The sequence below is a fragment of the Amycolatopsis sp. NPDC051128 genome (assembly GCF_040682715.1).
Classification (GTDB): domain Bacteria; phylum Actinomycetota; class Actinomycetes; order Mycobacteriales; family Pseudonocardiaceae; genus Amycolatopsis.
Window position 1 is genome coordinate 175,429 of record NZ_JBFBBN010000001.1, and the last position, 57,671, is coordinate 233,099.

At 67.1% G+C, this 57,671-nt stretch carries 45 protein-coding genes, 2 pseudogenes and 1 CRISPR repeat array (2 of these 48 only partly in view); of the genes and pseudogenes, 21 read left to right on the plus strand and 26 right to left on the minus strand.

Going from position 1 to position 57,671, the window contains the following annotated elements:
* A protein-coding gene (locus AB0M82_RS00815; protein WP_364716181.1) for an FxsB family cyclophane-forming radical SAM/SPASM peptide maturase crosses the window boundary here: on the minus strand, positions 1-147 show its 5' portion. 1,008 nt of this gene lie to the left of the window's left edge; the window shows 147 of its 1,155 coding nt (coding positions 1-147); the start codon lies at positions 145-147; its stop codon lies beyond the left edge, outside the window.
* A 162-nt stretch (positions 148-309) separates the two neighbouring features.
* On the opposite strand from AB0M82_RS00815, the gene fxsA reads away from it, so the two are divergent.
* The 4 genes from fxsA to AB0M82_RS00835 all read left to right on the plus strand — a co-directional run bounded on the left by fxsA (position 310) and on the right by AB0M82_RS00835 (position 6,371).
* On the plus strand, positions 310-477 hold the full coding sequence (gene fxsA, locus AB0M82_RS00820) for an FxSxx-COOH cyclophane-containing RiPP peptide (RefSeq protein ID WP_364716183.1): 168 nt from the start codon (positions 310-312) through the stop codon (positions 475-477).
* Between the two features lie 59 nt (positions 478-536).
* Positions 537-4,208 (plus strand): FxSxx-COOH system tetratricopeptide repeat protein, encoded by a 3,672-nt coding sequence (fxsT, locus tag AB0M82_RS00825; protein ID WP_364716186.1) that lies wholly within the window; start codon positions 537-539, stop codon positions 4,206-4,208.
* Positions 4,186-5,172 (plus strand): hypothetical protein, encoded by a 987-nt coding sequence (locus AB0M82_RS00830; RefSeq protein WP_364716188.1) that lies wholly within the window; start codon positions 4,186-4,188, stop codon positions 5,170-5,172. The genes fxsT and AB0M82_RS00830 overlap by 23 nt, the downstream gene beginning before the upstream one ends.
* 80 nt (positions 5,173-5,252) lie before the next feature.
* Positions 5,253-6,371, plus strand: a complete 1,119-nt coding sequence (locus AB0M82_RS00835; protein WP_364716190.1) for a hypothetical protein — start codon at positions 5,253-5,255, stop codon at positions 6,369-6,371.
* Here AB0M82_RS00835 and AB0M82_RS00840 read toward each other — a convergent pair.
* The 5 genes from AB0M82_RS00840 to AB0M82_RS00860 form a co-directional block, all read right to left on the minus strand.
* Positions 6,316-8,577: a hypothetical protein gene (locus AB0M82_RS00840; RefSeq protein WP_364716192.1), complete on the minus strand. Its 2,262-nt coding sequence runs from the start codon at positions 8,575-8,577 to the stop codon at positions 6,316-6,318. The two genes, AB0M82_RS00835 and AB0M82_RS00840, sit on opposite strands and share 56 nt — an antisense overlap.
* The gene (locus tag AB0M82_RS00845) at positions 8,567-9,397 is read right to left on the minus strand and encodes a hypothetical protein (protein ID WP_364716195.1); all 831 of its coding nucleotides are present in this window, start codon (positions 9,395-9,397) and stop codon (positions 8,567-8,569) included. The genes AB0M82_RS00840 and AB0M82_RS00845 overlap by 11 nt, the downstream gene beginning before the upstream one ends.
* A 104-nt stretch (positions 9,398-9,501) precedes the next feature.
* On the minus strand, positions 9,502-10,242 hold the full coding sequence (locus AB0M82_RS00850; RefSeq protein WP_364716196.1) for a hypothetical protein: 741 nt from the start codon (positions 10,240-10,242) through the stop codon (positions 9,502-9,504).
* Positions 10,243-10,763: 521 nt separating this feature from the next.
* A complete protein-coding gene (locus AB0M82_RS00855; RefSeq protein ID WP_364716198.1) occupies positions 10,764-11,162 on the minus strand; it encodes a hypothetical protein in 399 nt (132 codons plus the stop codon).
* A gap of 24 nt (positions 11,163-11,186) precedes the next feature.
* Positions 11,187-11,477: a helix-turn-helix domain-containing protein gene (locus tag AB0M82_RS00860; protein ID WP_364716200.1), complete on the minus strand. Its 291-nt coding sequence runs from the start codon at positions 11,475-11,477 to the stop codon at positions 11,187-11,189.
* A gap of 481 nt (positions 11,478-11,958) precedes the next feature.
* On the opposite strand from AB0M82_RS00860, the gene AB0M82_RS00865 reads away from it, so the two are divergent.
* Together AB0M82_RS00865 and AB0M82_RS00870 are read left to right on the plus strand one after the other, a co-directional pair.
* Positions 11,959-12,492 (plus strand): NUDIX domain-containing protein, encoded by a 534-nt coding sequence (locus tag AB0M82_RS00865; RefSeq protein WP_364716203.1) that lies wholly within the window; start codon positions 11,959-11,961, stop codon positions 12,490-12,492.
* Positions 12,493-12,768: 276 nt separating this feature from the next.
* Positions 12,769-13,329 (plus strand): NUDIX domain-containing protein, encoded by a 561-nt coding sequence (locus AB0M82_RS00870; protein ID WP_364716205.1) that lies wholly within the window; start codon positions 12,769-12,771, stop codon positions 13,327-13,329.
* 148 nt (positions 13,330-13,477) lie between these two features.
* Here the strand turns inward: AB0M82_RS00870 and AB0M82_RS00875 are convergent, their stop codons facing one another.
* Genes AB0M82_RS00875 through AB0M82_RS00885 form a run of 3 tightly spaced genes read right to left on the minus strand, consistent with a single transcriptional unit; the run spans position 13,478 to position 15,042 of the window.
* The gene (locus tag AB0M82_RS00875) at positions 13,478-14,110 is read right to left on the minus strand and encodes a DsbA family protein (RefSeq protein WP_364716208.1); all 633 of its coding nucleotides are present in this window, start codon (positions 14,108-14,110) and stop codon (positions 13,478-13,480) included.
* A 60-nt stretch (positions 14,111-14,170) separates the two neighbouring features.
* The gene (locus tag AB0M82_RS00880) at positions 14,171-14,743 is read right to left on the minus strand and encodes a 3'-5' exonuclease (RefSeq protein ID WP_364716702.1); all 573 of its coding nucleotides are present in this window, start codon (positions 14,741-14,743) and stop codon (positions 14,171-14,173) included.
* Positions 14,638-15,042: a hypothetical protein gene (locus AB0M82_RS00885; RefSeq protein WP_364716210.1), complete on the minus strand. Its 405-nt coding sequence runs from the start codon at positions 15,040-15,042 to the stop codon at positions 14,638-14,640. The genes AB0M82_RS00880 and AB0M82_RS00885 overlap by 106 nt, the downstream gene beginning before the upstream one ends.
* A gap of 609 nt (positions 15,043-15,651) precedes the next feature.
* On the opposite strand from AB0M82_RS00885, the gene AB0M82_RS00890 reads away from it, so the two are divergent.
* Positions 15,652-15,918 (plus strand): hypothetical protein, encoded by a 267-nt coding sequence (locus tag AB0M82_RS00890; protein ID WP_364716213.1) that lies wholly within the window; start codon positions 15,652-15,654, stop codon positions 15,916-15,918.
* A gap of 728 nt (positions 15,919-16,646) precedes the next feature.
* Positions 16,647-18,377: a CRISPR direct-repeat array (repeat unit 29 nt; unit sequence GTCTTCCCCGCGCACGCGGGGCTGGTCCC).
* 54 nt (positions 18,378-18,431) lie between these two features.
* Here the strand turns inward: AB0M82_RS00890 and AB0M82_RS00895 are convergent.
* From AB0M82_RS00895 to AB0M82_RS00905, 3 genes are read right to left on the minus strand one after another with little or no spacing between them, the layout of a single operon-like run.
* On the minus strand, positions 18,432-19,178 hold the full coding sequence (locus AB0M82_RS00895) for a DUF2637 domain-containing protein (protein WP_364716215.1): 747 nt from the start codon (positions 19,176-19,178) through the stop codon (positions 18,432-18,434).
* Entirely contained in the window at positions 19,175-20,158 is a 984-nt protein-coding gene (locus tag AB0M82_RS00900) for a site-specific integrase (RefSeq protein ID WP_364716704.1), read from the minus strand. Before AB0M82_RS00900 ends, AB0M82_RS00895 begins: the two co-directional genes overlap by 4 nt.
* A gap of 40 nt (positions 20,159-20,198) precedes the next feature.
* The gene (locus tag AB0M82_RS00905) at positions 20,199-20,678 is read right to left on the minus strand and encodes a hypothetical protein (RefSeq protein ID WP_364716217.1); all 480 of its coding nucleotides are present in this window, start codon (positions 20,676-20,678) and stop codon (positions 20,199-20,201) included.
* Positions 20,679-20,986: 308 nt separating this feature from the next.
* On the opposite strand from AB0M82_RS00905, the gene AB0M82_RS00910 reads away from it, so the two are divergent.
* Positions 20,987-21,172: a hypothetical protein gene (locus AB0M82_RS00910; protein WP_364716219.1), complete on the plus strand. Its 186-nt coding sequence runs from the start codon at positions 20,987-20,989 to the stop codon at positions 21,170-21,172.
* A 302-nt stretch (positions 21,173-21,474) separates the two neighbouring features.
* Here the strand turns inward: AB0M82_RS00910 and AB0M82_RS00915 are convergent, their stop codons facing one another.
* The 5 genes from AB0M82_RS00915 to yhhA form a co-directional block, all read right to left on the minus strand.
* Positions 21,475-24,702 carry an NACHT domain-containing protein gene (locus tag AB0M82_RS00915; RefSeq protein ID WP_364716221.1) on the minus strand — a complete coding sequence of 1,076 codons (3,228 nt, stop codon included), beginning with the start codon at positions 24,700-24,702 and terminating at the stop codon, positions 21,475-21,477.
* Positions 24,703-24,969: 267 nt separating this feature from the next.
* Positions 24,970-25,473, minus strand: coding sequence for a GNAT family protein (locus AB0M82_RS00920; RefSeq protein WP_364716223.1), 504 nt, complete (start codon positions 25,471-25,473; stop codon positions 24,970-24,972).
* 22 nt (positions 25,474-25,495) lie between these two features.
* Positions 25,496-26,503, minus strand: coding sequence for a hypothetical protein (locus tag AB0M82_RS00925; protein WP_364716226.1), 1,008 nt, complete (start codon positions 26,501-26,503; stop codon positions 25,496-25,498).
* Complete coding sequence (gene yhhB / locus AB0M82_RS00930) at positions 26,500-28,677, minus strand: cyclophane-forming radical SAM/SPASM peptide maturase YhhB (protein ID WP_364716229.1); 2,178 nt, start codon at positions 28,675-28,677, stop codon at positions 26,500-26,502. The genes AB0M82_RS00925 and yhhB overlap by 4 nt, the downstream gene beginning before the upstream one ends.
* Before the next feature lie 11 nt (positions 28,678-28,688).
* Positions 28,689-28,856 carry a YhhA family cyclophane-containing RiPP gene (yhhA, locus tag AB0M82_RS00935; protein ID WP_364716232.1) on the minus strand — a complete coding sequence of 56 codons (168 nt, stop codon included), beginning with the start codon at positions 28,854-28,856 and terminating at the stop codon, positions 28,689-28,691.
* Positions 28,857-29,485: 629 nt separating this feature from the next.
* On the opposite strand from yhhA, the gene AB0M82_RS00940 reads away from it, so the two are divergent.
* Positions 29,486-34,021: an AAA domain-containing protein gene (locus tag AB0M82_RS00940; protein WP_364716235.1), complete on the plus strand. Its 4,536-nt coding sequence runs from the start codon at positions 29,486-29,488 to the stop codon at positions 34,019-34,021.
* On the plus strand, positions 34,018-34,899 hold the full coding sequence (locus AB0M82_RS00945; protein WP_364716237.1) for a DUF4145 domain-containing protein: 882 nt from the start codon (positions 34,018-34,020) through the stop codon (positions 34,897-34,899). Before AB0M82_RS00940 ends, AB0M82_RS00945 begins: the two co-directional genes overlap by 4 nt.
* A 273-nt stretch (positions 34,900-35,172) precedes the next feature.
* On the opposite strand, the gene AB0M82_RS00950 is transcribed toward AB0M82_RS00945, so the two are convergent.
* The gene (locus AB0M82_RS00950; RefSeq protein ID WP_364716239.1) at positions 35,173-35,493 is read right to left on the minus strand and encodes a hypothetical protein; all 321 of its coding nucleotides are present in this window, start codon (positions 35,491-35,493) and stop codon (positions 35,173-35,175) included.
* Between the two features lie 768 nt (positions 35,494-36,261).
* On the opposite strand from AB0M82_RS00950, the pseudogene AB0M82_RS00955 reads away from it, so the two are divergent.
* Positions 36,262-36,717 (plus strand): annotated as a pseudogene (locus tag AB0M82_RS00955) (recombinase family protein); the annotation flags it as partial.
* Positions 36,674-37,582 (plus strand): recombinase family protein, encoded by a 909-nt coding sequence (locus AB0M82_RS00960; RefSeq protein ID WP_364716242.1) that lies wholly within the window; start codon positions 36,674-36,676, stop codon positions 37,580-37,582. The pseudogene AB0M82_RS00955 and the gene AB0M82_RS00960, both read left to right, overlap by 44 nt.
* A gap of 217 nt (positions 37,583-37,799) precedes the next feature.
* Here the strand turns inward: AB0M82_RS00960 and AB0M82_RS00965 are convergent, their stop codons facing one another.
* A complete protein-coding gene (locus AB0M82_RS00965; protein WP_364716244.1) occupies positions 37,800-38,123 on the minus strand; it encodes a hypothetical protein in 324 nt (107 codons plus the stop codon).
* Positions 38,124-38,185: 62 nt separating this feature from the next.
* Between AB0M82_RS00965 and AB0M82_RS00970 the strand changes: the two genes are divergently transcribed.
* Positions 38,186-41,053, plus strand: a complete 2,868-nt coding sequence (locus AB0M82_RS00970) for a tetratricopeptide repeat protein (protein WP_364716247.1) — start codon at positions 38,186-38,188, stop codon at positions 41,051-41,053.
* Positions 41,054-41,507: 454 nt separating this feature from the next.
* On the opposite strand, the gene AB0M82_RS00975 is transcribed toward AB0M82_RS00970, so the two are convergent.
* Positions 41,508-41,672, minus strand: a complete 165-nt coding sequence (locus tag AB0M82_RS00975; RefSeq protein WP_364716249.1) for a hypothetical protein — start codon at positions 41,670-41,672, stop codon at positions 41,508-41,510.
* Positions 41,673-41,810: 138 nt separating this feature from the next.
* On the opposite strand from AB0M82_RS00975, the gene AB0M82_RS00980 reads away from it, so the two are divergent.
* Genes AB0M82_RS00980 through AB0M82_RS00990 form a run of 3 tightly spaced genes read left to right on the plus strand, consistent with a single transcriptional unit; the run spans position 41,811 to position 46,251 of the window.
* Entirely contained in the window at positions 41,811-43,130 is a 1,320-nt protein-coding gene (locus AB0M82_RS00980) for a tyrosine-type recombinase/integrase (RefSeq protein ID WP_364716251.1), read from the plus strand.
* Complete coding sequence (locus AB0M82_RS00985) at positions 43,067-45,667, plus strand: tyrosine-type recombinase/integrase (protein WP_364716253.1); 2,601 nt, start codon at positions 43,067-43,069, stop codon at positions 45,665-45,667. The genes AB0M82_RS00980 and AB0M82_RS00985 overlap by 64 nt, the downstream gene beginning before the upstream one ends.
* Entirely contained in the window at positions 45,664-46,251 is a 588-nt protein-coding gene (locus AB0M82_RS00990) for a DUF6262 family protein (RefSeq protein WP_364716255.1), read from the plus strand. The genes AB0M82_RS00985 and AB0M82_RS00990 overlap by 4 nt, the downstream gene beginning before the upstream one ends.
* A 286-nt stretch (positions 46,252-46,537) precedes the next feature.
* Here AB0M82_RS00990 and AB0M82_RS00995 read toward each other — a convergent pair whose 3' ends face one another.
* Positions 46,538-47,182 carry a hypothetical protein gene (locus AB0M82_RS00995; protein ID WP_364716257.1) on the minus strand — a complete coding sequence of 215 codons (645 nt, stop codon included), beginning with the start codon at positions 47,180-47,182 and terminating at the stop codon, positions 46,538-46,540.
* A gap of 719 nt (positions 47,183-47,901) precedes the next feature.
* On the opposite strand from AB0M82_RS00995, the gene AB0M82_RS01000 reads away from it, so the two are divergent.
* Positions 47,902-50,802, plus strand: coding sequence for a BTAD domain-containing putative transcriptional regulator (locus AB0M82_RS01000; protein ID WP_364716259.1), 2,901 nt, complete (start codon positions 47,902-47,904; stop codon positions 50,800-50,802).
* 709 nt (positions 50,803-51,511) lie between these two features.
* The gene (locus AB0M82_RS01005; protein ID WP_364716262.1) at positions 51,512-52,147 is read left to right on the plus strand and encodes a hypothetical protein; all 636 of its coding nucleotides are present in this window, start codon (positions 51,512-51,514) and stop codon (positions 52,145-52,147) included.
* A gap of 15 nt (positions 52,148-52,162) precedes the next feature.
* Here AB0M82_RS01005 and AB0M82_RS01010 read toward each other — a convergent pair.
* From AB0M82_RS01010 to AB0M82_RS01025, 4 genes and pseudogenes are all read right to left on the minus strand, one after another.
* A pseudogene (locus tag AB0M82_RS01010) lies at positions 52,163-53,021 on the minus strand (IS5 family transposase).
* 86 nt (positions 53,022-53,107) lie between these two features.
* Complete coding sequence (locus AB0M82_RS01015) at positions 53,108-53,506, minus strand: hypothetical protein (RefSeq protein WP_364716264.1); 399 nt, start codon at positions 53,504-53,506, stop codon at positions 53,108-53,110.
* 415 nt (positions 53,507-53,921) lie between these two features.
* A complete protein-coding gene (locus AB0M82_RS01020; RefSeq protein ID WP_364716265.1) occupies positions 53,922-54,290 on the minus strand; it encodes a hypothetical protein in 369 nt (122 codons plus the stop codon).
* A 186-nt stretch (positions 54,291-54,476) separates the two neighbouring features.
* Positions 54,477-54,785, minus strand: a complete 309-nt coding sequence (locus tag AB0M82_RS01025; RefSeq protein WP_364716267.1) for a hypothetical protein — start codon at positions 54,783-54,785, stop codon at positions 54,477-54,479.
* Positions 54,786-55,178: 393 nt separating this feature from the next.
* Here AB0M82_RS01025 and AB0M82_RS01030 point away from each other — a divergent pair, with 393 nt between their 5' ends.
* Entirely contained in the window at positions 55,179-55,805 is a 627-nt protein-coding gene (locus tag AB0M82_RS01030; protein ID WP_364716706.1) for a DNA cytosine methyltransferase, read from the plus strand.
* Between the two features lie 17 nt (positions 55,806-55,822).
* Here AB0M82_RS01030 and AB0M82_RS01035 read toward each other — a convergent pair whose 3' ends face one another.
* Entirely contained in the window at positions 55,823-56,326 is a 504-nt protein-coding gene (locus tag AB0M82_RS01035; protein WP_364716269.1) for a hypothetical protein, read from the minus strand.
* A gap of 133 nt (positions 56,327-56,459) precedes the next feature.
* Here AB0M82_RS01035 and AB0M82_RS01040 point away from each other — a divergent pair, with 133 nt between their 5' ends.
* The gene (locus AB0M82_RS01040; RefSeq protein WP_364716271.1) at positions 56,460-57,086 is read left to right on the plus strand and encodes a hypothetical protein; all 627 of its coding nucleotides are present in this window, start codon (positions 56,460-56,462) and stop codon (positions 57,084-57,086) included.
* Between the two features lie 394 nt (positions 57,087-57,480).
* On the plus strand, positions 57,481-57,671 hold the start of the coding sequence (locus AB0M82_RS01045; RefSeq protein ID WP_364716272.1) for an Lsr2 family protein. The gene runs 223 nt beyond the window's last position; only the first 191 of its 414 coding nucleotides appear in the window; its start codon is at positions 57,481-57,483; its stop codon lies beyond the right edge, outside the window.

A 57,671-nucleotide genomic window follows, 5' to 3' on the forward strand; every position in this document is an offset into this window, starting at 1 on the left:
GACGACGCGGGGCGTCATGACCTGCGGCCTGGACCGCCACCGCTCGTCGGCCTTGGTGTAGACGTAGCAGTAGTCGCACGCCAGATTGCACCGGCTGTGCACCTTGATGATGAACTGCCGGAAAGGTATCGGTGGGACGTCCGGCATGGTTCTCCTCGGGACCCGCAGGCGGTGACATGCCGATACTGCCTGATCGGGTGCGGTGGCGTCTCGTCGCCGTCGATACCCGAATGGCGCAGTGGCGAGCAGTATCATCGGCCGGGTCCCGGTAGGGTTCGCTGTCACCGACACGGAAGGGGAGCGTGGCGGATGGACGACGACACAGGTCTGGAATCCGACTTGCCGGACGTCACCGGCATCGACCTGGACCAGCTCGAAGCGCTGCCGGACTCCGTTCTCCACACCGCGTTGCGCCGAGTGCTCACCGAGCAGGTGGACATGCCGAATCGGTACTCCGGATTCGAGAGTTCCCTGTAAGAATGGCGGTCCACCAACCGGGAGTGGTGATGAGCAGCGCACCGGACGAACAGACCGAGGTGACCGCGATCCTCACTGGTGTCGTGGGCACCGGAAGCATGACGATGGTGGCCAATCTGGCTGGCGTGCTGGCCGGCGCAGGGCGACGCGTCATGGTGCTCGACTCGAGTTACGACGTCACCCGGGTGGCGGAGTACCTGGAGCCGTTCAGCGCCGGACCGGTGGCAGTGCCGGAGGCCCTGCTCCGAACCGGCGATACGAGAGCCGGCAACGCTGACCGAACGTCACCGGCCGCGGAACGATTCATCCTACCCGCGGCGGGCGGTCACATCGACGTGGTCACGTGGTCGGAGCGCGCAGCAACGCCGGCGGCGGACCCCGTTTCGGCAGGAGACCTGAGAGGCCGGCTGCGTGCCTGTGGCTACGACGACGTGCTCGTCGATGCGCCTACCCGGCCGGCCGGGTCCGAGGTCGACATGATCGCGGCTCTCTGCGACAAAGTGGTTGTCTGTTTCCGACCGCGGTCGGTGGCTGTCAGAGAGGCGGGCGACCTGGCTCGTGAGGTGACCGTCCGGGCGCCGGGGACTGTCTCGATCTTGCCGGTGGCGATGATGTTCGACACCAGGTACCCGGCGCGGGCCGAAGCCGTCCGCGCCGCGATCAAATCTGCCTTCACCCTGCCACCGCAGGGTGACCGGGACGCCTGGATCGAGATCCCGTACCTCTCGACCGACACCCTCGACCCGCTGCTCGCCATCCTGGTCGAGGAGCCGTCCACCGACAGCACCCTCCATGTGGCGTACGGGCGCCTCGCAGCAATCATCACGGGCGGCGTCGTGTCCGAGTCGTTCACCGTCCCCGCCGGGATCCGGGCCCGGTACAGGCGGATGTTCGGGCTCGACCCGGCCGCCGTATCGGAAAAGATACTGGTGGTCTACGCAGCGCCCGACCGGCCGTGGGCCGACTGGGTCAGCGGGGTGCTGGCCCAGGGCGGGGTGCAGGCCGGTCGGATGCCGGTGGGCGCGTTCGACCAAGAGCCGGCCGACCTCGCCGGGGTGGTCGTCGTCGACTCGGCTCGTCTGGAGGAGTCGTCTCACCTCGACGCCGTCGCCGAGTTGGTGAGGCAGCTCCCCTCGATCCGGATCAGTCTCGACGGAGTCGATTCGATTCCGGACGCGCGAACCCCGTCGATCGCGGCGTCCGGCGACGCGCGGATGCTCCGCGCACATCTGTTCCGCCATCTTCAGCTGTTCGACTCCCCCACAGCACCGGCGGAACGGATGCGGCTGCCGGGCGAACAGCCGGACATCTTCGAAGTGCCCGCCCGCAATCAGCACTTCGTGGGACGGGACGAAAGCATCGAACAGCTGCGTGACCGGTTGACCGGCCCCGACGGCGGCGGGGTCGTGACGCTGAGCGGCGCACCGGGCGTCGGCAAGAGCTCGCTGGCTCTCGAATACGCCCACCGGTTCTGCGGCGACTACGACCTGGTCTGGTGGGTACCGGCGTCGGACACCGCCACCCTGGTGGCCAGCCTCGCGCAGCTGGCAGGCAAGCTCGACGTGCGGGGAACCCAGCACTCCGGGGCGGCTACCGCGCTGGAGCGGCTTCAGGTAGATCCTTACCACCAAAGGTTTCTCCTGGTCTACGACAACGTCGACCACCCGGTCGAGCTCGAGCTCCTGCTACCGACCCCCGGGCTTGGTCACGTCATCGTCACCACCGCCTCGGCGCTGTCGCCCGACATCGAGCTCGGCGCGATGCGCCTCGAGGACGGCGTTCGCCTGCTCACCGACAGGGTGCCCGGCTTGTCCCAGGCGGACGCCACGACCGTCGCCCTCGACGTGCGCAATCTTCCGGTCGCGCTGGAGCTCACCGCCGCCTGGCTGATCCAGGCCGTCGCTGTCGAACGCCGCGCGGGAAGCACGGTCGCCGACGCCGCCTCATGGGCCGGCCGGGCGTTTGCCGAACGCCGGAGCGAGGCCGCCCAAGACAAGAGTCCGGGAACGGGCATCGTTCCACAGGTGGTCGGTGTGGTGATCGCCAGCCTCTGCGAGTCGGGGCTCGGCCGGATCGCGGTGCTGCTCGCGCGACTGTGCGCGTTCCTTTCCCCGGACGGCATCGGGTTGGAGCTACTTCGTTCGGCCGGCATGCGCCGCGCGTTGACCGAGCTGTCCGGCACGGACGGCGACGCGCTGCGGCTGGACTCGGGCGAGATCGACCGGGTGTTGTGGCTCGGCGCCCGGTACGGGCTGTTCCGGGTCTCCTGGGGCGTCCGGCATTCGTTGCACCAGCACCGGGTCGTGCAGGCGGCGCTGCGCGCAGGGATGACCGAGGTCCAGCGGGCCGCCCATCTGGCGAGCGTGCACGAAGTACTGGCCGAATTCGCGCCCAGCGAAGTCGATGAAGCCGAGCCCCACTACCTCCGGCGCTTCGCCGAGCTCCAGCAGCACGTCGCGCCGGCAGGAGCACAAGCAGCCACCACCGACACGGTGCGGCGGTGGCTGGTCAACCAAGTGCGCTACCTGTACGTCCACGGTGGGCCGAGGGTGCACAGCACCGCGGTCGAACCGACGCGCAAGTTGCTCGAGGAGTGGACCACCCGCTACGGCACCGGCGACGCGTTGCGGCTGCGGCTGGCCGCTCAGCTGGCCAATCTCCACCGGGCTCTGGGCAATCCGGCGGAAGCGCTGCGGCTCGACGAGGAGGCGCTGGCCGACCAGCGCCGGGCTTGGGAGCCTCGCCATCCGCAGACACTGATCACCGCGCGAGGGCGGGGCGGCGACTTGCGGGGGCTCGGTCAGTTCACCGACGCCTACCTGGAAGACCAGGCGACATGGCAGGGATTCACCGAAGAACTCGGCGAGGACCACCCGCAGACGCTGATGGCTGCCAACAACTACGCCACTTCACTGTTTCTTTCCGGGGATGCGGTGGCGGCGTGCGACGTAGCCGAACAGAACTACGTGCGACGGCTGCGGTTGCTGGGTGCGGACAACCTCATGACGTGTTCGTCACTGGCCAAGCTCGGCACCTACCGGCGGGAACTGGGTGACTACGACGCCGCCCGGGACATGCTGGACAACGCGGCCCAGCGCCTGCACGCGTTGCTGCCCGATCCGCACCCCACCAAGCTGTCCGTCCAATACCAACGGGCTGTCACCCGGCGGTTCACCGGCTCGCCGAGGACCGCCAGGGACGCGACGGAGAGCGTGGTGCGCGAATACCGCGAGCTGCTCGGGCCCGGTCACCCCCGCACGCTTGCCGGTGTGTTGAGCTTGGCGGCGGCGACACGGGCGACGCACCAGTTCGAGGACGCCGTCCATCTCGCCGATGAGGCGCTGCGAGGCTTTCTGCCCCTGGCAGCTGATCGGCACCCTTTCGTCGCGTTGTGCCGCCTGGGCGTCGGTCTCGCCCAGCTGCGCACCGTCGAAGCGGGTTTGGCGGAGCTCACCACCGCCGTCGAGTCGCTGCGCGCGGAACTCGGTGACACGCACCCGTGGACGCTGGCGGCGTCCGTGGACCACGCCGTCGCTCTCGCCGCGACCGGCGACGCCGTCCAAGGCGGGAACTTGCTGGAGGAGACGCACGCAGCCTGCCTGGAATTCCTCGGGGCACGGCACCCCTATACATCCGTTGCCGCCCATAACTTCGATCTGGTTCGCGACGATCCCGCCGGATCCGGCGAATCCACCTGGAAGGAGATCGATGTCGACATCCCGGACACCTGACGGGACCGCCGTGTCGCACACGGTGCGAGCGTCGCACGCCAACCACGCGTTCGAACCGACGATCAGGCTCTGCCGGGAGACCCTGCACGCGAACCCGCTGGACTATCTCGCCCACTACAGCGACGGCCTGTTCGACTTCAGTGTCGACCGGCTCGTTCCCGGCGAAGGTGGCCCCGGGCGTGAAGACCTGCAACGAGTCGGTCAGCAACTCGCCCTGAGACTGACCACCGTGGACCGGAAGCTGCAGGAAGTACGCACCGGCGCATTGATCCGCACCGTCCTGCACACGCCGAGCGGAGCGTTCTTCTGTGACTCGGTGATACCGGGGCAGCAGGTAGTCGGCGTGATACGCGACCGCTCTGCGTCACGGATCGTCCGGAACCCCTCTGATCAGGAGGACGTCTTGGCAGCGGATCAAGCCGTGGCGCTGTTAGTGACCGCTGTCCGCGGACGGATCAGCCTGCCGTCGCTGAACCCTGGTGGGTGGGATGTCCCGCAGTCACCCGAACCCGCTGTCACCGGAGAAGCGATCGCTTCGGTGCAGCAGCTCGGCAGGCTCGATGAACGCGCGGTCGAGCTGTTCAATGAAGCCTTGGCGATCGAGGAGCTCCACATGGTCGCCCACTGCCGGGACGGTGAGGCGACGCTCATCGCCGACCTGTTCGGCGAATCCGTACTCGCTCCCTTCTTCCTCCAAAGCTCGGTCGCCCACCGGCGCCGGTTCTACCGGTCGTTCTGCAGTGAGCTCCAGACGACCGTGAGCACGTTGAACCGCATGGTCAAGACGGTGCTCGGGGATCTGCTGGTGCGAGTGGTGCTCGACGTGGAGCAGGGCGCGATCTACTACTACCGGCTCGGAGCCCGCGACTACCTGGTCGGAGTCACCCTCAACCAGGAGACACAGTCGCGAGCGGACGAACGCATGGCGCGGCTTGCTCTGCAATTCGCCCAGCTCGACGGCTGACCGACGGCAGAATAGTGGGGATCCGACGGCGCGGGAGACGCCCAGAGGCTCCGACGAGCCTCAGTTCGCGATTCCCCGCGTTGCCGGCCGCGGTAGCGGTCGGAGCTGCCGCCGCGGCTATCCTGCACCTGACCGGCCTCGAACGGTCCCGTACCTACAGCCTGCTGGTCACCGCCCTTCTCGGCCTGGGGCTTTACGCCAGCACGCGGAGCATCGCGCTCACGGAATTCCGCAACCGGGTCACGATGATCGCTCTCGCGGTCACCGTCGGCGTCGTCGCGAAGATCGCGATCATTTTCGGCGTCATGTATCTGTGCTTCCGCAAACCCGATCACCTCGTCCTCGCCGTGGCGATGGCGCAAATCGACCCTCTTGCAGTGGCAGCCGTGCGTGCCCGGCAACGGCTTTCGCCGCGAACGAATTCCCTGCTGTCGGCGTGGGCTTCTTTCGACGACCCGGTCACGGCTCTGCTGACCGTCTATGTCACTGCATTCCTGTCCGGTTCCGGCGACGGGAGATCCTCCTTCGGAGCCGGTTTCACGGCCTTCGCACAGAATCTGTTCTGGAACCTCGTCCTTGCCGTGGCCGGGTACCTCGTGTGGCGTGGTCTGTGCGCCGCTCGCCGGGTGGCGTGGCGGCACCGGCGAACGGCCTTGACAGCCGTCCGGGCGGTCGCCGTGCTGGTCACGGTCGTCGTCGGGCTGGCTGCGGTGTACTTTTCGCTTCTGCTGGCTTTGGCCCTGCTCGGGTTGTTCGTCCGGCCCTCGCTGGGAAAGCTCGTCGACGGGACAGTGCGGTGGGCAATGGTCGTGGCGATGTTCGCCGTCGGCCTCGTGCTCGTCGGCGGCGTGGAGCCTCTCACCGGAGTTCTGCTGGGTACGGCCGCCTACTGTGCTCAGGCCCTGACCGCTCTGGTACTGACCATGCCGCGAAGCTGGCGGCACGGCCGAGCCCGGCTGATGCTCGCGCAACAGAACGGAATGACGGCGATCCTCTTGGCGCTGCTGGTGGAACCAGCGTTCCCGGGTGCGATCGGGGTCGTCGTACCGGCCATTGTCACGGCCAACACCCTGCACGTCCTCTGCAACGCGATGTGGGATCGGTTCGACCCGCCGAATCCGGACCTCGAGACAAGCGGAGGGGTCACCCCGTTCCGGCGTTCGCCGACTCGTTCACCGCTACCCGAACCCGATCGCTGAGTTCGGTCAGCTTTCTCAGTACCGCGCCGTTCTCCATTTTCTGCCTCGGCGCGGTCCTGTCCGCCCACCGGCCCGGCTTGGTGTACAGCTCGATCAGCGGCGTCAACTGGAACGCCGGGAGGTGTTCGACCAGTTCGGCGTAGTTGCTGCAAAGCGTGTCGAGCCGCTCCTGCGCCGCCAGCGACAGCGCTCCCGGCCCGGCCGCCGGATAGGTTGCGTACCACTCCGCGATTCCGGCGTGGAAGGCCGCCACCAGCTCACGAAGCAATACAGCGTAACCGATGGCCGAGGTGAAATGCGTCGTCGACCGAATCCGGCGCAGGATCAAGCTGCTCGCTTCGCCGACGGTGTCGGCGAACGCCGCCTGCATTGTTTCGCCGAACCGGCTGAGCTCCTCCAACAATCCGCTCGCTTCGACGAAGAGCCGGTCGACCTCAGCGGGCACACCGGCAGTCTCTCGTACCCGCGGATCGGAGCCGCTCGGCGAAGCAACCGTTCCGGAGAACCCGGCCAGTTCCCGGCGCAGCACTTGGGTGAGCTGTTCGTCGGACCGCCGTTCCACCCCGGCGAAGTGGTCGAAAAACAGCTCGAGGAGGCCGAAGATGCTGGACTGCTGCTGGTTGATCTGGTCCAGCCGGTGGCCCACGTCGGTCCACGGGCTGTCCCGGACCACCGGCGGCAGCCTGAGCCTGGCCGCGTTCAGCAAGGTGGTGAGCCGGTGCGAGAAGCCGCGCACGGCGTGGACGATCGGCTCGGAACCGAGGATCTCCTTGAGCCTGGATGTGTACGAGACGTCCAGCAGCCCCTCGACGGCCAGGATCACAGCCGCACCCGGAGCCGCTTGCCGGATGGCGAACACCCGCCGGATGACCGCGGCGACATCCTCGCTCGCGAGTATTGCTTCGCTGAGCAGCAGAGCGCACCCGTCGGTGCGGTCGTCGAAGGTGACCCAGAAGTCGGCACGCGAGTCCGCGTCCGTGCCGAGGAGGTGACTGCGCCGGTAGGCCCAGCCGTTCAGGTCCAGCACCTGCTGTACCTCGCCGAGTACATCCGCCGCCCCGAGAGTGATCATCTGGTGGCGAGCGGCCTCCCGCACGACGTCTTCCGTGATCGGCTGCCGGGTGCCCGCCAGCCGGTACGCCTCATTGCCCAGTCGCTGCGTTGCGCGCGGATTGCCTTCGGAAAGCCGTGCGAGGTAGCCGGCCGACTCCGTGGTGAACGGCGCGAGCTCGCTCCTGCCGGTTCGGACTCCCTGCAAGGCGGTCAGGAACGAGCGGACCTCGTCGTCGGTGAATCCGCGCAGCTGCACTGTCCGGGAAACCCGATGCCACAGCTGTGGCCCGAGGAGTTCAGGAAGATCGGGGTCACCGGTCAAGACCAGGCACCCGCCGGCGTCGGCAACCGCCTCGAACAGGGTGCGCAGAGCCAGCAAGGTCTCCGGCTGCGGCTGGTCCGCGCCAACCAGCAGATCGTCGAACACCAACAGGAACCGCGCACGCCGGCCATGGTAAAGCCGTGTGGTGGCGGCCAGTACGTCCAACGCCGTCACCTCACTGGTGATCGGCGTGGTTATGCCCCGCTCCCGCAGTACTTCACTCGGTTCCCCACCGGCCAGCCATTCCTTTACGCTCCCGGGGAAGCCGCGCCGTTGCCCGGCCTTCGTACGATCGTCCGATCCTGTGCGCAGCAGGAGAACCAAGGCGGTGGAGAGGTCCTTGAGACCGGTCGCGGCGTTCAGCCGCCTGCCGGTCTCCCGCAACAGCGCGCTCTCCATCAGGCCGAGCCGCTTGACGACCGCCTGGGGGAGGAGTACGCCGTCGCGCAGTTGACGCACGATGTCGTGGTCGAATCCCCGCTCGGCCAACATGTCCGCGACGGCGTCCGCGTACCAACTGTCGGCCTGTGCCCGGACGGCGCTGAACACCAGTTCGTCGCCCATCAGCCGCCGGTAGAGGTCGGCGAAATCGGAGGTCATCGCATCGATGTACTTCGACAACGCCGGGGCGTAACGCAGAGTCCGTGAATGTTGGAGCAACCTCGTGGCTAGGTGCGTGCGTCCGCTGCCCCGCTCCCCCAAGATGGCGATCACCTGGCCGGACTGCGCGCCTGGCGATTCCCCCTCCAGGGTCGCGGACAGCGCGGACATCGCCTCGCGCGTGGCAGCCGTGTCCACGAACAGTTCGGTCCTGTCCGGCTCACGGCTCATGGTCGATCCCTTGACCGCGCGAGACCCGCCGGAAGCGGAATTTGACGACATCCTCGAAGGAGACTTCGGCCGGCCAGTCGTTGCTACCGAGCAGTTCCTCGTACACGCCGTGGAAGACGCGTTGCAACTCGCTCACGGACGTCGACAGGCCGGTCAGCGACTCCATCGTGTCCTCGGTCATCTTCGGGTATTCACCCTTCTCGGCGTGGCGCTTGAGCCGATCCGAGGCGAACCGCCGCACGTCGCCTTCTTCCAGCTCGCCCACCGAAAGGGTGATCGGGGAACCCCAGCGTTCCATGCTCTCCACTATGTGACGGACGTCGTTCGCTTGCATGAACGGCGACTCGATGAAAAAGAGGATTCGGCCGCGCGCCAGAGACGCGTACCGGATCACTTCGTCCGCCAGTTCACAGGTGGGAAGCAGAATGACGAGCACCGTCGGCCTCGGCGTGGCCTCCGGCAGGTGCGGGTAGACACGACGAGGTACTTCTCGGTGGGGCTCCAGCGCGGTGACTGCGTCCGCTCGCATCAACTGCCGACGAGTCAGTTCGACGAACAGCTGGTCGCAAACCGCGCTCATCCGGTTGTCGATCGAATCCTCCGGCAGGCCGTTCAGCGCTGCCGTCAGGTCGAGCACCTCACACCCGGTTCCTCGTTCGGTCATCTGCTGGACCACCCAGTCGGCGCAGCGGTTGACCAGTGCCGACTTCCCGCATCCGGTCTCCCCGGTCACCAGCACCAACCGGCCATCCCGCAACAGGGTGACCATGTCCGCCATTTCGGCGACGAACTCCTCGAACGCCGTCTCGGTGCGGTCCACGGCAACGTAAAATTGCCGGTGCTGTGGTTCCTCCCACGGACACAGCGGGCGCATCCGCGGCCAATCGGACAGGTGGAACGGATTGACTCTCGACCGTGCCGGGGTCATGCCGACCGCCCGCTGAGCGAGTGCATTCCCGGGTGGGGCCACAGAGGCTGTTCCAGTGCGCGGGCGATGCGCAAGACGTCATCGTGTACGGCTTTCAAATCAGCCGTCAGGTCACGGCCGTCCGCGGACGGCTGCGAGATGGCCTGGCCCACCGCCCCTCCGACCAGCTCGTGTTCCACGGCTTCAACCGTCACCCATCGCCGGTGTGCCGTTCTGACCACCCCCAACCGGCTGAGCAGTGCGCTCCTGCGCCCGGTGGCTTCAACGCGAAGGTGGGTCTTGTCCCAGCCATCGAGGTACGCCTCGACGGCTTGCCGGAAGTCGTCGGAGGCCGATCGCAGGTGCGCGGCGCGCTCGCGTCCACGGGTGACGCTCGCGAGCGCCAAGGCCGCGGCGAAGGCCAAGAGCGCGCTCGTGACTCCCGTGAGAAATGGCAAGGCGCTCGCCAGAGCGCTCGGACCGGAGGCCCGCTTCGCAGCCGACAACGCTTCGCACGTACGGCGGAAATCCTCAGGCCGCACGCCCCGCCAGGCCTGAACGTCAAGAATTTCGCCACCCACCACAAGCCCGTTGCCAGAGCGCTGGGCGAGACCCAGAGCTACCGCGGCGTCGATCAACGCATCCCGAGAGTCGGTGGCCAGGCAGTAAACGAGCTGAGAGTCGTCGTCGGTGTCGGCGACGGCAAGTGTCGCATCGAACGCGCATGCGATCACTGCGCAGGCTGCGATCATCGTCACCGTAGCCAGTCTGGCCGTGAACCCCAGGTACATGCACGCTCCTGCCGCGACGCGGTGTTCGCCGACGATATCGTATCTTGCCGATCGGCCGGACTTCGCGAAGCGATTTTCCCAAGTCGATCATGAATTGAGAAGTGACAGGAGCTTGACACCTCGTTCCGGTACTGTCGAACGCCCTGGTCTCTGAAGGATGATCTCCTGTCCATGATCGCCAATTCGCCGCATCCACGGGTGAAACAATCACGCCGCAGCCTCACTCGGTTGACCGTTTCCCACGGGCGGAGCTGCCGGTGGATTGCCAGGCTTTCTCGAAGTCCGGCTCATTCGCGACCGACGGCGGCCGCCGTTTTTTCTTTGCGGACCAGGAACTGAGGTGATCTCACCAAGATCGGGCCAGCTTGGACTGGATGATGTTGGATCCATGTCGTGGCGGGGGATCCCGATGTGAAGAGAGGCGTGGAGTCCCTGGTAGAAGAACACTCGCCAAAGTGATCTTCGCCCGAATGACTCCACGTGATCGCCTATCGCGCCATGCTCGACGTGCCGCGCGCACTCGCCCAGTACCTCAGCCGGCTGCTGAACGCCGAGCTTCGCGCGCGGGGCACCCGACGCCGCAGCCTCGCGTTGACCTGCTTCGGGCAGGTGGTGCTCGGGTTGCGCTGCGGCAGCGCGTTCTGGTACTGGAACGCCCACGGACCGGCCCCCGGTCTGCCCTCCGAAGGAATGTGGGCAGACCACGGGCCGGCGGAGCCTACGACCTTCGCGACTTCGCGCAGGACCCCCTGGAGGACAACCTCAAGACCGCCCAACTGGGCTACTTCTCCGCGCTGGTCACCGGTGACCGTCACACCGCCGACGGCGTCCACCAGTGGTTGAATCGCAACCTCGCCGACCAGCCCGTAGGTGATCGAGGCTGTCATGGTCTGGCTGCTGTCCGGTGTGCTTTACACGAGCGTGCCGTACCCCTGGACACTGCCGTTGTGGGTGTACAGCACGTTGCCGCTGCAGTTTATGAAGGCTTCGTCTTCTGGGCTGATCAGGCGGGGACGGCCACCCGCCGACTGAGGGTCCAGGCTGGCCATACCTGTCTCGTTGAATCGGTGGATCACGCCGCGGATCGCGTCTTCGGCGCCCCGGACCAGCCGGGCGATGGCCGGCACGGTGTTCCCGCCGGCCGACGCGAGCACCACCATCGCCCCGCGCAGCCGTACTGCTGCGCCTGTTCCTCTTCGCACGATCTGCTGCAGCCGCTGACCCTCATGATCGTCGCCATGGACTGCGGACGAGGATCACAACGTCCAGCCACGGGCGGCCAGCGTTGTCCGGCGCAGTTCTTCGTCGTCAGCGGTGACCCCGAGGTTGCAATCCTCGCCAGCCATGGAAGGCCAGCGCCGCAGCGCCACTGGTCGGCATCGCGTTCTGCAGTGCATTACGGTCCTCGCTGGCCGTGGATGGCCAGCGCTGCACTGACCGCTGAAGGTCGTCCTGCCGGAATCCCTTATTGCGATCCTCGCTCGCCGCGGACGGCGAGCGCTGCCCTGCACGACCAGGCAGTTCCCGCCAATAGAGGAAACCGCCAAGCTGTCATCCCAACTGCTGAGACGACACGCCGACTCTCACTTCGGAGCCTGTCGGCGAGTCGCTCGACGCTACACGTTCCGAACCGGCCACGCCGGCATGTGAAGACACTTGTATCCATGTCTGGCGGGCACGGTGGTGCCGGGCAAGCGTCGGCCGGCGAGGCCGGACCCGTTCGAGCCGTTGGTCGGCTACTGCCGCGCTCGGCTGGCCGACGACCCGCATCTGTGGGCCGCGACCCTGCTGGACGACGTCGCCGAGCTCGGCTACCAACGCGGCTACTCGACGGTCGGGACAGGCGAGACGCCCCGGAGGGCCGCGGCCCGCGAGCTCGTGGAAGAAGCCCGAGTGTCCGGTGAACTGCTGCCAGTTCCAGCCGCCGTCACGGTGCGCTCCTACAACGCTGACTGGTCGCCGACACTGGGCCTGTCGCGCGCCGCCGTCGTCGACCGCGACGCGCCGCTCCGTGGAGAACAAGGCCAGCCGCCGAGGTGGTTCGACCTGGACGAGACGTGGAACGGCGCGTTTCCCGAGGACCGCGGCCGTATCCGCGCATACGTGTGTCGTTTTGGCGGCCGAGTAATCGATCGCCGCTCGCCAATCCAGCCACTGGCGCACAACCGGTCCTCCACGCACCGGATCCATCCATTCCCATGGAAGCGCGATTCGTGAGGCACTGTGCGGCGGCGTCACCGAATTCGCGGCGGACGCGGCGGAACGAGGAGAGAGCCAGGGCCCCTGGGTGCCATGCCACGAAAGAACCTACTCGGAGACCTTCCGCCTCGTGCCCGGCGTGGCATGCGTGTCGGCTCACGTTTGGCTTGTAAAGTACGGACCTTCTCGTACGCCAGGTGCCTTCTACGGAGCTGACTGTGTCTCGTCTCATCGTTCACATCCGAGCGGGAAGTCCCGCAGAGTTGCACTCTCGGACTGGTGCGGAGACGAACCATGTCGATCAGTGACTCGGACATATCGGGCGCGCTTTCCGCCTACCTCGAGCGCTACCCGGACGAGGCCGCGCAGCTGTCTCAGCCGATGCAGCTGCTGCGCACGGGAGACAATTTCGCCTCGCGGCGGACCTTCCCGATGCATGTGACTGTCGGCGCCCTGCTGGTCCGCAATGACGCCGAGATCCTGCTTGTCGAGCACCGCGCGTACGGGATCACGTTGCAGCCTGGCGGCCACCTCGAGCCGACCGACGCCACGCTGATCGACGCGGCAGTGCGCGAGCTGGCGGAGGAGACCGGTCTTGACCCCGGCAAGGTCGTCCCAGCGTCGCAGACCCCCATCTACATCGAGTACGGCAAGGTCCCGGCACGACCGGTGAAGGACGAGCCGGCGCACTACCACCTCGACATCGGCTACTCCTTCACGACCGCGCAGGCGGACATCGGGGACATCCAGGAGTCCGAGGTGACGGGTGCCGCCTGGTACCCACTCGCCGTGGCCGAGCGCCTTGTCGGGCCCCGCATCGCGCGGGCGATCAGCACACCAGCCCAGATCGGCTGACCGGACCTTTCAGACGCTCCTCGTCGGCAGCGGACCATCGTTCGGACCGGCCGAGGCTGCGCGGCGGTTGGTCGCATCTTTCGAGACGCACGCGGACCGTCTACGGCCGCACTCTCAGGCGACGGTGGTCAAGGTTGCCGGGTGCCACTCAGTCGAAGGACGGTTTCCGGTCCCGGCTCCGCTTGAGCTCGAAGAAGCCGTCCGTCCCGGCGACCATGACCAGGCCGTCCCAGAGCCGACCGGCAGCTTCCCCGCGCGGGGCCGGCGTGACCACGGGGCCGAACAGGGCCGTGCCGCCGATGCGGAGAACGGGAGTCCCGACATCGAGGCCGACCTCGTCGAACGCTTCGTCGTGGGAGTCCTTGATGAGCTGATCGAACTCCGTGCTCGTAGCGGCCGACGCCAGGGAATCGGGCAAACCCGCCTCCGCGAGCGCTTCGGTGATGACGGTCGGATCGTCGCGGCGTCGGTGGTTGTGCAGCCGGGTGCCGATGACGGTGTACAGCGGCCGGAGGACGACGCTGCCACCGTGCTCAGCAGCTGCCGCGCAGACCCGCACTGGCCCCCATGCGTTCGTCATCAGCTCGCGGTATTCGTCGCTGAGGCCCTTGCCCTCGCGCTGGACGAGGTTGAGGTAGGCCAGCGACATGATCCGCCAGTCTGCGGACACTGGCCGAACCTGCTCGACCTCCAGGAGCCAGCGCGAGGTGATCCACGCCCAGGGGCACAGCGGATCGAACCAGAACGGGACCTCGTCGCGGCCTGACTGGTCCGTGATCATGAGAATAAGCACCATCCAATCTCAGTTCGAGTTTGCATATGCCCTTTCCTCTTGGCGGTCCTAGATGTCGAATAATCCACTTTGGACGGGGATGTTGCATTTAGCCGCGCGCACGGCGATTTTCACCAGGGCCGCAAGATCGCTGATCTGAGATGTCTCGGCGGTAGCGTTGATGAGCCGGAAGAACACCTCCGCGGTGACATCGACGTCGGCGGCGGCCCGGTGGCGATCTGCCGGCAGCGGGACGGAGAAATGTGCCAGCAGGGTGTCGAGCTTGTAGTTCGGCAGACCTGGAACGAGGTGTTTGGCGAGCGGGATGGTGTCGAGAAAGTCGACACAGGCCAGCGCTGGGCAGTGCTCGCGCTGATTGTGGATGACGTTGGCTTCGGTGGCGGCGTGCTGTGCCACCAGCAGGTACCGGGTGTCCGCGGTGAATCGCCGATCAAGTGCGCCCAGCGCGTCGGCCGGGCTGGGCGCCTGCTTCACCTGTGCGGGGGTCAGGCCGGTCTGTGCCGTATCGGCTGAGGTCACCGGGGCGAACGCGGGCGGGCGGATGAGGGAAGCATACCTGCCGACCGTCGCCCACGTGCCTTCCTCGTAGCGCAGCGCGAGAGCAGCGACCGCACCACGCAGCCGACGATGCCCGGCACAACCGGCAACATCGCGTTCACCACGATCTCGGTCGCAGTGACGCCCGCCCTGTCCGAAATCGCTGCGCGCGCCAAAAGGGCGTGCAGAACCTCGTCATGTCGGTCGTACTCCCGGGTGGCCAAGACGTCGGCCAAGTCCGCGTGACACGCGATCTCCGCCAACGCCGCCCCCTCGACTGCCCAGTTCTGCAGCGCTTGGTCGAACCGGGCTACAACGCGGGGCTGCCGGAGCTCATTCTGCAGCATCGTCAACGGGCTGTTCACAGTGGATCGGCTGGTCATAGCGCCGGCTCCTTCAATCGGCTTGGCAAGATCCGAGTAAGCGTCTGAACCAGCGCTCGCCCCATTCCTGGCCCACGCCCTTGCCCCGCTGGGGAGCAAGCCATCGTTCACACGGACGGGTCAAGTCGAAGAACTTCGAGCACGATGTCGACGAACGAGCCGGATGAGAGCCAAGGACCAGTTCCTCAGATCGCGACCTCGCCACCGACGAGTTCGACGACTACCACGGCAACGGCAGCGGAGAAGCAGGCAGCGGGACACCAGGTGGCTCCGACGACCCGTTCTTCGTTTCGAAAGAGGCGGCCGCCGTTTCAAGCACAAGTTCGTCCTGACGATCGAATGCCCGGTAGTGCGCTCCTAGCAACCAGGACGTAGCCGACATGCAGGGGTTGCGTCGCACCGACTGCGTGTTCGTCCGAGACTTGTCCTGCACAGCTCGAGCCATGTCGAACGATGTCTCAGGTTGTCTCGATCGTGTCTCGCTGCCGAAAGTCTCGGCCATCGAGAGTGCCGTAACGTCGGTGCCGTTGAAACGACGGGCGCGCAGACGACGAGGGAGACGTTACAGTGCCAGAGCCCAGCCAGATTACAGAGTTCTGTCGTAAGGGTATGCCGCAGCTGCTTCGCGAATCGGGGGTCGATCCTGGTGAGGCTGCGGCAATCGGCGACGACGTCCTCGCGCGAGCTCAGGCGTTCGCCGGGCTGCCGGACACGACACGCGACGTGGTGATCGCTCCGTCAATCGAAGAGATCTACAGCTACGAGCCGCGGACGCTGACCTCGCACAGCTTGCCGCGGTCAACGTCGTGGCCCGCAACAGCCGGCTCGATGAAGCCCATGCTAACGGCCCGCTCACCTCAAAGGACATCCGGCTGATCACCACTGCCTCATTGGCACCATTGTCGCAACTGCTCGCCGGAGAACGCGAGAACGTTTCGCAGGCAGAGAACGAATATGTTCATCGACTCGAGAAAGGATACCCAAGGGCATGGACATGCTTACAGGCACTCTCTGACACGATCCCGCTAGCCCGACGAACTATCGACCCCCCGACTCGCCCGTGCCGCCACTACCGGAGTCCGAAGAGCTCGTCGACACGCGCCGCACGCAAAGTCCGGGCACAGGTTAAAAGCGGCGTCGATCCGCGGTTCGATGGCGAGCTCATTGCGCAGATCCGTCAAGCTGCGTCGGCGCGAATCCCGCTCTTTGTGCTTTCGTTGAGCCGTATCTCGCGTAACACTGCCAAGCTCTTCCGCACGCTTGAGATGGTCCTGGCGTGAGATGTGACCGTGGTGACCGCCAACTATCTACTTCGCAGCAGGGACGTGTGGGTGCGGCGTGGTCCCTTCGTCGCGCCGGACGCCAGGCATCCCGAAGACGCGATGACCACCACCGGTCTGTCGAGTGCTCACCGGAAGGCAGTCAAGGCGATCGCCGAACAACTTCGTCGATAGGTGATGGAGTCCGCTCACGCATGTCACGGATCACCAATGCACTCGACCAGAGTCGCAGTGCCAAGATCAGCATCGGCGGTCGATACCAACGTCCGAACCAAACTGAATAGGAAACACTGTTTCGCCTGGTAGATTCGCAGGTCAGCAAGTGTCTTCCCCGCGCACGCGGGGCTGGTCCCTGCAGGACAAGCTGCTCGAAATCCAGGGCAAGGTCTTCCCCGCGCACGCGGGGCTGGTCCCGGGTCCGTCGCGATGCCCAGCTCCATCACGCCGTCTTCCCCGCGCACGCGGGGCTGGTCCCGACGGTGGTGATCGCGGTCTGCTGCGCATCGGGTCTTCCCCGCGCACGCGGGGCTGGTCCCCGGGGAGATGATCCGCTGCTGCTTCGTACACGGTCTTCCCCGCGCACGCGGGGCTGGTCCCGAGATCGGTCGAGTCCTCAACCGAGACGGTCAGTCTTCCCCGCGCACGCGGGGCTGGTCCCAGCTACCCCCCGACCCCGCCACCACCCAAGCTGTCTTCCCCGCGCACGCGGGGCTGGTCCCTGGTGACTGCGGCGATGTGGTCTGCGCAGGACGTCTTCCCCGCACGCGGGGCTGGTCCCTTCTCGCCGTTGCGACCTTGGATCCGGACGTAGTCTTCCCCGCGCACGCGGGGCTGGTCCCGCCGAATACGACCGCCGCGTCGTCGTCGACGAGTCTTCCCCGCGCACGCGGGGCTGGTCCCGACCCGGTGTCCCCGGACCCTGTGATCCGACCGTCTTCCCCGCGCACGCGGGGCTGGTCCCGCCAGGTGGAGCCTGACGTGAGCCAGGTCATCGTCTTCCCCGCGCACGCGGGGCTGGTCCCGAGATGCCGTCCACAGCGGTGGCGGGCGGTGTGTCTTCCCCGCGCACGCGGGGCTGGTCCGGTGGCCATCGAGGTCGGCAAGCCGCCCGCGTGGTCTTCCCCGCGCACGCGGGGCTGGTCCCTGCGACATCACGCTGATGGTGCGCAACGTCCGGTCTTCCCCGCGCACGCGGGGCTGGTCCCAACGGATCCGGGATCACGCTCAACCCGACCACGTCTTCCCCGCGCACGCGGGGCTGGTCCCTGGCCGGCGGTGATCGCGTCGACAGCTTCGCGTCTTCCCCGTGCACGCGGGGCTGGTCCCGAGGTAGATGCCGGCCGCGGTGACACCGGAGTCTTCCCCGCGCACGCGGGGCTGGTCCGTCCGTGACCGCGCCCCACGCGTTCTTCAGGCCGTCTTCCCCGCGCACGCGGGGCTGGTCCCGGCGTCGTCTTGTTCCCGGCCTCGTCCAGCGTGTCTTCCCCGCGCACGCGGGGCTGGTCCGACTGCGGGTACGCCCCGCCGAGCGCCGGTGCGTCTCCCCGCGCACGCGGGGCTGGTCCTGGGCAGGCCGACCTCCGCCTCATCCACTTCGTGTCTTCCCCGCGCACGCGGGGCTGGTCCCGCGCTCGGCGTCCCCCGCGCCAACCAGTTGTGGTCTTCCCCGCGCACGCGGGGCTGGTCCCCTGGCGCAGGCGGCCGAGGCCACGGTGGGCGGGTCTTCCCCGCGCACGCGAGGCTGGTCCCACGCGTCCATCCTGGTACGACCTGACCGGGTGGTCTTCCCCGCGCACGCGAGGCTGGTCCCGGGACGCCGTACCACCTGGACGAGATTGCCGCAGTCTTCCCCGCGCACGCGGGGCTGGTCCCACCTCGCAGTCGAACGCGAACTTCTTCTTGTTGTCGTCCCCGTGCAGGCGGGGCTGGTCCCGTCGGAGTGCCCGCGTACGGGTCGTGGGCGTTGTCGTCCCCGCACACACGGGGCTGGTCCGTCCGACAGGAGCTCGACGCCGAAGCCGTCGAGGTCGTCCCCGTGCCTGTGGGCTCGTCCCGTTGCCTCGGCGCCAACCCGATCGACCTGGTGTCGTCCTTCGGCGCGGGCTAACCTCAGCCTGCAGAGGCCACCAGCGTCACCTCCCTTGTGGATGCCGGGCGGTTTCTGCCCGGTGGGCCGTGCCCAGCTGCTCGCCATTGACGCAAGATGCGTCGCCCATAGTTGTTCGTGCCGGCGATGCGGTCTAGTTCGGCGCCAGTCGGTATGCGTCCCTTGGCTCGCTCGGTGACGTAGTGGGCCCACATGCGTTGTTCGGCCGTCGGCACGGCCGGGAGAACCGAGCCATCCGGGACTGTGGCGAGACGCGCGGCCGGCACTGTCTCGGCAGGGATCTCCGGTGTCTCGGCAGAAGCCTCACTGCACGCCGTCGCGGCGGGGTGCACTCCCTCTGCCGTTTGATCTCTATGGCATTTGAGGGCACGGTTCAGCAATTCGACCGCGAACAGCAGGGCAATGGGCGGGCAGGCCGCAACCGTGACCGAGAACAACGACAACGTCGGCGCCGCACCGATGTTGGCGCACAATGACAACGAGATCCCGAACACGAACGCTCCCCATGCCACCCATCTGCCCCTGACCCGGGAACCGGTCTTCCACAGTTCCACCGTCGCGGTGGTGAGCAAGCCGTCGACGATGAGCGGCCAGATCGAGGCGGTCGAAGCGTCCGCGCCGAACCGCAGGGCGAACTCGCGGCCGTGCCGGTACGACGCATAGGCGGCACCCAACGCCACCAGCGCGGTGCACGCGCACTGCACCCACAACGCCTTACTTGTCCCGTCGTGGTGTGAAGCCGATGTCATAACCGCGCCTCCCAGGACGATCCGCCGGCGAGCGGGTGAGCTTCGCCGGTGAGGGCGGCCAGGGCGGTGGCGATGTCGGTGAGGCGGGCCTTGACGTAGGTGGCGGTAGCGCTGTCGGACGCGTCGTGATGTCCCGCGTAGGCGTGGGCGATCGCGTAGCCGAAGTTCCGTTCGACCCACGTCAGCGTCGTGTGCCGCAGCCAATGCGTGGACACACCCTGCGTGCGCACCCAGGGGACGTGGCGACCGATGCGGTCCCAGAGATGGTCGTAACGGCGCTTGGTGATCGGCTCACCGTGCCGATACCGCAGCAACTGCGCCTCGGGATGGGTGGCGCCGCGCTGCTCGGCATGTGCCAGCAGGTAACGCATCAACGTCGGTGACACCGGCTGCCAGCGGACCGCGCCGTCCTTCTCCCGCAGATAGATCAGGCACTGCACCGAATCCAGGTCCCGCGGGCGCAGCCCCAAGGCCCCGCCGCGGCGGCACGCGGTCTCGGTGTGCAGCCGCAACAGCAGCGTGTCGAGCTCCGGGTCGTCGCCGGTGGTAGCGGCCGCCTGGTTGATCTCGACCAGCCCCAGGTCATGCACCGCACGGCGGGTCGAGGGCAGCCTGCGGGGCTTGGCCACCTTCCGCGCGGGATTGCAGGCCTCGGTGATAACACCGTCGTTTTCGGCATGACGGTACAGACAGCGGGTGGCCGCGATGAAGTTCTCCGCCGCGCTGCGGCCGCCGCGAGTATTCCGGCGGACCAGCGCTTGTGCTTTGGCTTCCTCGGCCAGTTGCTTCAACTCGGTCGGGGTGGGTTCGTCGAGCCGACGCGTACCCCAATGCTGCTCGAGACGTTTCCAGTACGACGAATAGGCACGCCGGGCGCTCTCCGACACCGCCGCAACCACCACCGGAATGTACTCGGCGAACGTCGGCACCTCCGGCCGCGCGGCCGGCTCGGCGACCAATTCGGCCGGGTCGATCCCCATCTTCGCCAGCAGCAACCGCGCCGCGTCCAGCTCCGCCGGGCTACTCGGTTCGGCCGTCACGGTCCTCACCTCCCAGCAGGGAGGCGTGGTAGCTGACAAGCATCGTGTCGAGGGCGGCCAGCGGGTGGATCACCAGGACACCGCAGGTGGCGTCGACGGCGACCAGGAGCTGATCACCCGCACGTACCCCAGCTCGCCGTCGCACAACGGCAGGAAGAGTGAGGTAGGGAGCAGCCGGAACGGCGAACACCCCGGACGGATCGCGATGCACGACGATGGCGCTCTCCACGACCGTGATCATCAGGCTGTCGCCTGAAGACCAGCCGAGGGTCGTCAAGATCGCCCGGTCCGCCACCCGCCCGGACGCATCGATCCGCGCAAGGCCGTACCGCATCGCACTCGCGCGAGACGCAGACACCTGCGGAACAGGAAGCGAAACAACACCCGACCTCGCGCGACGCTCGACCGGAGCCGCCGCTCCACGCGGCGGGATCACCGTGGCAATGGCGTAGTCATTCATGACGACCACGACCGTCGTAAGCTACGCGGGAAACAAGGCCGTCACACAACACATGGTGACTGGCCTGATACGTACTGGTGCGGGAAGATTCACCGACTTTGGTGTCCGAGGGGGGACTTGAACCCCCATACGTGGGATATCTCCCGTGTTTGGGGAGATCATGCCGCCGATCCTAGCTTAGGGTCACACGGCCTGCACACCTCCCCGCGCACTGGCCTCCACCTCAGCCCAGCCTGACGTGCACATGACGTGCACATGTCGAGCTGACCGCCGCAGTTACCTCTCCGGCCCCGATCCTCGGATCCTGGTTGCGCTCGACACCCCGACGCCGGCTGCACACAGGTGACGGCCGCGGGCACGAACTGATCCGCCACTGGAACCAGGAACCCACCTACACCAAGGCCGTCATCACCGCCGCGCTCGACCACCGCCGCGTGGGCGACCCCGCGCTCCTCACACGCGACTACTTCGCCGACGCTTCACCGGCTACCTGAACGAGTGGGACGTGGCCACCGCACCTTGGACTGGCTCGAGGACACCCTCGATTACGCCACCAAGTTGCGGCACGGCGCCACTGTCGCGCTGCCCCGTTCCCGCCGGCATGGGCACCATCGCCGGCTACCAGGTCACCGACTGCTTGCACAAGCTCGCCCTGTACGCCCGCCGTCGCGATGGCTTCCCGACATCGACCGGGCTTGTGCTCTGATCCGCCACTACCGCCCCGACGACACATCGACTGGAGCCGCGCGATCGCACTAATGACGACCAGAACACTCTGGCCACCCGACGGTCGGGCTCAGGCGAGCCCATCGTCACGCCGGCCATCCGGATGGCCGTTACGCGCTGCGTAGGTGCGCGACAGACTCCGCTGCAATCCCAGATGGCGGAACTGGTAGTAGCTCCCGTCTTGCCGCAGTACCCCGTGGTGGGCGTGAGCGTCCGCGAGGAACGACGCGAACGACCACGGGATCCGCTTCCGGAGCGCGAGCACGCAGAGCCGCCAGCAATACCCACCCCATACGGTGTGCGCCGAGGCCACCAACACACCCGCCGCCAGCCCGGAACAGGCCGCGGCAAGTGATCCGGTAACCGACATGAACGCATCGCCTCGGCTCTCGGTGAAACCCACCACCGTCGCCAAGCAAATACCGATGACTCCTGAGATGGCCAGGAACACCGCCCGATCCCGCGCCAATGACTCCCGGGGAGATCGGACGACATCGACACGCTTCGGTGCCTCCATTGCGTAGAGCAGCCCCATTGCCACTCCGATCGGCGCGCCGACGAATAGCCCGGACCGGACACCGACGATGGTGCCCCAGCTGATTCCGGACAGTGCTCCCACGACGAGTCCGAGCACCGACTTCCGCCAGTCGAAACCCAGAACTGACACTGGTGTCCCGGCCATGCCGAGCGTGCGGGCGAGATCGACCGAACATGCGACGATGACACCGATGGCGCACGCCGCCGTGAAGTCGTAATTGACGGCGTAGAACCAGCCCGCCGCCAAGCCGAACAGCGATGCCGACAGGCGATGCCCACCACCGCCCAGCCTGCCGGCTTTCAGACGGATGGCCAGTCCGACCGATGCCATCACCGCCACGCTTGCGGCCACACCGGCGACCACGCCGTATGCAACCGAGGAAACACGCAGCTGCGCCAAGCCGACAGTAACCCCGGCAACCAGCCCGGCAAGAATTCCTGACTTACCGAACTGCCGCCCGGCAATCGGAATCCCTGCAGCAAGCCAGGTGGCCAGGCCGACGCCGCCACCGGCGGGCAGCCCCATGACCAGGAAGCCGGCGATGCAATCAGCCACCGAACTCAGATCGCTTGCCCGCCCTGCCCACTGTCCGATCACACCGAAGAGCACACCGGCCAGGAGCCCATTGACGACCGGGTGCGCCGTCAAACGGCCGCGAGCCGTTGACCGCGGCCCCGTCAATATCAGGCACAGCGCGACAACCACCCCGGCCACGAGCCCATCGAACGCTCCGTTGGCCAGTCCCATCGACAACGGCGATCGGTCAGGGCCGCCCAGCCACCCCGTGATTGTGCCGTCGCTGATCGTCTGCGCCGTGGCCGCCGCCGCACCGTTCGACGCACCGAAGACGACAGCCGCGAGGCCGCCTGCCAGAACAGGGTGTCGGTCCAGGCGCCCAGACGTCGTGTGCGGCATGGCCGCGATACGCAGGGTGAGGCCGGTGACGAGCCCGGCCGTAAGCGCGCAGGCCAGTGCGTTGAAATACGCAGCGGCAAAGAGGGTCGAGAAGGTCAACGGACTCATGATGCCGAGGGCGTCGAACCGAAAGGAAGCGACTTCGGCCAGCCCGTAGACCGGCAGGGCCGCCACGACAACCTCAAGTACAGCAGGGAAGCCGACGGGACGAACCACCGTCGGCGAAGCAGCCAAGCCCGCGGCAAGCCCCGCGAGGAGTGAGACGACCACCGAGCCAGGACCAGGCACGCCCAGCGGGCTGATCTCACCGGAGGTGAACCAGCCCGCCATCCAGCCGAGCAGCGCAGCAACCACGGCTGCCCCGGCGCGGCCGGTGAAACGCTGCGTCACCCAGCCGACCACGACGGCCGTGGCCGCTACCTGAGCTCCCGCCGTCACGCCATTACCATCCATGCCGTACAGGACGGCCGTGGTGCCGCCGGCGAAAAGAGCTACGAGGAGTACCGGCAGTACCAGTACCGTCTGTCTTTGTGACCCGGTCCGAAACACTCCGGGCAACTGCCACCAGCCGAACCCGGGGGCACCGCGCCGGTCACGTTCGAGGTGGTGGGCGAGAAAGCCCAGCCACTCTTCCGCCTGCCCCGCCGTCCAGCGTCGCTTGGCACCGGCGCGCGGGCGATACACCGCCCCGACGAAACCGCGGAACAGGTGCTCCTCGATCTGCTCCGGCCGCGAGAAGCCCAGCAACTCGCCCGGCTCCGGGGCAGCGTGGGCCGTGATTCCCGGACCCGGGTCATACAGCGCGCGGGCCAGCGCCACCATCAACGGCGTCCCCAGTCCTCGAGACACTGCCGTCTCCCCCGCCCCGGCAGTCAGTGCGGCACCGACATCGTCCCAGCGCTGCGCGCCGGATGGGCCGCCGGCCGCCCTGCGCAGGTAGGCGGCCGCGTCCGCGCCCGGCAGGGGGTCAAGTCTGATGCCGGCCGCGGCGGTCAGGGCGACGCCGGTGCCGAAGCCGGGGTTCGCGACATCGCGATACGCATCGGTACGGCTTGTCAGGACGATGCGTCGGCCCGGCTGGATCATCCGGTTGACTTCGGCGACAGCCGCCCGCCGTGCGGAGGCGGGCATCTCGTCCAGGCCGTCCAGGATCGGGATGATCTGCCCACGCTCCAGCAACGTGCGGGCCAAGGTGGTCCGATCGGCGTCGAGGGTGTTCGCCGCACGGCGTGCGAGGGCCGGGAAGTCGACAATCAGGCGCGCCTCGAGCCAAGAGGCCAGCCCCTCGGCCTCCGGACGCCACGACGCCATCGACAGCAGCACAGGAACCGGGTCCCCGGTCTTCCGCCGCCCCGGCGCTAGCAAGTCGAGCACCAGCCGGACCACCAGGATCGTCTTGCCCGAGCCCGGTTCGCCCAAGACAACCAGCCGCCCTGTCGGGATCTTCGCCCATGCATCGACGAGCTCCCCGTCGCGACCGGCCAGCTCCTCGGCGCTTCGTGCCCAGCCGGCTGCCCCGGTTGCCGGAGGCCAGCCCACCCCGCAGGTGGCGAGCTGCACGAGGTCGGCCCACGGCGAGAACAATTCGGGCGGCGCGGGCGACCACCGGATCGGCAACGGGTACGGGTCGTTCAGGTCACGACGGGCAGCTTCGCCTTCCCATTGTTTCCTGACCGCCTCGGCGAGGTCGTCGACCAGCGAACCCGGGTATTCGTGTGTGAAGACCGTCGAATTGACGTACAGGTCCCCCTTCAAGTCGCGGAGCTGGATCGCGGTGCCCTGCGAGCCGGTGATCTGGTTCCGGACGGCCGCCGGTTCCACAGCGCCGTCGACGTCGTTGGTCATTCCCCTCCTTACAGCCCACGAGCTGACGGACGGAGGGTACGGCAGGACGAGCGGCGCGGATGACGCGGACGTCCGTGGCTCATGCCGGGTAAACCGCGGAGGAATGCGACGTTTTCGCCGATACGCAACCCGGTTCAAATGCGCCAGTCCAACAGCACGCCGCGTCGCCACTTCGTCCGCCCATGCGGGCCGGAGTCAACTCAGAGCCGTTGCAGTACTAGCCCGGGCCCATACTGATCACGCCACCATCCCCACTGGTTCGCCCGTTCATTCACCGGCCGAAGCACTGGAGCTGGATGCGGAATCGTCCTTTCGCGAAACCATGACGCACTGGCGAAGTCCCGGAAGGACAACTTCACGGAAACCGGCGTGCTGCGCAGCCCGTGCCGAGGCGACGTTGGAGCGGCGCATGTGCAGGTAGATCGTCCGGTGCTGGCTAGCGGTGACTGCCAGTGCATAGGCAGTCCGACCGACACCTCGGCCTTGCCAGGGCTTGCTGATCTGGATCTGCAGACTGGCGTGCTCGCCCAGTGGCTGTTCGTCGATGACGTTGACATACACCGAGCCGACTCGTTGTTCGCCGACTTCGATGTGCCAGTACTCCCCGCCCTGACCGGCGCCCCGTCCTCGGCTGCCCTTCCCCTTGCGCAATGTCACATCACCCGGCGCAACCGGTTCGCGAAGGCCGGACGGGACACCAGCGGGCGGTGCGGTGCGACGCCGCGGTTGCCGCCGACGTCCCGTACCAGGCTTCTTGCCCGTGTTGGCCATTGTTCGTCCGTGAGGTTCGAGGTCAGAGAACGGACAGGGCACCGAGAAGCTTTTCGCAGACCGGTTGCCAGAACTCCGCAGGGAAGAAGCCCGGTGAGATCCCGATCGTGACATCGACGATCCGGGACTGGATCGGTCGCAGCTGTGCAAGCACCGTTTCAACCCGGTCCAGCACGCGGTCACGAGGAGGATCGTGGCGTTCGGCCGCCGTATGCCAATCGGAATCGCCATCGAACCGGTTGTTGAAGTAGTCGAGGTCGATGTGCAGGAAGACGGGGTCGTCGGTGAGGTGGCTGAGCAGCGTCGGCAGGTCAGCGCCCACCTCGTACGAGCCGCGGTTGTCGGATGCGTTCCGGGAGCCGGGTGCCAGGCGCGCGGCTGGACGTGGGGAGCCGGGCCGGAACAGTGCATCCGCTTCCTGGACCGCCAAGATGCTGAATTCGCCTTGGCGCTGCGCCGCGTACCGGGTGTCGCACAGGTGCAGTATCCGAGTGTGTTCGGCCGTGTGGAGCACTGGTGCCAGAAAGCTGCCCATGCCGATCGCGCCGCTGCCGATCGCGGACCGGACGCTGGCCGGCTCCGCAAGCGTGAACTCGAGGCCCGTCACAAGGTCGGTGAACGAGCCGCCGGCCGAGGCGACGAGCCGTGGAGTCATGAGGTCGTCATGGTCGTCCAGGTGAAGCACGGTGATACGCGCAGGAACACCACCGGCCTGCGCGAAGTAATCGCTCCAGAACGCCAGCGTCCAGGCGTCCGACAGACTGATTCCGACCCCGCCAACGCGCTTGTGCGCGAACGGCACGTCGGCAATGGCGGTGCCCGGACCCCACCAGCGGAGTCCGGAGTCCAACTCCGGGTCGATGTAGTAGTCGGCGGACGGTGGTACGGCCAGGCGCACCACCCAGTCCCCGCTGTCGGTCCGGCTACTATGCGGAACACGCTCGGCCACGTAGTCCTGGAGCAAACGGTCACGTTCCGACGAGTTCTCGGGAAGCGCCGATCCGGGTAGGAAGACCGCGGGTTCGTTCAAGTCGCGGACCGCTCCCTCAGCGCCAGGATGAGCTCGTCTCCGGCCGGTGTCGTCTGGACGTTGTCCAACGTCTTCCATGCTCGGCTCAGTCTCTCCGTCGACACTGCTACCTGGTTGGCGGCCCGGCTCCGGACGGTGGCGGCCACATCGGAGGACGTCTCGACGAATCGCCAGTACCCAAGCAGCTCGACGAACACCCAGGCCGCGTGCAGCAGGCCGCTGGGCGGCCGAAGCTCTTCCCGCCAGGGTGAGGGAACGAACGGCTGGCCGGGGATAATGAGGTCGACTTCGCGTTCCAGCAGGTACAGCTTCTGGTGCCGGTGCTCGTGGATGATGCTGTCGGCAAGATCGTAGACGTCTACTGCACCGGGATGCGCGCCCAGGCCGATGAACAGGCAACCAGGGACCACGTCGTCGCTGAAGGAGACAACCTTGTCCGGGTGAGCGGACTCGTCGGTGACGAACTGGACCTCGGGACTCAAGTTCAAGATCTCGGCCGCGAGCACGGCGTCGTAACGACGGATCCACTCCATCGCAGCGTTGACACGACTCGGTCCGGTCGTCGCCTCGTCGTCTGTCAGGAACCTGATCGGGGCGCTGAAGGGCGAACGCAGCCAAGGGTCGGGTCGGTGGATCCGAGTTTCGCGGGCTGGTTCCGAGAAGAGCCGAGCAACGTTCGCAACGTAGGTGGGATCGAAGCGCAGTGCTTCTCCGTCCACACCGAGCAGAGGTTGCCCGCGCCGCGCGGCCTCGTGTGCGCGCACCCACAAGGACACACTCGGTTGCCGGGAGAGGCGTCCCAGCTCCGTCGACGCGACTTCGGTCAACGACCGGGCAGCGGCTCGGACGGAACTCGGCTGCCGGTCGTCGGCTGCGAGCTGTTCCGCGATCCGGGCCAGCTGCGGGACGGTTTCGCTTTGCCAGGTGTCGACCAGCGAATCCGTGATCGTGACCGCGGTCGCGGCCTTGTCGAAAGCAGCCAAGTTGTAACGCCCTGACCCACCGCGGCGGTCGAATTGCGCGGCCTCGGCTTGCAGAGTCTCGTGCAACCGGGTCCGGACGTGAGAGATCAGCGTGAGCATCTCCGCGCAGTACACCGTAGGGTTGGCGAAACCCTCCGCGGAGTAGCGGTGTGGTACGGCGCCGCCACCACAGACGTCGACCACCGGGCAGCTTCGGCATTCGGTCGCGACTCCCGCGGGGCTGAGCAGACGGCGGTGTTCCTGGATCTTGGGAGACCGGGCGACTTCGGCCACTGTGCTGGTGAAGACACTCTGTTCGAGGTTCGTCTGGCCAGGCTTGGTGATCTTCAGGACGTCAAGGTCGTGGTACCCGCCGTCGGTTTCGATGCAGAGCAGGCTCACGTCGCCGAAGCCGAACGCGTCCGTCGGACTGGGCGCACCGGCTGTCGCGGCGAGGATGGCGTCGAAGGTGCGGATCGGCAGGGTCGGGTAGTCGTCGAACCAGATGTCGAAAGCCTCGACCAGCCATCGCTCGTACCGCTGCGGATCACGGTCTCGACCTGGAGGAGGTGTGCAATGGTTCGCATCGGGGAGCAGGAGATCGAGTGAGGGCGGATCGAGCTCCGCAAAGAACTCGAGCAGTTCCCGCGGGTCTGCGTCGGGGTCGATCACGGCGATCACGCCTGCGAAGGTTTCCGGCCGTGTCCGCAGCCGCCGGATCGCGTCCATCACAGCCGAGTGGCTCGAACCGCCGCCGGCCAGACTTCGGTGCCGGTCGTTGACCGTGGCCGGACCGTCCAGGGAGATCGATACCCCAATTCCGCCGTCGGCGAGCGTCGTGAGCCGCTCGTCATCCAGGAGCACACCGTTTGTCTGCAATGAGAAGTGAGCGGTCGTGGTGTCCGGCAACGCGTCCGCGATGAGCTTCCGAAACCAGGTCAGGCGGGCGGCGCCGGCCAGGAGTGGTTCGCCGCCGTGAAAGACGACCAGCAGTTCGGGAAGCGCGGCCTCGCGCGCGTACTCGCCGATCCGGCCGGCCACCTGTTCGGCGACCTCCGGGGAGATGACGTGCGGCTGCTCTCGCCACGTCTGGTCGGCGTGCTTGTACATGTAGCAGTAGTCACAGCTGAGATTGCAGCGAGCGGCCACCTTTACCAGGAACGTGGTGAAGGTGGCCGCTCCCGCGATGGTGTCCGGGACGTCCGTCGACATGCTCTCTCCCGCTACGAGCGGTTGTGCCGGTGATGCATCCGGTCGTAGCTGGTGATCTCGGCGGGCTCGGTTCGGGTCAACTGATCGTGCGCTCGTGCCAGGGCAGGATGGATCGGGCGCCGCCTCTGCAGAAGCACCGAATCCTGCGTTTCGCCGACCGGCTCGTGCCGCTCCGTCATGGCGGCGTTCTCCTTTCCTCCCGGCGCCGGGCCGGTCACTCGTACCGGGCCTCGACGTCGGAACGCCTTAGGATCGCTTTCCGACGCGAGATCGGCAAGCACGAGATCGGGTGACATCGCTCTGTAGACAGTTCTGACGGACCGTGCTCGACATGACCTCCGCTACCGGCGCAGCACGCAGCGCTTGACGAGCCGAAAGTCGCACTCAACGCGGTAGTTGACCGAAGAGGCGTCTCTTCGATGTTGGCTACATTGCGACATTCGTCTGTTGCTTTGGGTAGTAGCCCTCATAGATGCATGACGGGCACGGCAGACTAGCTGGCAACCAACGAAATTGTCATGTTTTTGTCCAATTGCCGGCAGATTCATCCAGCCATAGTGATCATGTTGACAGCCACGGTCCGGTTAGAATTTCCCATACCTCCGACCTCGACTTATCCAACTCATGACCCGAGAATCAGGTTCACCTCCGCAAAAGTGGCCTCAGGGTACGAGGCACCGGCCTTTCTCACGTCACCTCGCAACCATCACGACTGCTCCAAACAGGGGTTACTGACAAGTTGCGGATTGCATCATCGGCCGCCGATCGGGGAAGCTGCCCGGTTGATCACTCCCAGGGGAAGGTGACCATGGCCGCAACTCCCAGCGACCGCGACGTGCTCGATCAGACCATCAGCCTCACGGACTTCCTCGCCGAAGTCACCGATGCGGCCAACCGCGACCCCAATCGCGACATCACCGCTGATGAGCGCGATGCGCCGGATCCAGTGATCTGGCTCGATCACCTTCCCGACGGGGTGGCACTGACCCCGAAGGCAGCCGACGACGTTCTGCTGCGCGTCCGGCCACCGAAAACGGTTCTCGAGCCGCGGCCGCCCGCTGCCTTGGCTGGCTGGATCGACTCGCCCGAAGTTCGCGGACCGGACAGCCAACCGCCCCGTCTGCTCGCCGCCGGGCCCGCCGACGTCGCCCAGGAACACGCGATAGCGCCGCCAGCCAGCGTCCGGCAAACGTTCGACCGGTGGCTTGCGCAGTGGCGCGAGTGGAGCCGGGACCAGCTGCGCTCCCGTGCCCGCCGCGACCTCTACGAATCCCTCGAACGGGCCGCGAAAACCCTCGAACAGCAGGATGACGAGTACGAATTCGTGCTTGCGGTCGGCCTTGTGCGGTGGCTCACCACAGACGGGGACGAGATTCGCCGGCACCTCCTCACCGAGCCGGTGCGCCCGCAGCTGGCCCGCGACACCGCCGAGGTGACCGTCTCGTTCATCGGCGGGAAACGCCGCTTCGAAGACAAGGCCCTGTTCAACGAGGTCGAGGGCTATCAGCCCGACCGGGGCCGCACCACCCGCCAGGCCGTCCTCGACAGCGACACCGGCCTCCTGGAACCGGCGCTGCTCGACGACGTCGAAGAGTGGCTCGGGCTCTCCATCGCCGACGAATTCACCGCGCTCCGCCACCCCGAGGAGGTCACCGGCGAGCTGCCGGACCGTCTTGAGCTGTCACCGTCGCCGGCGTTGCTGCTGCGACCACGCAGCCGGGAACTGCTCGCTGACACCTACCGGAAAATCGCGCAGCAGCTGCGTGAGCCCGACGCGCAGGTTCCGGTCGCGTTGGCGCAGCTGGTCGCCGACACCGAAGCCGATACCCGCGGCCGGTGGCTCACAGCGCAGAACGCCCCCACAGGCGACATGCTCGGCGACGACCCGCTGTTCCCGCTGCCGACCAACGCTGAGCAAGAACGGGTCATCGACCTGCTGCGGCGCGAGATCGGGGTCGTTGTCCAAGGCCCGCCCGGAACCGGTAAGACACACACCATCGCCAACCTGGTCAGCGCGCTGCTCGCCCGCGGGATGCGGGTCCTGGTCACCAGCCAGAAAGACCAGGCCCTCAAGGTTCTCCGTGACAAGATCCCCGCCGACCTGCGCAGCTTGTGCGTGCTGCTTGCCGGGGGCAGCAAGGACGCCGCCAAAGAGCTCGAACGCGGCATTGACGCCCTGTCCACGGCGATTAGCTCGACCGAAACCGCGGGGCTGCCGCGCCGCGCCCAGCAGCTCGCCGACGAACGCCACACCCTGCTCGCCCGCAGCGCCGAACTCAACACGAAGATCCGGCAGCTGCGCGAAGTCGAATACCTCCAGCACCCGCCCGTCGCCCCCGGTTACAGCACCGCCCTTTATGTCGGGCCCCTGACCGACATCGTGCACGAAGTGCAGGAACGCGCGGTGGCCTACCGGTGGATCCCGAGCGTCGATCTGGCCTGGCCCGACGTGCCGCCCCTGTCCACGGGAGACATGCTCGAGCTACTCTCCCTGACCCGCCAAGACAGCCCCGGGCGGCGCATCCGCGCCGAGCAGCAGATCCCCGAGCGCCGCGAGCTGCCCGACGCTGGAGAGCTAGCGGACATCATCGCTTCCGAGCAGCACGCCCGTGACACAGCCCACGCCGACACCACCGTCCTGACGCAGCGTCTCGCATCGTTGGGGCCGGAGGTTCTGCAGTACCTGCGCGGTCTCGGCGATCAGGCCCGTACCCAGCTTCAGCGCCTCGGCTACGGCGAGGACAGCGTCACGCCGCCAGCAGGCAGCTGGGCCGGGATCGCCGTGGACGACCACCTCGCCGGCCGGCACCACGGCCTGTGGCGACGCCTGCACGCCGAACGGGAGACCGCCGACCGGCTCCAGCAGCAGATGCGCGACCTCGGCCTGCAGTTCGCGGTCGAACTGCCCGCCGTCGGCAAGGACGAGATCGGCAAAACCCGAGCCCTGCTCAACAGCGGCCGGGCTCTGCGCGACCACATCGCCGGCGGAGGGAAGATCCGCAAGTTCGGCAAGTCCGCCGCGCAGAAGAACGCCGAGGAATTCCTCGCGGTGGTCACGGTTGACGGCGTCCCGCCGCACAGCGTGGCACAGATCAACGCTGCCCTCTACCGGCTCGAAGCCGAGGTCGCCACCGTGCAGCTCATCGGCCTGTGGGCTGAGGCCGACGTGACCATCACCGGCAAATCCCTCACGCGCGCCCTGTCCGAGCTCGCCGACAACACACGGCTGCTCGACCACATCGTCGCCCTCGCCCATATCCACGGCGTAATCCGGGATACGTTGCAGCGCGCCGGCCAGTCGATCGACCTGTCCACCGTCGCCGCATTCGTCCGCACCCTCGACGCCGTCCCCGCCGCGCTCAACTACGTCGCGCTGGAACAGGCCCGCCATCAAGTCGCGGCGCTGCAACGCAAGGTCGCCGCCTGGGCAGCCACCGACAACGCCTGCTCCGAACTCGCGCTGCTGGTCAAAGCCGTCGCCGACCGCGACCTCGACGCCTACCGCACCGGCCTCGACGCCCTCGACCACGCCCGCCGCGACCGCACCGCCGAACACCGCCGCGCCCAGCTCGCCCGCACCGTGCGAGGTGTGCACCCCGCTCTGCTTGAGCTGCTCGAAGCCACCGCCGACGACCCGACCTGGGATCAGCGCCTGGGCGACCTGCCCGCGGCGTGGGCTTGGTCGAAGGCCGAGCAATTCATCTTCGCCACCCGCAACGCCGAGGACGAACGCCGGTTGGTCACCGAGTTCGACTCTGTGGAAGACCAGATCGAACGAGTCACCAGCCAGCTCGCCGGGGTCCAGGCGCTCAGCGCTTGCTTGAACCGGATGACCGACGCTCATGCCCGGGCGCTGCGCAGCTACCGCGAGCACATGAGCCACGTCGGCGCGGGCGGCGGCAGCAAAGTCCGCGAATACCGCAAAGCGGCCCGGCAAGCGATGGAGAAAGCCAAGGACGCGGTGCCCGCGTGGGTGGTGCCGCTGCCGAACCTGCTGGAAAACATCAGCGCGGTCCGCGACTGTTTCGACGTCGTCATCGTCGACGAAGCTAGCCAGGTGGGCGTCGAGCAGCTGTTTCTGCTGTGGATGGCCCCGCGGGTGATCGTGGTCGGCGACGACAAGCAGTGCACCCCCGGCGGCAACCGGCTCGGCAAAACCGAAGCGCTGTTCGCCAGCCTGCATGAACACCTGGCCGGTATCGACGAGGAGATCCGGCTCAACTTCACCGCCAAATCCCACCTCTACGGGCTGCTCTCAGCCCGGTCAGGCCGCGACGCCGTGGTGCGGCTGCGCGAGCACTTCCGCTGCATGCCCGAGATCATCACCTGGTCCTCGACCCAGTTCTACGGCGACGCCGACCGGCCCGGGCTCATCCCGCTGCGCGAACGCACCGCCGCCGACCTGGAACCGCTGAAGGTGGTGACCGTCGAGGGCGGCTACGTCGAGGGGCGCGACACCCGCCGCCGCAACCCTACCGAGGCCAAACGCATCGTTGCCCAGCTCGCCGAATGCCTTGACGACCCGCGCTACGACGGCAAGACGTTCGGGATCGTCGTGCTGCAGGGAACTGGGCAGATCCGGCTGCTCGAACACGAAATCAACGCCGCCATCTCCGCCGAGGATCGTCAGCAGCGCAAAATCCGGGTCGGCATCCCCGCCAACTTCCAGGGCGACGAACGCGACGTGATCTTCCTGTCGATGGTGGTCGCCGACGCGCCTCGCGCCCAGCGCGCGCAGCTGGCCCAGCAGGCCTACAACGTCGCGGCCAGTCGCGCCAAGGACCAGATGTGGCTCTACACCTCCGTCGGCATCGGCGACCTCAAACCCGATGACCTGCGCGCCTCGCTGATGGGCTACATGCTCACACCGCCGTCGGTGTTCGGCACCTCCCCAAGCCTGGAAGAGGTCAGCGACACCACCAGCACCAAGCCGTTCGAGTCGCTGTTCGAACAGAAGGTGTTCCGCGAAATCAAGCGGCGCGGCTACTTCGTCGTTCCCCAGTACGAAGTCGGCACCCGACGCCTCGACTTGGTCGTCGTGGGTGACGGCGGCCGGCTCGCCGTCGAATGCGACGGGCATCTCTGGCACACCAGCACCGCCCAGCAGATCTCCGACGCCCGCCGCGACCGCGAACTGCGCCGCATGCGCTGGGACGTGGTCCGTATACGGGAAAGCGAGTTCGAATTCGACCCCGATCGCGAACTGGAACCGCTATGGCAGCGCCTCGACGAACGCGGCATCCACCCTCACGACGTCACCGAGCACGCGCAACAGCCCGGCGACTGGACACCCGTGGCCCTGCCCGACGACGACGCCGAAACCTCCGAGGGGAGCACCCTGTGACCAGCACGACCGAACGCCCCAGCGACGACATCACGGTGGAACTGGACGACAACATCCTCGACCGGCTAGCGAATCTCATCTGCGGCGACGACGGCACCCGCCACTACCGCACCGCCAACGAGATCACCCGGTTCTTCAACGCCGCTGGCTGGCGCCGCGTCAAGGACCTCGACGGCGGCCGCTACCGAGCGGTTCTCGAAACCCTGCGCGGCCGCCGCCGCGACCCCGAGGCCCTCAAGGCGATCCTGCTACGGCTGGCTGACCCGCGCGAGTACCTCGACGACGACGAAACGCGGGTCCTGGTCACCCAGGAACTCAACGAACTGCTCGCTGTGGAGGGCTACCAGGTCATCTACAAATCCGGCCGGCCCGTCCTCATCGCCCAGACCCCGACGATGAACCGGCCCGCGATGCAAGCACCGGTCCAGCTGACCGCCAGCCTGGCCGACGTCGTCAGTGACGTCGCTTTCGGAGAGCAGCTCAAAGCGCGGCTCGACGAGGCACAAGCGTGCTGGCGCGGCGGCGCGCCCACCGCGGCGATCATCATGCTCGGCAGTATTCTGGAGGGAGTGCTCTACGACGTCGCGTTGAGCCAGCACAGCGACGGCCCCGCCCCCACTGATCACCTGCAGAGCCTCATCAACCTCGCGCAGGCTAAGGGCTGGCTGCCTAAAGACGTCGTCGACTACGCCCACGTCCTGCGCAACCACCGCAACCTCGTGCACCCGAAAAAACAGTTCACCGAGGGTTACTCGCCGAAAGACAGTACTGTACGGATCGCCTGGAACGTTGTTGTTGCAACGATCAATGACCTTGCAGCACTCAAACCGCCTTCGGCCGGCACGACAGGCTCCGACGACAACACTCAGAACCAATAGGCCCGCACCTCGCCTAGACTTGCAGAGGAGTCCCGACATGCACTGCGGCTACTGCTGCCTCGAACTCCGCAAGAACAAGGACGGCACAGTACCTAAACACTACTCCGACAAGATCGAATTTATCGGATGGGCCCAGAAAGAATGCCCAGGATCAGGAACCACCGACTACACCACCGAACCCCCGAGAGGCGGATGCCGCCGCCCACGAGCTGGAAACCCATGCCCCAACTGCGGCAAGAAGCTTCGACTGAAGCGGGACGGGCGCTTTCCCGCTCACACCGCGGACGGTTCGGAGTGCAGAGTGTCGGCAGCAAACCGGTAGCCAGTTAGCCGCGCGGCGTTGCTGAACAAGCACTTGGCCCCGCGGTAGTAGTTCGTCACCAGCAGCACAACCACGTCGACATGAACAACGTATGTCTCCCAGACCATTTCTGCGGTGGCCAGGGCACGATATGGCAGGCTGTTAACGCCCATCGCGACCACTGGCCAGATGAACTCATAGCAAAGGCTATCTTCCCGTTCACACCGGCGTTCAACGACGGTATCGGTAGCGAGGACTTCAACAAACGCGCGGGTGACCGACATGTCGTTCACGGCAGCGAGGATAGCGCCCATGAATACGCGGTCGGCCTAGCCGGGCGCAACTAGACTGACATTGCCAAATTTTCCAACACCGCGCGGTTGCAGACGACGGCATGCGCAGGCCGACCATCGACGACTCGCTATAACCTCGTCCGCCGACGAATTCTCCAGCTGCCATCGAATGCCGGGCACATGCGAATCGATGTCCGCAGAGTATCGATTTCTACGGCGTGACGGTTCGGTGAACGACGACGCATTTACTGGCCCAGCCAGCCCGTGGTCCGGGCCCGCAACATGTACCTGATCAGATCAAACGTGTGGATCCCCTGCATCAAACTCAGGAACCACCTCACGATGCAGCCCCGCCGTTGAGAGACCCGCGGTCATCGATCTCCCAGGCGAGAAGAGTAGGCGTACCACAGAGTGGTTCGTCTCGTCGTCCGACGGCAACGACGAGCAGCTGAATTACTACGTTAGGGCAGGCTCTCGGCTACTGTGTGCCGGACGCATTTGTCAGCGTCGAGGCCATCTCAACATCCATCGTAGGTAAGATCGTCATGCCGCCCCGACAGAAAGCAAGGTTGGCGTAAGAGCATCGCCGCATAGGGTGTTATACGGGCATAGATGACGCGGCGCGGCTGGGCTGATCGGATGAACGGCTCGGAGCGTGCCGTCATGACCCAACGGCCGTTACATCCGTCCAGCATGATCCCACCGCACCCACCTCCACGTCATGTGGCCGCATCACCTGCCGGCACGGCTGATCTGCTTGCGCAGTGGATGAACGGCCAGAAACCGACAACCACCACCACTGCTTACCCTGACCATGGCAGTGGCTTGCGGTTCGCGTTCTACGGCCGAACCTCGACCTCCCGCCATCAAGACCGCGTGTCGTCACGGGGCTGGCAGCGCGACATGGCCGAGCACCTCATCGCCGGCCACGGTCAGGTCGTCGCCACCTACTTCGACGCCGGCACCTCACGCCGCGTCCCGTGGCGACAGCGACCGCGGGCTGCCCAGCTCATGGCCGCGGCCTCGAGTCCAGAATCCGTGATCGATGCGATCGTGGTCGGCGAGTACGAGCGAGCCTTCACCGGCACCCAGTTCACCACGCTCTACACCTGGTGCACTCGGCACGGCATCCAGCTGTGGCTGCCTGAGACAGGAGGCCCCGTCGATCTCGCTAACCGCGATGACCGAGCTCTGCTGTCGCTTCTCGCGACCCAGTCGCAGCGCGAAGTGCTCCGCGCCCGCCACCGGGTGCTGGCCGCGATGCACAACCAGGCCACCCAACAGGGCCGCTACCTCGGCGGCCGACCACCCTACGGCTACAGCTCGTCGACGCCGGCCCCCACCCCAACTCCGCCGACGCCCGCTGGAGCCGACGCCTCCAGCGCCTCGCCCCCGATTCCCGAACCGCACCCCACGTCGCCTGGATGTTCGCCAGCGTCTCGCCGGACACAGCATCGCCAGCATCGCCCGACACCTCAACGAACGCGGCATCCCCTGCCCGTCCAGCGCCGATCCAGACCGCAACCGGCATCGAACCCGCAGTGCCTGGACCTTACGCACCGTCGCCGTCATCCTGGCAAATCCACGCTACACCGGTCGCCAAACCTGGAACCGCCGCGCCACCGGCACCGAAGGCCCAGCCTCAACGCCCGCGCTGTCGGCGAAGGCTGCCCATCCGGCGCTGATCACGGAGCAGGACTTCGTCGCCGCGCAGCAAGTCCGGGCGACGCGCCCCGCCGACGACGGTCAGACTCGCCGATTCGCCCTCGCCGGGCTCATCCACTGCGGCGTTTGCGACCGGCGGCTGGACTCGCACTGGAACCACGGGCGACCGACCTACCGCTGCCGCCACGGCCACACCAGCACCCAACGCGCGAGCCAAGAGCGAGCGAAGACGCTCTACATCCGCGAGGACCACCTCGTCGACGAGATCAGCATCCAGCTCGGAGATCAAGGACACGACGGCCATAGCACACCGGAGCTTGACCGACCACGACACAGACGTGTGGCGGCGGCGCTGCGCGACTCAGGAAAGATCATCATCTACGACGGCGCCGGATGGCGACTGCAGGAGATCGATTCGAGCTAACCTACGATCGACCGTGTTTCAAGATCGCATTCCGCGATCCGTGGGGTAATACTGTGTCCGAGACTTGAACCCCCACACGTGGGATATCTCCCGTGTTTGGGGAGATCATTCGGTCAAAGTAGCGCAGAGTCACCGCATCCGCATGCCCGCACCGGGAACCTGCAAGCTCGGCAGCCACAACGGGCAGCCCGTCGTCGAGGTAGTCGAACTGTCAGCATCAGTGCCGAAGGCGGTCGAGCGCGGCCAGGATCTGGTCGAACACTGTCGTCGCGGCCTTCCGGCGTGCGGGTTTGGTGGACCAGACAGCCGGCAGCACGACGCCGAGGAAGAGGAGCAGCATCAGCAGGCCCACCGCTAAGGCAATCACGACGATCGGCCGCTGGACTGCTGTCGTGAGTGCCGCCAGTAGACCCACGGTGGTGGCCCCGCGGCACATGAGCGAGCTAGATTTCATAGAAGAATGCTGCGGGACATGCGCCGCGACGAGGGCTGACAGCGGAGCATTCCGGAGCTTCGCCGGATTTCCGCAGGTCAGCCGCATCTGAGCGGTCTGTCGTGCCGTAGCGCACCATACTCCGCAGCGCGCCAAGAGGGAGATCGGCAGTGGGGTCGTCCGCGAAGTCCGCACCGGAGCCGCTCCTCCGTTTCTGCGCGAGGTTGAAGCGGCTGCAGGAAGCGTCCGGGCTCCCGCAGAAAGCTCTGGCTCGCAAACTCCACCTGAGCGACCAGCAGATGTCGGGCATCCTCACCGGAAAGATCCGGCGCCTTCCGCCATGGGAACGGGTGCAGGCGATAGTAGATCTCTGTTACCAGGCGGCGGATACGCGCAGCCTGCCGCCCGATCTCGCTGATCACCAAGCGTGGCGAGGGCGCTACACTGACCTGGAACGGGACCTGGAGGCCGCTGCCGGTACGCCGGGGCTAGCCGGGAGCGAGCGCCCCGCCGGTTCAGTACCGAGCAACGGCTTCCTGCCGACCTCGGACGGGCACGGTCCCCGCGTCGGCGACGTCACCGTCATCAATAACAGCCTGTACCTGACGCAGCGTCAGGAGTCCGCCCTGGTGTCGGTGACGCCGCCATGGGCACTACTGCCCGAGCACCTTCGTGGCCGCGACGCGGTCTCGGACGATCTCAAGGACCTACTGGACGACCCGCCCAGCCAGATGGTCGTGTTACACGGCGCCGGGGGATACGGCAAGAGTGCCCTTGCACTGTGGCTGGCCCGGCGCGCCGCTGATCGGCACGCACGGGTGTGGTGGATATCGGCCCACGACGCGCAGATCCTCGCCGAGAGTCTCCGCGCGGTAGCCATTCAGGCCGGCGCGGACCCTGTCGCGGTGGAAATGGCGTGGGCGGGGCGGGACAGCGCACCTGACTTGTTGTGGCGCACGCTCGACGCACTCGATGACCGGTGGGTGCTGGTGGTGGACAACGCTGATGACATCAAAGCGTTGTCCGGTGCGGGTCGGGTGGCTACTGGCACTGGTTGGCTACGGCCACCCAGATCGGGACACGGGCTGGTGGTTGTCACGAGCAGGCAGGGCAATCCCCTGGGTTGGCCCCGTGGCAGCGACCTACGTCGGTTGACCGGTCTCGAAATCCCAGACGCTGGGCGGGTGCTGCTTGACCTGGCCGGCTCGGACGCCGGCAGCGAACAGGACGCCGAGCGGCTTGGCGAACGGCTCGGCGGCCTCCCACTGGCGTTGCGGCTGGCCGGCAACTACCTGGCCGCGAGCAGCGATGCTCTCCTCCTCCCCGGCGCCGCCGTGCCCCGGACCTTCGCCGACTACCTGGCAGCTCTGGATGAACGACTGGATCTGCTGGACGCGCCGCCGGGCGACCACGAGGAGGAACGCGACGAGCGAGAACTCATCACCCGCACCTGGGAGCTGTCCCTTGACCTGCTGGCCCGCCGCGGCCACACCCTCGCCCGCCCACTGCTGCGATTGCTGTCCTGCTTCGGCCCGGCGCCCATTCCGCTCGCCATGCTCGACCCGACGCTGCTGGCCACCGTGCCGACGTGGGCAACGACCACCCCGGACCGGCTGCGCCAGATACTCCGAGTGTTGCTCGACCTCGGCCTCGTCGATCGCATCAATCAGACACTCACAGTGCACCGCCTGATCCGGGAGACCAACCGCCATCACGCCGAAGCCGAGCCGGACCTCGGCCAGCACGTCGCCGCCCTGGCCACGTTGGTCGACGCTGCCACTGCCGGACTCTCCTACAACTCGGACAACTGGCCCAGCTGGCACGCGCTTGCCTCGCACGTCGAAGCGGCATTGGAGTTGTGCCGCGCCCACCTCGACCAACTCCCACCGGAAGCGGCGGAACGCACGATCAGCGCCGGCCAGCGGGCAGTCACCTTCCGCCGTGCCATCCAGGATTTGGACCAGGCGGCGGCCGATTACGGCGCGATCATCGACATCCAGCGAGAGACCCTGGGTGAGCACGACCGGGCCACCCTCGCGACCAGGATGGACCTGACGCTGGTGCACCGCGATCAAGGGCTACAGAACGAGGCCGAGCGGGAATTGCTGAAGCTGCTCGATCTCCAGCGCCGCACACTCGGCCACCAGGACCCCGACACACTGCGCTCCCGGCACACCCTGGCCGGGCTGTTCGGTAATCGGGGCGACTGGTCCAGAGCCGAGCAGGTATACCGGGAGACGATGGAGACCGCGCTACGGGAATTGGGCCCGGAGCACGAGGCCACGTTGGCGTGCAGGGATGGGCTCGCCCGCTCCCTGCACTTCCAACATCGGCTTGCCGAGGCTGAGACGGCATACCGAGAGTCACTCGAAGCACATCGGGAGGCACTCGGCGACGAGCACCATCACACGATGACGACCTGGCACGGATACGCCACCATGTTGGCAGAGCGGAACGACTCCACCGCGGCCGTCCGCGAGTTCCGAGCCATCCTGCGGATCACCAAGCGCAAGTGGGGTGAGAAGTCCGAACCGACCCTGTCCGCGCGACACGGCCTCGCCGTCGCCTTGCGCCGGCTCGGACGCAACGCCGAGGCCAGAGACCATTACCAGGCGATCATCGACATCGGACTGTCGACCTTCGGCCCAACACACCCCGGTATCTTGTACAGCCGGTATAACCTCGCCCTGGTCCTGGTGGACCTGGGCGATCTCAACTCGGCCAAGGCGGAATTGAGCGAAGTGCTCACGATCCAACGCCAAGTGCACGGCGACACCCACCCCGACACGCTGAACACAAGGTTCCAGCTGGCAACCGTTCATCTACTCGAGGGTGATGTCACCACCGGGCGGCAGGAACTGCGAGACTTCCTCAACGTGGCGCGGCCCGCTCTCAGCCAGTCGGACCCGCTGGTGCGACAGGCAGAAGAAGTCTTGAGCCGACCGGCACTGCCGTCTTCGCCTCGCCTACCACCACCCATGTCCCGCCACGAACGGCGGCAACTGCTCCGTGCCCGCAAAAAGGACTGGGGTGGCTGAGTCGCCAGTCCGGCGAGTTCTCCAAGCATGACAACGTTGGACTGGTCCGCTTCCATGCAGACCAGCCCAACGTCGTCATGGCGGGGACGTCCGCGACGTCGGTGACCTGCTTGAGAAACGCGCCGGATGGGTGCCCCTTAATGGGTCTGTTGCGGCGACGCTTCGGATACCGCAATGCCCAGCCGCAGGCGTTGCTAGAGCACGCCTCTCTCGCCTACCCGACCCGCGCGCGACGCGCATAACTTGGCCCGGACTGGCCGAGCCAGGCCCTTGCGTACACGGCCCGGGCTGAGATGGCCGGCGGCCCGCCTTGCGCTGGTGAGCGGACGTTCGTCGGGACGCAAACGACAGACGTGCGAGACCAAGACTTCGTCGATGCGGTTGAAGGTTGGCGTCTCAGTCCGGATCGTTGGAGGTCTTCCAGGCCACCAGACCGCAGGTGCCATCTGATAGGTCAGTCGGCCACCGCGAGAGCGGGGTCGCCGTAGAGAACGTACAGCAGACCTAGCGGGTTGGCCCAGTCGGAGAACAGGCGCTGTCGCCCCACGACGACGGCCTCGCCGAGGGGGCGCTGATTGAGCAACGCCTCGTACAGGTGAGCGGCGAAAGCGGCCGCCACCTCGTCCGGGATATCGGTTTCGGTACCGACGAATCCGCGGTGGCGATTGTTGAGGAACCGCCCCAGTCCCTCGTGCGCGCGGTTCTGCCAGCCGGCTTTACCGACCGTAGATAGACCCGTACGTGCCGTCCGTCCTGCGTGGATCCAGGGACGTTCCGTGGTTGTTTACCGACCGGGTTCGGGACGTTCGTCCTGTTCGGACATGAGCACGGAGGACGAGTGGTACGGCAGGTAGTGATCGGAAACCTTCGGGTCCAGCAGATCCAGCGTAAGGACGGACGACGGTCCTGGACGATCGTCTGGCCCGAGGGAACGGAGCATCCCGAAGCGGACCGGTTCCTGCGAGTACACGACGGCTCGGGTACGCAGCGGACCTACGCCTATCTGCTGGTTGATCACCTGCGGTGGCTGGAGCGTGAGTGCCTGACGTTCTACGCGGTAGAGCTGCGCGATCTGGAGCGCTACATGGGCATCCTCGGCGCGGAGGTTCCGATGCCGCTTGGGGAACCGTGGCGGGCCGGCAAGCGCCCGTACGGCCGGTCGGCGCTGTCGACGACGGCAGCGTGCCTGAAGGGTTTCTACCTCCACCAAGCCTCGCTCGGGATCAACACTGAGTTGGGCCAGCGGCTGGACAAGACCCGGCTGCCGTCGCGGGCGGACCGGCGGCGGGTGCTGCTGGGGCACGTGAAGACGGAGATGCCCGCGAACCCCCTGGCGCCGAAGGGCCGGTACCGACGGCACCCGAAGATGCTCCCCGACGGCGCACGGAAGTCAATGACCGACACCGTGAATTCGGCGAGGGACCGACTGATCGTGTCCTGGCTGGCCGACGGGGGCCTGCGGATCGGCGAGTTGTGCGGCCTGCACCTCGTGGACTTGCATCTTCGGCAGGACGCGGCCTGCGGGGAGTGCCGGTGGCCGCACCTGCACGTGTGCCACCGGCCCGGGAATCCGAACGGGGCCGACGCCAAGACCAAGCACCCGTGGCGGACTGAAGGCGGCACGGTGACCGGCGGGCTGGTCAAGCGGGTCAGCCCGGCAATGATCCACGCGTACTTCGAGTACATGACGGGCGAGTACCCGTCGGGAGCCGGGCACGGGATGCTGCTGGTCCAGCTGCACGGCCCGGCCGCCGGGCAGCCGCTGGCACCTGTCGGCGCCCGTCGGATGCTCGCCCGTGCCGGGAAACGCGCCGGCCTCGGCGTCGTCAAACCCCATTCTTTCCGGCATTCCTTTACCTCGGCGGTTCTCGATGCCTCCGACGGCAACGTGATGATCGCCCGAGACGCCGGCGGATGGGCCTCAGCCGCGATGGTCGACGAGGTCTACGGCCACGTCGACGTGCACGATCCCGCGTTCGACGCCGCCCTGCGCACAGTCTGGGGCGAGGGGCGGTGTCCCTCACCTTGCTGCCTCAGCCGGAAGCCCGCGAGGGCCGGGACCGGCTGGAAATCCTGACCGCGCTGATCAGCGCCCCGTCGTTCGACCCGCTGTTCCGGCCGGACATCGTCAAAATCCCCGCCGGGCATCCGGTCTACCGGTGGAACTGCCTGGCCGGATGCGAGCGGACCGTGATGGGACACGGCGACCTCTGCGGCGCCCACCAGGACCTCTGGCGCCAACACCGCGCCGCGGGCGGGACACGGGCCGCGTTCCTACAGGCAGCCCAGCCATTCGGACCGGGCGAGGGAGTGGAGGAGCAGCCGTGCCGCATCTGCCCAAACCGGCCCTCCTGTCACCTGACGCTGCGGCTGTGTCACCACCACCAGTTCCGCTGGTATAACTACCGCCCCAGGCACGGCGACGCCGCCGACTTCGATCAGTGGCTGGCCAGGCAGAAACCGTCCCCCGGCTACGGGTGCTGCCTCGTCCACGTCTGCCCGGAAAAGGCGTTCTCGCCGCTGGGCCTGTGCTCGCGCCACGACGCCCGCTACCAGCGGGAAGGCCGTCCGGGAGGCGCCGCCCTGCCCAGCCAGTGGGGAAACCGCTACGGGCGTACCGGCAGGGCCGTCCCAGTCGAGTACGCCGACGAGCCGGCCTTCCGCCGGTGGTGCGCGACGGCCGCAGCAGTCCAACGCCCCGACCAGGTCAACCTCCGGGGCCTGCCCCCTCTGCTGAGGGCCGAGATCCAGTGGGGCATGTGCTGGCATACCCGGCGCCAGCACGGGAAGTGGGAACTGGCCCCGATCCAGCGCATCGCTGACTACAGCCGCGCCCGCGGCCTGCGCTCCATCACCGACCTGGACCCCGATGACCCCGGCCTGCGCACAGCGGCCGGCCGGGAAGGAGCCCGCATCGCCTCCTCGATCACCGGCGGCCTGCACCCCCTCTACGTCACGCCAGAAGAGACCCGCGAGGCCAGCTACATCTTGACCGAGCACTTCGGGCGCAAACTCAACAACCGTCCCAGCCGCATCGACCTGTCCGGCATCTCCCAGCGGTGGCTGCGCGACCTCGTCTGGGACGACTTCGCCGACGTCCTGCGATCCCCGTCCTGCCCGCGCTCCGGCAGCACCTTCGACCACACCCGGCGCGCCGGGCTGGAGCTGAGCGCCTTCCTGGAACTCGCAGCCCCCAGCGGCGGTCACGACCCCGGGATGCTCACCGCCGAGCACATGCACAAGTTCGTCGCCGACCAGCGCCACCGCGAACTCGACGGGCTGACCTCGCTGGGAGCCAGGGGCGTTCACGGCAGGCCGTCGATCGTCACCGCCAACACCAGGCAGGCCGTCTTCACCCGCACCCGGCGGCTCCTGCGCGGGGCTCTGGAGTCCGGCGAGGCGAACAGGCTCGGCCTGGACCGGGGCTTCATCACCGCGATGCCCGCCCCCGGCCGGGTGGTCCAGCGGGCGCGTGCCCCGTTCACCGACGAGGTCGCTCGTGCGCTGGCCGACGAGGCCAACCTGCAGGCCCTGTCACGGGACCACGACCCGCTCGACCGCGGCCTGCGGGACGCCTGGGAGACAATCATCGTGACCGGCCGCCGCTGCGGCGAGGTCCTCCAACTCCGCCTGGACTGCCTGGGCCGCTACGGCGGCCTGCCCATGCTCTGGCACGACCAAACCAAGGTCGGCAACTACGACGCGGCGATCCGCATCCCCGAACGGACCTACCAGATGCTGCAGGGCCGCCAGCGCAAGACCCTCGCGGTGTTCCAGGAGCGGAACAACCGCCCGCCCACCCCCGAGGAACGCGCCGCGATGGCACTGTTTCCGACGATCTTCCGCAACCGCGACTGCCGGGTCGCGTTGTCCTACAAGTGGTTCCACAAGGGCTTCAAGGACTGGATTGATGGCCTCGACATCGGCCGCCAAGTGCCTCACCAGGCCCGCCACTCCCTGGCCACCGGCCTGCTGCGCGCCGGCGCCACCCTGACTCACGTCCGCCGTTACCTCGGCCATATCTCGGAGAAAATGGCGGAGCGCTACATCCATCTCTCCCAGTCTGATCTGGAAGACGTTCTGCAGCAGGTCTGGGTGGCCGGCCCCGGCACCACCAATCCCGGAGAACTCCTCGCCGATGAGGCCGCTATTCCGCTCACCCGCGAGCAGGCCCAGGCCCTGGCTATCGACCTGTCGCGGCGCAGCACCCCGGCCGAGGGCGGATTCTGCACCTTCCGCCCCGTCGTCGACGGTGGTGCCTGCCCCTGGAACCTCAACTGCCATTCGTGTGACAAGTTCGTCCTGTCCGGCGCGGATCTTCTCTATTGGCGTCGGAAGCGTGAGCAGTGGCGGCAGCTGGCGGAAGGAGCCCCGGACGACGCGACCGCCGACTATCTGCACGCCTACTTCGAGCCCACGGCCACAGCCATCGACGGGCTGGAGAAGGCCCTGGCCGGGCTGGGCCTGCTCGACCAAGCGCTCGCGTTGGACCTGCGCAAGCCCCAGGACTACTTCCAGCGGGTCTGGTCGACGGCCTTCCGTGCCACCGACCTCGCCGCCGCAGCCGACGGCGAGGATGACACCACCACCGAGGACTCCGGAGAAGCCCCGTGACCATCCCGACGACTGCCCAACCTCGCACGGCCGCCGCACAGGCCGCACGCCGCAGCAACACGCAGGTCGCTCTCGGACGCGTCCACGACGCGATATCCCGGCTTTGCCGAGAAAAGACTCCGGTCAGTGTCGCCGCCATCAGCCGTCGGGCCGGTGTCTCGCGGACGTTCCTCTACGAAAACCCCGAGGCCCGCAGCGCGGTCGCGGCAGCCATCGCTGATGCCGACCAGCGGCGCGGCCAGGCGCTGCCTGATCTGGACGACCAGCACGAGGCCACGTGGCGGGAGCGGGCACTCAACGCCGAGGACACCCTCAAGACTGCCAACGCCGAGATCCTCAACCAGCGCACTCGTATCGGCGAACTGCTCGGCCAGATCCGCGACCTGCAAGCCGAATGGACCGAGGAGGCCATCCAGCGGATCACCACGGAGAACACCACCCTCAAACAACGCGTCCGCCAACTCACCGCCGACAACCGCACCCTGGAGGAGCGCCTGACGGCCGCCCGGTCGAACCTGCGCTTCCAAGACCGCCGCGTCGCCGACTTGGAGGCCAAACTGGTCGATCCGACCACGCTGACCTGACCACGACGCTCCACTTCACCCGAGCCCCAGCCCGGCCACCGACCCCGATGACCGGGCTTACGCACGAATGTTCCCAGCCATGTACAGGTCAACTGCCGTATCGTTTGATGACCGTTCGACATGCCGAACTACCGATCAGCGACAGAAGAGGGCGTTTGACTGGGATCCTCGCCGCTTGCGGTTCTGCTGAGCGGGGTTCCTGCCCGGTGACTGTGAACTGGCTCCAGGGGCCGTGCGGTCCTGCCACCCTTCGACAGGTGGCAGGACCGGCAAAGCGGGAGTCGGCTCAGTAGTACTGCTCCCACGGGCCGACGCTGCTGGCGCGAGCCCGCAGCATGCCGTATCGGTCGCCGCTCCAGCCAAGTTCGGTGGAGACGTAGTCACCGTTGGCCAGCGATCGGATCGTGATATTTGACCCGTACGAGTCGATCGCGTACTGCTCCCACGGGCCGACGCTGCTGGCGCGAGCCCGCAGCATGCCGTATCGGTCGCCGGTCCAGCCAAGTTCGGTGGAGACGTAGTCACCGTTGGCCAGGGATGCGATCACGTACCCGCTTCCGTACGTGCAGAGGGCATATTCCTCCCACGGGCCTTCGACAGTTGCCCGTGCGCGGAGCATCCCGTAGTTGTCACCGCTCCACCCGAACTCCGCCGACACATACTTGCCGTTGGCCGCCGAGGTGATCGTCACCGCTTGACAATCCAAAGGGCCGGCGGCCGAGGCGTTCGCCTGCAGCGCCTTCGTGCTCTGCAGACGGGCCACGGCCTGCGAGATCGGGACCGGAGCAGACTGAGCAAGCGCTGCCAGATTGATCGTGGCCGTTAGGACACCTGGGGTCGACGCGGCCTGCGCGTTGTCGGCGACTCCGAACGACCCGAGGATTGCCGCGACTACGGCGACACCCACGCGGAACTTCGTGATCATCTTCATTTAATTCTCCAGATCTTCGTGAGATGTGATTGCGATATGCGGTGCACCCGACCTTGTTCCGCTACCACTGGGAGGTGATTCATGCCTTTGACCGTGAGGGTCACACCTCCTTTTGTGATCTCCCAGTGAGTTGCCTGGCTTGCTTGTTTTGACTGCCCGGCGCCTGCCCGGGTCAAGTGGTGGTCGGCGCAGGTGTTCGCCGCCGACCACCACCACAGGCCGCCCAGGGAAGGCATTCCTCCCCTGAGACCCCCAATACCGGCCTGCCCCACTATGGTGGCTCTGCTGTGCACTACGGGAACACATGGCAGGCGTGACTTCCGGGATGGAGGTTTGCCTCTATGCAAGGGTGAGGGAGATGGTGTATTCCCGGTGCGTGGCAGTAGACGACGATCGATTGGCGGGGCGCGAGCAGGCCCGGTCACGGGGCATGTGGGTACTGGCGGTGGTGGGCGCCGGTGACACGTGACTGCGTGGCCCTGGACTGATTTTGTCGGACCGGTCGTCGACTATGGCACGGGGTATCTGAAGGCCGCTTGTGACAGCTTCCGCGCGTTCGGCGGCGAGCCGGTAGGCGGCTTCGATGTCCAGCAGCCCGATCATCGGGGTTCCCCTCTCGTCGTAGTCACCGATGGTCACGCCCGGGTCTGTGTGGGAGTCTGGTGAGAAACCTTGAAGCCGCAGGACCGAGCCATCCGACGAGTGCGCGGAGGGGCGCCATGACGATGGAGTTTCGGCTACAGGCCGGTATCGAGGTGCTCGTCGACGGACATCCGGTGGCTGTGGGGTTCGCCCGGCAGCGGGCGGTGCTGGTGGCGTTGCTCGCCGACCTCAACCGGCCGGTTTCCGTCGACGAGCTCGCCGAACGCGTGTGGGGCGAGCACCTGCCCCGTCACCCCCGCGAGGCGCTCTACGGGTACGTGTCACGCCTGCGCGGCGTCCTGGCGGCCGCCGACGATGTGACCATCGGCAGGCAGCCCAGCGGGTACATGCTGACCGCGGATCCGATGACCGTGGACCTGTACTGGTTCGAGCACACCGTCACCCTGGCACGAGACTGCGACGAGGCCGATCGCCGCCTGGAACTGTTCACCGCCGCTCTCGATGCGTGGCCCGGTGAGCCGGTGGCGGTCGTGGACACGCCCTGGATGTGTGCTCTCCGGGACCGGTTGCGGCAGCTGCGCCGGATCGCCGAACTGGATCGGCACGACCTCGCACTGGGTCTCGGGCACCACGCCGCTCTGCTCCCGACTCTTGGCGCGCAGGCCGACCAGTATCCGCTGGACGAACGAGCGGCCGGACAGCTGATGCTTGCGCTCTACCGCAGCGGCCGTCAGGCCGAAGCGCTGGCGCATTACCAGCGGGTCCGGCTGCGGCTGGCCGACGAACTCGGCACCGACCCCAGCGCTGCCCTGCAGCGGTTGCAGCTGCGGATCCTGTCCGCGGCGCCCGACCTCGACACCCCCGGGGAAACACCGCCGGCGCCTCCTCGGGTCTTGCCCCGGCAGCTGCCTGCTGTCCCCACCGCGTTTGTCGGCCGGGCCCGCGAACTCTCCGTGCTCGGTGTGCCCCGGCAAGCGGGATCCACGGCGGTGGTGTGGGTGGTCTCCGGTGGCGGTGGGGTCGGAAAGACCTGGCTGGCGCTGTGGTGGGCGTATGAGCACCTCGCCGAATTCCCGGACGGGCAGCTGTTCGTGAACCTCCGCGGCTTCGACCCGGCAGCGGACCGCGTGCCGGCCGAGGCGGCCCTGCACGGGTTCCTGACCGCCCTCGGCCTGCCGCCCGCCGCGATCCCCGCGGATCCGGACGCGGCGGCCGCGCTGTACCGGAGCCTCGTCGCCGACCGGCGGCTGCTCATCGTCCTGGACAACGCCCGCGACACCGCGCAGGTCACCCCGCTGTTGCCCGGCGGATCATCCTGCACGGTGCTGATCACCAGCCGGCACCGGCTGAGCGCCCTGCTGGCCACGCACAGCGCGCAACCACTGCCGCTGGACGTCCTCGCCGCCTCGGAGGCCCGCGAGATCCTCGTCCGGCACCTCGGAGCGGCCCGGATCGACGCCGACCCGGACGCCACGCAGGAACTGCTGGACCACTGCGCGGGCCTGCCCCTGGCCCTGGGCATCGTCGCCAGCCAAGCCGCGACCCGCCCGGCCTTCCCGCTCGCCGGCTTCTCCGCCGAACTGCGCGTCCCCGCCGAACGGCTGGACGCGCTCGACACCGGTGAGTTGCCGTGGAACCTCCGGGCAGTTCTGTCGGCCTCCTACCGCGTACTCGACGCGCAGGCCGCGACGACGTTCCGGCTGCTCAGCCTCGCACCCGGCCCGGACATCGCACTGACGGCAGCTGCAGCGCTGACCGGACTGCCCTGTACCGCCGCCCGGACCGCCGTGCGCGGCCTCGAAATGGCCAGCCTGGTCGAGCAGCACCGGCCAGGCCGCTACCGCATGCACGACCTCACCCGCCTTTACGCCACCAGACTCGCCCACATCCACGACACGCAGGCCGCCCGGCGGGACGCTCTGGACCGCCTGTTCAGTCACTACTGCTATGTGGCTTCCGTCGCCGCGGACATGTTTTCACCGGACGAGCGTCACCGGCGGCCACCGATCCCGGATCCCGCCGGGCCAACGGTGCCGTTGCCCGACGTCCACGCCGCCTTCGCCTGGCTCGACGCAGAACGCGAGAACCTCGTCGCGGCCGCGGTGTACGCTGCCGGCCACGGCCGGGCGGACGTGGTCATCCACCTGTCTCCGACGCTGTTCCGGTACCTCGACTATGGCAGCCACTACCAGGACGGTTTGACGCTGCACACCGCGGCCCGCGACGCCACGGCCACCCACCACGTCGACCACGCTCACGCGCTGTGCAATCGCGGCTTCAACCTCATCCGTCTCGGCAGACCGGACGAAGCGCTCAGCGACCTTCGCCGCGCGCTCGAGCATTCCCCTGCGGATCCGCTCGTGGAGTACGCTGCCAACACCAACCTCGGATTCGTCCACGACAACCGTGGTGACCACGACACGGCATTCGAGCACTTCACCCGCGCTCTCGCTGCCAGCCGCCTCATCGACGCCCGGTCCACCCATGGCATCGCGCTCAACAACCTCGGTGAGTGCTACAGCAAACTCGGCCGCTACGACGAGGCGATCGATCACATTCGCCGCAGCATCACCATCGCAGAGGAACTGCACTACTCGGGACTGAGCGGCTACGCATTTAACTGCCTCGGCGACGTGTACCGGGCACAAGGCAACCACGACGAAGCCCACGACAGCTATACCCACGCACTGGAACTGGCCCACATCTTCGGGAACCACGGCCTCGAAGCCGAGCTCCTGAACAAGATGGCCTCGGCAGAATCCGATCCACACCACGGCCTCGAGCGGTTCCGACAAGCCCTCCGGATTGCCTGTGCAATCAGCCTGCCCCTCGAACAGGCGCGCGCACACTACGGCATCGCCCGGATCCACCGCGCACTCGGCGACCACTCGACGAGCCGGAAGCACGCCACCCAGGCGCTGAGCATCTACGCCGTGCTGAAAAACCACCACACACGCACCGTCGAAGAATTCCTCCGTAATTTGCCCGCAACGCCGCAGGGACGTCTCGCCTCCTGACTCACTGTCACCGTCAAACTCCCGGACGCGGCCGTGCTGACCGCCGGAAAACTACGCGCGCCCGACAACGTAGTCACCACCGCACTGAACCACCTGGAGAGCCGCAACCTGGCCCGATCGTCGGCGACGGCCGCGCGAACCGCCTCGGCGTGCTCGCGAGCCGGCTCCTGAGCCGCCGACGAACCGCCCTGACGATGACGCGTGTCTTCGATCCCCGTCGCGTAACCGTCCGGTAGCTCTGTGCACGAAGGAGTTGAGGCATGATCACCGGGGAGCGCGCCGGAATCCGGCTGCATAGCCTCGGCCGAGGAAACGCCACGAGTTTGAGACTGATCATGGTGATATCGCCGTGAGACAACCGAGAAGCCGCAGGTGACAGAAGATCGACATGTCCTTGGCGGCGAGACCCTACAGTCGGCGGTCCGCGGTCCGGCGCCCGCGGCGAATTCGGTGACCTGGTACCCGTCCGCCCTGCTGCCGGCAGCCCTGTGCAGTGCCTACGCGGGGAGTACCTGGCCCACTACGGCATGACCCGCACTTACAGCCATCGCTACCGGCTACACGGCACCTTGTGCTTGTGGACCCGGTTCGAGCGTGACCGTTGACCACGATGAAGGCCGGTGGGCACAGCCCCGGCACCGACAGCGGACTTCCGGTCCGACCCGCAAGTACGCACGCGAGGTGCCTGAACCGCAAGCACCACCTGGCGGTGAGCGGGCAGACCGTCAGCTACGACCACTCGCTCGGGCTGCACACCACCAGCTGCAACTCCTGCCTGGAAGCCCACGCGGACCGGGCGACGTGGCTCGAGCTGGACCCCCGCATCTCCCATCCGCCACCAGACGACCGGGCCGGGCTCATCGTCCGGGCGCGGCCACCGAGCCAGCCGGCGGCGATCGGCGACATCGTCATCGAGTTGCACGGCCAGAGCGTCGGGATCCTCGGCGTGGCCGTATGCGGGACCGACCAGCGCGGCCTCATCACCCGAATCGAGGTTAACCCGGCGTACCGGCTTCGCCGATTCGGAACTGCGCTGGTCCTCGCTGCGCTCAACCACCGCCCAGCTACCGCTGGGCCACCACCACGTCGCGTCGGACACCCGCGGTCCGGCCGGGTCGTGGCGTCGCCAGGTCAGGTACGCCAGGTGATCAGCCTCGGTGGCGTCGCGCCAGACGCGGCGATCGCGCGAGGCCCACAGGAACGACAGGAACGCCGCGACGTCGCGTGCATAGCCCTGCTGCGTCAGCTGCGCGCGCTAAGCCATCTCAGGCGAGCGGAAGAACTCGTTCAGCTCGACGTCGAACTGGAACGTCGGCGACAACAAGTACGGCATACCCTCGACTAGGAGCTGTCCTGTAAGTCATCGGAGCCAGAGGACGATGGCGGCGATGGTGAGTTCGGCCTGGTAGTAGGCGGCGCGTTTGGCGTAGCGGGTGGCCAGGTCACGGAACTGTTTGAGGCGGTTGAAGCAGCGTTCGACCACGTTGCGCTGCTTGTAGACCTCGGCATCGAAGACCGGTGGTCGCCCGCCGCGGGGGCCCTTGCTCTTGCGGTGGGCGATCTGGTCGTCCCGTTCGGGGCTGACGAAGGTGATCCGCCGGTCTCGCATAGCCTCGCGAGTCGAGGGATGCGAATAAGCCTTGTCCGCGATCACCGTCTCCGGCCGGCACCGCGGACGACCTGGCCCGATCCGGGCGACGCTGATGCCGTCCAGCAGCGGCAGCAGCTGCGGGTTGTCTCCCGCCTGGCCCGGCGTGAGCAGGAACCGCATCGGCAGGCCTCGCCCGTCGACGGCCAGGTGGATCTTGGTACTCAGCCCGCCGCGGGACAGCCCGAGTCCTTCGCCGTCGAGGGCGAGGGCTTCAATTCCGTCGCTGCATCCCCCTTTTTCCGGGCGCCAGCCGAGTGCTGATGCGCTCGGACCACACTGGAGTCCACGGAGATGATCCATTCGAGGTCGCCGACGGCGTCGTCTTTGACGATCACCCGGTCGAGGATCTTGTCCCAGGTGCCGTCTTTGGTCCACAGCCGCAACCGTTCGTGCGCGGTCTTCCAGGGTCCGTAGCGGTCGGGCAGGTCACGCCGGGGAGCGCCGGTGCGAAGTTTCCAGAGAATGGCGTTGATGACTTGGCGGTGATCTCGCCACCGCCTTGCTGGGGTGGGAGCAGCGGCTCGATCACCGCCCACGCTTTGTCCGTCAACTCACCGCGACCAACCACCGAGCACAACTACCAGAGGACCAGCTCAACCACTTACAGGACACGCCCTAGTCGCGCACGAGTTACGCGCGACGGCCGACACCGGATCAGTACAGGATGCTCGACAGGTAGTAATCCTGAGCGATTCGAATCGTCGTGTCTTGACTTATATTTGCGGGATCCGACGAGCCGGCGAGCCTCAGAGACGACGCGATTCGGTACTCGCCGAAATTCTGTCCGATCTTCGTGACGGTAACGGTCCATGTATACGTGCCGGCGGCCAGGTAAATACCCCTGTTAACTCCGTCGAAGTATTGTTCACCTTCCATCTGCGCCGACCAAGTGTAATTTCCGGCATTCAAGTAGATCGAGCGGCTATTTCCTGCCGAAGACCCTGCCGGCGGATTCCGACTCAGGTAAAGGGTCCGGTCGAGAATCGCGATGTCGGCGGATGCCGACGCGGAGGCAGGAACCGCGACGAGTGGCGGAATCGCCAGTCCGACCACAAGAAGCACCATCACCAAGCGTTGCCAAAACACCCTACTAGACATGATCTCCCCAAAGATGATCCGAACAGTCTTCCTACGGCCCGCGAACCCGGCCTCGGCTCTCCCTTTCTAGCCGGGACCGCCGGGGACCGGTCCCCGGCTCACGGCGGGTGCCGGACGAGGACCTCCGCCAGCGATCGCGCGGTCGCGCACAACGCGTCCCCACCGGCCGCCGCGGTGTCCTCGACCGTCACCACGGCGACCTCCTCCCGGTCCTGCGGAGTACCGCGCATCATCGGCGCGGCCGGGTGTAGGAGCGGTGCACGACCTTGACGGAGCACTCCGGGTTCCCACCGGGCACCGGGGCCACGACGGCGGCGCGGTCGTCGATGCGGATCCGGTCACCCGGTACCTCGTCGTCCCCCTCGATCGGCTATTCCCGGCTGTACTCGATGGTGATCGTGCGCGGATCGTGCTCCCGGGTGCAGCCCCAGCCGCCGGAGTGCTGGCGACGCCAGGCCAGGTACAGCGCGACTACGCCGCCGCTGCCGACGGCTACGCTCATCCCGACCTTCAACCCATCCAACCGCGCGGACACCAGGTCGGCACCGTTGAGTCCGGCAGTCGCCGGCCACCACAACACCACCACCGCGCAGGTGGTTAGTACCGCGATCACGGCCCCGGTCAGCCACATCGTCTTCGGCGACAGCTCCCGCAACCGCGGCCGGTGAGCCGACACGGCAGGCGGCGGCGAAGCAGGAACGCCTGGGCTCAAGGGCGGCGGTGTGACGTCGTCGGTCATGTTCACCTACGTCGCCCGGGCGAGCCAGGTTGTTGCAGGCCGCCTTGATGTCGTGGCCTGCTGCTCGATCTGCGCGCCGCAGCCCCGTCATCGTTGCCCGCGATGTCCGGTGGTCTGACCTGCGCGCGGGACCAGGTCCAGAGAAGGACCAGCCCATCGGCGACAGACAACCTTCCCCGCGGTGGGTCATGGGGTGTGGGCGGTCGTCACCACGCAGATGGGGTCAAGACCAGCGACGTCGTACTCGTCGTCATTGTCCAGGTCGCAGCCGACCAGATCCACCCGTTCGTGGCGGGGAACGGCGTAGATAGCGATCGGCGAGCCGGCAGTCGTGTAGTGAAGGCAGACCGCGGCGGTCAGCCGCCCGCAGCGCAGCGAGCACACGGCACCGCCGTACATCTCCACCATCGTGGTGACCTGATCGACCGGGGCCAGCACGTAGACGATGTCCGCCCTTGGTGTTCCGCAGAGCTGGCACAGGTCCTCGGTGCGCATACGTCCGGCTCGGCGACTGTCGAACTTCCACGGATCCCAGCCACCACCGCGCGTGCCCGGTCCGCTGGCCGCCAGCCACGGTTGCGGGCGCGCCTGTGGGCGCTGCTGCAGCAGAACACCAGTGGGGTCAAGGTCAACGGTGCATTGGGTGCGAGGTCGAGGCCATCGCCCTTCGCCTGCGTCGTCATCAGTGACTTCTGCGCGGGCGAAAACCCATGGTTCCACATCCGCCGTCACGTCTATTCCCCCCTCAATACCTACAGCCGCTGCCACGCCCGAGACGCAGGCTAGCTGAGTCAACATCGGGCACCTGCGGCGTGGCCGCACTGATCTGGCCGGCAACGTCAAGTGTCATGGTTCACCGACCGGCCCCCGCAGCGGATTCTCCGCTGCATGTGCCGACGCACTTTTCGCGCGTTGGCGTTTCAGTTCGCGGACAGGCACGGCCGGTCTGGGAAGCCGTCAGCGACGTACTCCGCCGCGAGGGCAACTCCGCAGACACCGGACTCCTCTCCGCCGAGGAGTTCGGCGTCCCCCAGACCCGCACCCGCGCGATCCTCGTGGCGAAGCGCTCCAGCACCGCCGCTCCCCGAAGCCGACTCATCGCGCCGTCGTGAAGGGCGTTATACAGGCCGACGGCGACCCGGCTTTCCTGCCCTGGGTCTCGATGGGCGAGACGCTCGGCTGGCCCGCCGGCCTCGTCGGCTTCCCCCGGGTCGTCGACCCGGGCGGCCGGGCCATCACGATCAACGGCACCGAGTACCAACGCCCGCGACCTCCGCGGCACCGACCAGCCGAGCTTCACCATCACCGAGAAGGCCCGCAGCTCTGGCTCCGCTGGCGCTCGAAGGCGGGGTGGACTCGGAGCCGGTCCGCGTCACGGTCGAGGAGGCCTCCGCCCTCCAGACCTTCCCCGCGGACCACCCGTGGCAGGGCGTCCGGACCAAGGCGTTCCAGCAGATCGGCAACGCGATCCCGCCGGTCCTGGCCCGCGCGATCCTGGCTGAGGTAACGGCCTGAGCCGACTTCGGCGACGACTACACATCCTCCGGCGAGCTTGGCGGCGGGGGCGGCGCGGGCTTCGTGCGAGGCGCCCGGTCGACTGGGTGAGGCGCCCCGAGAAGAGTTGATTGTGCGTTCGGGAGGAGGTCGTCCGTCCGCATCTCGCGCCTGATTGCGTCCTGTAGCGCGTCACCGATGGCTCCGACCCGCACGCGCATGGCAATCCGGTCACCGTCGTCTGGAGGCGACCCAAGCGGCCTGCCCCAGAAAGCCTCGGCAGGGATGCGGTTGAACAGAGCGTTGACCGTCCGACTCCCGTACATCGTGGCGCGAACACCCAATCGAGCACGCTCCAAAGGCGGCAATCGGAGATCCGTGTAGTGGCTTCCGAATCTCTCTCGAACTTCCTCGTCTGCCATGTGCATCTCGATCCACTGTTGCTCGGCGTACGCCTCCGTCAAAAGGTCCACGTACAGCTCCGCGCGCTGCTCCCGCAGCCACCGACCGTGGTCTTGACGGAGCGCAAGCCTGAACGACACCAACGGCACGACACGGCGATGATCGCCGCGATAAGCGCCGGCACGAGCGCGAGAGCGGATGAAGTGGTCATGACTTGGAGGGTCGCACGGCGAACCCTGAGCGCCACGGAAACGCTTCGTAGACCTCCGGAAAATGACTGACTTTCACCCGGAACACCCCAACGCCACGGACGTGTTCGGCGGCCCCGGAGGATGGGACGTGGCGGCCCGGCCGCTCGGCATCCGAGCGTTCGGAATCGAATGGGACTCCCATGCGTGCGCGACCCGCCGAGCGGCCGGACTCCTCACCCTCGAAGACGACGTCCGCTACTACGACCTGCTCCAGTTCGACCGCGTCCGCTGGGTCCTCGCCGCGCTCGACAACGACCGGCCCTACGAGTGGCTCGCCTTCGAGCAGGTCTCCACCGTCCTGCCGGTCTGGGAGTGCAATGGCCGAGGGGTTCCGGCGGAGGGCTACACCGTCGAGTCCGGCAAGCTCTCCGCCGAACAGTACGCCGTGCCGCAGACCCGTAAGCGCGCCTTCCTCGTCGCCCGGCTCCACGGGGAAAAACTGGCTCATCCGCCAAACACGTGTGTTCGTCACCCACTGCGTCGATTTCGTCGCCGTCCGACACGCGCCGACGGCGCACGCGACCGGCAGGAATTCGCCGATCAGCTCAGCCGCAAACTCCACCGCTGCTCCGAACAGACCAACCCAAAATCGATCACCGATTCTCCTGCCACCCGCTGGCATGGCGGCAAATCCCCACCGCCGTGCTGAATCAGATCCAGACAGGCGTCCACCGGCTCACCCAGATCCGGGCGCACGTCGCCGAGCGCGTCGGCCATCGACTGCGACGGACTACCCAGCCGCACAAGGCAAAGCAGCCAGCGTCAGATGCTCAGGACGGGCCAACACAAGCTCCGCGCGTGCAACTTGCAGATTTCGGTACTCCCGGTCGCACTTCCCGGCTTCACAAGAGCGTCTCTTCCCGCAGGATCCAAGATTCACCCGAGCCACGCGCTCGATGAACTCGATTGATACGAGCTGATGGGAGGGGATGAACTTCGTTGAAGCAGCAAGTATGTCTATACTCCACAGTGGAACACCGGATTTGCGTACTCAGTCACAACCGTGCCGCATCAGCAGTGTCAGCGTTCTTCAAGGAGCAGGAATGGCCCAGAAGGTCCTCGTCGAGATGCTCGACGACATCGACGGCACCCCCGCCGCCCACACCGTCCCGTTCGCCCTCGACGGCGTCACCTACGAAATCGACCTCTCCGACGACAACGCCGCCGCTCTGCGCGACGAACTCGCCCGCTACATCGCCGCCGGCCGACGCACCGGCGGCCGCAAGGTCCGCGT

What these genes read in the sequence shown, in the direction of transcription:
- fxsA (WP_364716183.1), top strand. Translation starts at nt 310, where the DNA reads ATGGACGACGACACAGGTCTGGAATCCGACTTGCCGGACGTCACCGGC.
- AB0M82_RS00830 (WP_364716188.1), top strand. Translation starts at nt 4,186, where the DNA reads ATGTCGACATCCCGGACACCTGACGGGACCGCCGTGTCGCACACGGTG.
- AB0M82_RS00840 (WP_364716192.1), bottom strand. Translation starts at nt 8,577, where the DNA reads ATGAGCCGTGAGCCGGACAGGACCGAACTGTTCGTGGACACGGCTGCC.
- AB0M82_RS00855 (WP_364716198.1), bottom strand. Translation starts at nt 11,162, where the DNA reads ATGACAGCCTCGATCACCTACGGGCTGGTCGGCGAGGTTGCGATTCAA.
- AB0M82_RS00870 (WP_364716205.1), top strand. Translation starts at nt 12,769, where the DNA reads ATGTCGATCAGTGACTCGGACATATCGGGCGCGCTTTCCGCCTACCTC.
- AB0M82_RS00875 (WP_364716208.1), bottom strand. Translation starts at nt 14,110, where the DNA reads ATGATCACGGACCAGTCAGGCCGCGACGAGGTCCCGTTCTGGTTCGAT.
- AB0M82_RS00885 (WP_364716210.1), bottom strand. Translation starts at nt 15,042, where the DNA reads ATGACCAGCCGATCCACTGTGAACAGCCCGTTGACGATGCTGCAGAAT.
- AB0M82_RS00890 (WP_364716213.1), top strand. Translation starts at nt 15,652, where the DNA reads ATGCCGCAGCTGCTTCGCGAATCGGGGGTCGATCCTGGTGAGGCTGCG.
- AB0M82_RS00895 (WP_364716215.1), bottom strand. Translation starts at nt 19,178, where the DNA reads ATGACATCGGCTTCACACCACGACGGGACAAGTAAGGCGTTGTGGGTG.
- AB0M82_RS00900 (WP_364716704.1), bottom strand. Translation starts at nt 20,158, where the DNA reads ATGGGGATCGACCCGGCCGAATTGGTCGCCGAGCCGGCCGCGCGGCCG.
- AB0M82_RS00905 (WP_364716217.1), bottom strand. Translation starts at nt 20,678, where the DNA reads ATGAATGACTACGCCATTGCCACGGTGATCCCGCCGCGTGGAGCGGCG.
- AB0M82_RS00915 (WP_364716221.1), bottom strand. Translation starts at nt 24,702, where the DNA reads ATGACCAACGACGTCGACGGCGCTGTGGAACCGGCGGCCGTCCGGAAC.
- AB0M82_RS00920 (WP_364716223.1), bottom strand. Translation starts at nt 25,473, where the DNA reads ATGGCCAACACGGGCAAGAAGCCTGGTACGGGACGTCGGCGGCAACCG.
- yhhB (WP_364716229.1), bottom strand. Translation starts at nt 28,677, where the DNA reads ATGTCGACGGACGTCCCGGACACCATCGCGGGAGCGGCCACCTTCACC.
- yhhA (WP_364716232.1), bottom strand. Translation starts at nt 28,856, where the DNA reads ATGACGGAGCGGCACGAGCCGGTCGGCGAAACGCAGGATTCGGTGCTT.
- AB0M82_RS00940 (WP_364716235.1), top strand. Translation starts at nt 29,486, where the DNA reads ATGGCCGCAACTCCCAGCGACCGCGACGTGCTCGATCAGACCATCAGC.
- AB0M82_RS00960 (WP_364716242.1), top strand. Translation starts at nt 36,674, where the DNA reads ATGACCGAGCTCTGCTGTCGCTTCTCGCGACCCAGTCGCAGCGCGAAG.
- AB0M82_RS00965 (WP_364716244.1), bottom strand. Translation starts at nt 38,123, where the DNA reads ATGCGGCTGACCTGCGGAAATCCGGCGAAGCTCCGGAATGCTCCGCTG.
- AB0M82_RS00995 (WP_364716257.1), bottom strand. Translation starts at nt 47,182, where the DNA reads ATGAAGATGATCACGAAGTTCCGCGTGGGTGTCGCCGTAGTCGCGGCA.
- AB0M82_RS01000 (WP_364716259.1), top strand. Translation starts at nt 47,902, where the DNA reads ATGACGATGGAGTTTCGGCTACAGGCCGGTATCGAGGTGCTCGTCGAC.
- AB0M82_RS01020 (WP_364716265.1), bottom strand. Translation starts at nt 54,290, where the DNA reads ATGACCGACGACGTCACACCGCCGCCCTTGAGCCCAGGCGTTCCTGCT.
- AB0M82_RS01025 (WP_364716267.1), bottom strand. Translation starts at nt 54,785, where the DNA reads ATGCGCACCGAGGACCTGTGCCAGCTCTGCGGAACACCAAGGGCGGAC.
- AB0M82_RS01030 (WP_364716706.1), top strand. Translation starts at nt 55,179, where the DNA reads ATGTGCCGACGCACTTTTCGCGCGTTGGCGTTTCAGTTCGCGGACAGG.
- AB0M82_RS01040 (WP_364716271.1), top strand. Translation starts at nt 56,460, where the DNA reads ATGACTGACTTTCACCCGGAACACCCCAACGCCACGGACGTGTTCGGC.